This window comes from Nocardioides sp. zg-1230 (genome assembly GCF_013155335.1).
In the GTDB taxonomy this organism is placed as follows: domain Bacteria; phylum Actinomycetota; class Actinomycetes; order Propionibacteriales; family Nocardioidaceae; genus Nocardioides.
The window spans coordinates 113,323-170,993 of the sequence record NZ_JABJQZ010000008.1 but is presented as its reverse complement, the minus strand read 5'-3'; the positions used below and the strand labels follow the sequence as shown (position 1 = coordinate 170,993).

At 69.8% G+C, this 57,671-nt stretch carries 46 protein-coding genes, 2 tRNA genes and 1 pseudogene (2 of these 49 only partly in view); 30 read left to right on the top strand and 19 right to left on the bottom strand.

Annotated features, from left to right (window positions below):
* Positions 1 to 478: the final stretch of an amidase family protein gene (locus HOO61_RS20140; RefSeq protein ID WP_172259072.1), read on the top strand. It extends 935 nt beyond the left edge of the window; only the last 478 of its 1,413 coding nucleotides appear in the window; its start codon lies beyond the left edge, outside the window; its stop codon occupies positions 476 to 478.
* A 1-nt stretch (position 479) separates the two neighbouring features.
* On the opposite strand, the gene HOO61_RS20135 is transcribed toward HOO61_RS20140, so the two are convergent.
* The 3 genes from HOO61_RS20135 to HOO61_RS20125 are packed head-to-tail and all read right to left on the bottom strand — an operon-like array spanning position 480 to position 2,434.
* The gene (locus HOO61_RS20135) at positions 480 to 1,091 is read right to left on the bottom strand and encodes an energy-coupling factor transporter transmembrane protein EcfT (RefSeq protein ID WP_172259073.1); all 612 of its coding nucleotides are present in this window, start codon (positions 1,089 to 1,091) and stop codon (positions 480 to 482) included.
* Between the two features lie 7 nt (positions 1,092 to 1,098).
* The gene (locus tag HOO61_RS20130; protein WP_172259074.1) at positions 1,099 to 1,803 is read right to left on the bottom strand and encodes an energy-coupling factor ABC transporter ATP-binding protein; all 705 of its coding nucleotides are present in this window, start codon (positions 1,801 to 1,803) and stop codon (positions 1,099 to 1,101) included.
* A gap of 1 nt (position 1,804) precedes the next feature.
* Positions 1,805 to 2,434 carry a biotin transporter BioY gene (locus HOO61_RS20125; RefSeq protein WP_172259075.1) on the bottom strand — a complete coding sequence of 210 codons (630 nt, stop codon included), beginning with the start codon at positions 2,432 to 2,434 and terminating at the stop codon, positions 1,805 to 1,807.
* A gap of 137 nt (positions 2,435 to 2,571) precedes the next feature.
* On the opposite strand from HOO61_RS20125, the gene HOO61_RS20120 reads away from it, so the two are divergent.
* Positions 2,572 to 3,111, top strand: coding sequence for a TetR/AcrR family transcriptional regulator (locus tag HOO61_RS20120; protein WP_367650145.1), 540 nt, complete (start codon positions 2,572 to 2,574; stop codon positions 3,109 to 3,111).
* Positions 3,112 to 3,190: 79 nt separating this feature from the next.
* Here HOO61_RS20120 and HOO61_RS20115 read toward each other — a convergent pair whose 3' ends face one another.
* The gene (locus tag HOO61_RS20115) at positions 3,191 to 3,814 is read right to left on the bottom strand and encodes a pentapeptide repeat-containing protein (protein ID WP_367650146.1); all 624 of its coding nucleotides are present in this window, start codon (positions 3,812 to 3,814) and stop codon (positions 3,191 to 3,193) included.
* Positions 3,815 to 3,867: 53 nt separating this feature from the next.
* Here HOO61_RS20115 and HOO61_RS20110 point away from each other — a divergent pair, with 53 nt between their 5' ends.
* Both HOO61_RS20110 and HOO61_RS20105 read left to right on the top strand, forming a co-directional pair.
* Positions 3,868 to 4,509 carry a sulfotransferase family 2 domain-containing protein gene (locus HOO61_RS20110; protein ID WP_172259078.1) on the top strand — a complete coding sequence of 214 codons (642 nt, stop codon included), beginning with the start codon at positions 3,868 to 3,870 and terminating at the stop codon, positions 4,507 to 4,509.
* A gap of 8 nt (positions 4,510 to 4,517) precedes the next feature.
* Positions 4,518 to 4,943, top strand: coding sequence for a hypothetical protein (locus HOO61_RS20105; protein WP_172259079.1), 426 nt, complete (start codon positions 4,518 to 4,520; stop codon positions 4,941 to 4,943).
* Positions 4,944 to 4,952: 9 nt separating this feature from the next.
* On the opposite strand, the gene HOO61_RS20100 is transcribed toward HOO61_RS20105, so the two are convergent.
* Positions 4,953 to 5,810, bottom strand: a complete 858-nt coding sequence (locus tag HOO61_RS20100; protein WP_172259080.1) for a 3-methyladenine DNA glycosylase — start codon at positions 5,808 to 5,810, stop codon at positions 4,953 to 4,955.
* Between the two features lie 94 nt (positions 5,811 to 5,904).
* Between HOO61_RS20100 and HOO61_RS20095 the strand changes: the two genes are divergently transcribed.
* The 6 genes from HOO61_RS20095 (at position 5,905) to HOO61_RS20070 (ending at position 10,931) form a co-directional block, all read left to right on the top strand.
* The gene (locus HOO61_RS20095) at positions 5,905 to 7,266 is read left to right on the top strand and encodes a pyridoxal-dependent decarboxylase (RefSeq protein WP_172259081.1); all 1,362 of its coding nucleotides are present in this window, start codon (positions 5,905 to 5,907) and stop codon (positions 7,264 to 7,266) included.
* A 48-nt stretch (positions 7,267 to 7,314) separates the two neighbouring features.
* Complete coding sequence (locus tag HOO61_RS20090; protein ID WP_172259082.1) at positions 7,315 to 8,127, top strand: fumarylacetoacetate hydrolase family protein; 813 nt, start codon at positions 7,315 to 7,317, stop codon at positions 8,125 to 8,127.
* Positions 8,128 to 8,134: 7 nt separating this feature from the next.
* A complete protein-coding gene (gene gltX, locus HOO61_RS20085; protein WP_172259083.1) occupies positions 8,135 to 9,613 on the top strand; it encodes a glutamate--tRNA ligase in 1,479 nt (492 codons plus the stop codon).
* 4 nt (positions 9,614 to 9,617) lie between these two features.
* Complete coding sequence (locus HOO61_RS20080; protein WP_172259084.1) at positions 9,618 to 10,625, top strand: type II CAAX endopeptidase family protein; 1,008 nt, start codon at positions 9,618 to 9,620, stop codon at positions 10,623 to 10,625.
* Between the two features lie 71 nt (positions 10,626 to 10,696).
* Positions 10,697 to 10,768 (top strand) — tRNA-Gln (locus tag HOO61_RS20075).
* Positions 10,769 to 10,858: 90 nt separating this feature from the next.
* Positions 10,859 to 10,931 (top strand) — tRNA-Glu (locus HOO61_RS20070).
* A gap of 182 nt (positions 10,932 to 11,113) precedes the next feature.
* Here the strand turns inward: HOO61_RS20070 and HOO61_RS25070 are convergent.
* From HOO61_RS25070 to mobF, 3 genes and pseudogenes are all read right to left on the bottom strand, one after another.
* Positions 11,114 to 11,929 (bottom strand): annotated as a pseudogene (locus HOO61_RS25070) (tyrosine-type recombinase/integrase); the annotation flags it as partial.
* Between the two features lie 278 nt (positions 11,930 to 12,207).
* Positions 12,208 to 12,450, bottom strand: coding sequence for a helix-turn-helix domain-containing protein (locus tag HOO61_RS20060; RefSeq protein ID WP_172259085.1), 243 nt, complete (start codon positions 12,448 to 12,450; stop codon positions 12,208 to 12,210).
* 230 nt (positions 12,451 to 12,680) lie between these two features.
* The gene (gene mobF, locus HOO61_RS20055; protein WP_367650147.1) at positions 12,681 to 15,362 is read right to left on the bottom strand and encodes a MobF family relaxase; all 2,682 of its coding nucleotides are present in this window, start codon (positions 15,360 to 15,362) and stop codon (positions 12,681 to 12,683) included.
* Between the two features lie 420 nt (positions 15,363 to 15,782).
* Between mobF and HOO61_RS20050 the strand changes: the two genes are divergently transcribed.
* Positions 15,783 to 16,193: a PRC-barrel domain-containing protein gene (locus HOO61_RS20050; RefSeq protein ID WP_172259087.1), complete on the top strand. Its 411-nt coding sequence runs from the start codon at positions 15,783 to 15,785 to the stop codon at positions 16,191 to 16,193.
* Between the two features lie 121 nt (positions 16,194 to 16,314).
* Positions 16,315 to 18,000, top strand: a complete 1,686-nt coding sequence (locus HOO61_RS20045) for a hypothetical protein (protein ID WP_172259088.1) — start codon at positions 16,315 to 16,317, stop codon at positions 17,998 to 18,000.
* A gap of 67 nt (positions 18,001 to 18,067) precedes the next feature.
* Here the strand turns inward: HOO61_RS20045 and HOO61_RS20040 are convergent, their stop codons facing one another.
* Positions 18,068 to 18,538, bottom strand: a complete 471-nt coding sequence (locus tag HOO61_RS20040; protein ID WP_172259089.1) for a hypothetical protein — start codon at positions 18,536 to 18,538, stop codon at positions 18,068 to 18,070.
* 266 nt (positions 18,539 to 18,804) lie between these two features.
* Here HOO61_RS20040 and HOO61_RS20035 point away from each other — a divergent pair, with 266 nt between their 5' ends.
* From HOO61_RS20035 to HOO61_RS20015, 5 genes are all read left to right on the top strand, one after another.
* Positions 18,805 to 19,548: a permease gene (locus tag HOO61_RS20035; protein WP_172259090.1), complete on the top strand. Its 744-nt coding sequence runs from the start codon at positions 18,805 to 18,807 to the stop codon at positions 19,546 to 19,548.
* An 83-nt stretch (positions 19,549 to 19,631) separates the two neighbouring features.
* Positions 19,632 to 20,336, top strand: coding sequence for a response regulator (locus HOO61_RS20030; protein WP_367650148.1), 705 nt, complete (start codon positions 19,632 to 19,634; stop codon positions 20,334 to 20,336).
* Positions 20,337 to 20,444: 108 nt separating this feature from the next.
* Positions 20,445 to 21,770 (top strand): HAMP domain-containing sensor histidine kinase, encoded by a 1,326-nt coding sequence (locus HOO61_RS25065; protein WP_172259092.1) that lies wholly within the window; start codon positions 20,445 to 20,447, stop codon positions 21,768 to 21,770.
* Positions 21,764 to 22,315 (top strand): GerMN domain-containing protein, encoded by a 552-nt coding sequence (locus tag HOO61_RS20020; protein WP_172259093.1) that lies wholly within the window; start codon positions 21,764 to 21,766, stop codon positions 22,313 to 22,315. Before HOO61_RS25065 ends, HOO61_RS20020 begins: the two co-directional genes overlap by 7 nt.
* A gap of 311 nt (positions 22,316 to 22,626) precedes the next feature.
* Positions 22,627 to 23,121, top strand: a complete 495-nt coding sequence (locus tag HOO61_RS20015) for a hypothetical protein (RefSeq protein WP_172259094.1) — start codon at positions 22,627 to 22,629, stop codon at positions 23,119 to 23,121.
* Positions 23,122 to 23,144: 23 nt separating this feature from the next.
* Here the strand turns inward: HOO61_RS20015 and HOO61_RS20010 are convergent, their stop codons facing one another.
* From HOO61_RS20010 to HOO61_RS19975, 8 genes are all read right to left on the bottom strand, one after another.
* Positions 23,145 to 24,479 carry an NAD(P)/FAD-dependent oxidoreductase gene (locus tag HOO61_RS20010; protein ID WP_172259095.1) on the bottom strand — a complete coding sequence of 445 codons (1,335 nt, stop codon included), beginning with the start codon at positions 24,477 to 24,479 and terminating at the stop codon, positions 23,145 to 23,147.
* Positions 24,480 to 24,561: 82 nt separating this feature from the next.
* On the bottom strand, positions 24,562 to 26,640 hold the full coding sequence (locus tag HOO61_RS20005) for an ATP-binding protein (RefSeq protein WP_216658886.1): 2,079 nt from the start codon (positions 26,638 to 26,640) through the stop codon (positions 24,562 to 24,564).
* Positions 26,641 to 26,696: 56 nt separating this feature from the next.
* Positions 26,697 to 27,623: a kelch repeat-containing protein gene (locus tag HOO61_RS20000; protein WP_172259097.1), complete on the bottom strand. Its 927-nt coding sequence runs from the start codon at positions 27,621 to 27,623 to the stop codon at positions 26,697 to 26,699.
* Between the two features lie 62 nt (positions 27,624 to 27,685).
* The gene (locus HOO61_RS19995; RefSeq protein WP_367650204.1) at positions 27,686 to 28,729 is read right to left on the bottom strand and encodes an ABC transporter ATP-binding protein; all 1,044 of its coding nucleotides are present in this window, start codon (positions 28,727 to 28,729) and stop codon (positions 27,686 to 27,688) included.
* Positions 28,730 to 28,806: 77 nt separating this feature from the next.
* A complete protein-coding gene (locus tag HOO61_RS19990; RefSeq protein WP_253942387.1) occupies positions 28,807 to 29,898 on the bottom strand; it encodes an ABC transporter ATP-binding protein in 1,092 nt (363 codons plus the stop codon).
* A complete protein-coding gene (locus tag HOO61_RS19985) occupies positions 29,873 to 30,784 on the bottom strand; it encodes an ABC transporter permease (protein WP_172259099.1) in 912 nt (303 codons plus the stop codon). The genes HOO61_RS19990 and HOO61_RS19985 overlap by 26 nt, the downstream gene beginning before the upstream one ends.
* Positions 30,777 to 31,781, bottom strand: a complete 1,005-nt coding sequence (locus HOO61_RS19980) for an ABC transporter permease (RefSeq protein ID WP_172259100.1) — start codon at positions 31,779 to 31,781, stop codon at positions 30,777 to 30,779. Before HOO61_RS19980 ends, HOO61_RS19985 begins: the two co-directional genes overlap by 8 nt.
* A 108-nt stretch (positions 31,782 to 31,889) precedes the next feature.
* Positions 31,890 to 33,509, bottom strand: coding sequence for an ABC transporter substrate-binding protein (locus HOO61_RS19975; RefSeq protein ID WP_172259101.1), 1,620 nt, complete (start codon positions 33,507 to 33,509; stop codon positions 31,890 to 31,892).
* A 957-nt stretch (positions 33,510 to 34,466) separates the two neighbouring features.
* Here HOO61_RS19975 and HOO61_RS19970 point away from each other — a divergent pair.
* From HOO61_RS19970 to HOO61_RS19960, 3 genes are all read left to right on the top strand, one after another.
* A complete protein-coding gene (locus tag HOO61_RS19970) occupies positions 34,467 to 35,666 on the top strand; it encodes a family 16 glycosylhydrolase (RefSeq protein ID WP_172259102.1) in 1,200 nt (399 codons plus the stop codon).
* Between the two features lie 379 nt (positions 35,667 to 36,045).
* Entirely contained in the window at positions 36,046 to 37,254 is a 1,209-nt protein-coding gene (locus tag HOO61_RS19965) for a hypothetical protein (RefSeq protein WP_172259103.1), read from the top strand.
* Positions 37,255 to 37,722: 468 nt separating this feature from the next.
* Positions 37,723 to 38,802, top strand: a complete 1,080-nt coding sequence (locus HOO61_RS19960; RefSeq protein WP_172259104.1) for an ATP-binding protein — start codon at positions 37,723 to 37,725, stop codon at positions 38,800 to 38,802.
* A gap of 287 nt (positions 38,803 to 39,089) precedes the next feature.
* Here HOO61_RS19960 and HOO61_RS19955 read toward each other — a convergent pair whose 3' ends face one another.
* On the bottom strand, positions 39,090 to 39,299 hold the full coding sequence (locus tag HOO61_RS19955) for a hypothetical protein (protein WP_172259105.1): 210 nt from the start codon (positions 39,297 to 39,299) through the stop codon (positions 39,090 to 39,092).
* Positions 39,300 to 39,305: 6 nt separating this feature from the next.
* Entirely contained in the window at positions 39,306 to 39,749 is a 444-nt protein-coding gene (gene merB / locus HOO61_RS19950; protein ID WP_172259106.1) for an organomercurial lyase, read from the bottom strand.
* Positions 39,750 to 39,979: 230 nt separating this feature from the next.
* Here merB and HOO61_RS19945 point away from each other — a divergent pair, with 230 nt between their 5' ends.
* The 10 genes from HOO61_RS19945 to HOO61_RS19900 form a co-directional block, all read left to right on the top strand.
* The gene (locus HOO61_RS19945) at positions 39,980 to 40,282 is read left to right on the top strand and encodes a hypothetical protein (protein WP_172259107.1); all 303 of its coding nucleotides are present in this window, start codon (positions 39,980 to 39,982) and stop codon (positions 40,280 to 40,282) included.
* A gap of 418 nt (positions 40,283 to 40,700) precedes the next feature.
* Positions 40,701 to 42,122, top strand: a complete 1,422-nt coding sequence (xylB, locus tag HOO61_RS19940; protein WP_172259108.1) for a xylulokinase — start codon at positions 40,701 to 40,703, stop codon at positions 42,120 to 42,122.
* A gap of 104 nt (positions 42,123 to 42,226) precedes the next feature.
* Positions 42,227 to 43,495, top strand: coding sequence for an ROK family transcriptional regulator (locus HOO61_RS19935; protein ID WP_172259109.1), 1,269 nt, complete (start codon positions 42,227 to 42,229; stop codon positions 43,493 to 43,495).
* Positions 43,495 to 45,006 carry a sugar ABC transporter ATP-binding protein gene (locus HOO61_RS19930; protein WP_216658887.1) on the top strand — a complete coding sequence of 504 codons (1,512 nt, stop codon included), beginning with the start codon at positions 43,495 to 43,497 and terminating at the stop codon, positions 45,004 to 45,006. The genes HOO61_RS19935 and HOO61_RS19930 overlap by 1 nt, the downstream gene beginning before the upstream one ends.
* Positions 45,003 to 46,079, top strand: coding sequence for an ABC transporter permease (locus tag HOO61_RS19925; protein ID WP_172259110.1), 1,077 nt, complete (start codon positions 45,003 to 45,005; stop codon positions 46,077 to 46,079). The genes HOO61_RS19930 and HOO61_RS19925 overlap by 4 nt, the downstream gene beginning before the upstream one ends.
* Before the next feature lie 105 nt (positions 46,080 to 46,184).
* Positions 46,185 to 47,258 (top strand): substrate-binding domain-containing protein, encoded by a 1,074-nt coding sequence (locus tag HOO61_RS19920; RefSeq protein WP_172259111.1) that lies wholly within the window; start codon positions 46,185 to 46,187, stop codon positions 47,256 to 47,258.
* 171 nt (positions 47,259 to 47,429) lie between these two features.
* Positions 47,430 to 48,623, top strand: a complete 1,194-nt coding sequence (locus HOO61_RS19915; protein ID WP_216658888.1) for a Gfo/Idh/MocA family protein — start codon at positions 47,430 to 47,432, stop codon at positions 48,621 to 48,623.
* On the top strand, positions 48,620 to 49,780 hold the full coding sequence (gene xylA, locus HOO61_RS19910) for a xylose isomerase (RefSeq protein ID WP_172259112.1): 1,161 nt from the start codon (positions 48,620 to 48,622) through the stop codon (positions 49,778 to 49,780). The genes HOO61_RS19915 and xylA overlap by 4 nt, the downstream gene beginning before the upstream one ends.
* 163 nt (positions 49,781 to 49,943) lie before the next feature.
* The gene (locus HOO61_RS19905; protein ID WP_172259113.1) at positions 49,944 to 56,372 is read left to right on the top strand and encodes a ThuA domain-containing protein; all 6,429 of its coding nucleotides are present in this window, start codon (positions 49,944 to 49,946) and stop codon (positions 56,370 to 56,372) included.
* 298 nt (positions 56,373 to 56,670) lie between these two features.
* A protein-coding gene (locus HOO61_RS19900) for a sugar phosphate isomerase/epimerase (RefSeq protein WP_172259114.1) crosses the window boundary here: on the top strand, positions 56,671 to 57,671 show its 5' portion. It continues 7 nt past the right edge of the window; the window shows 1,001 of its 1,008 coding nt (coding positions 1–1,001); its start codon is at positions 56,671 to 56,673; the stop codon falls past the right edge of the window.

Sequence of the window (57,671 nt, the reverse complement as noted above, 5' to 3'; positions counted from 1 at the left end):
CGAGACCTGCTGGGCGGTGCTGACCGCCCTCTCGACCGCGCCGCCGGGCCGCGAGGACCTGCTCCGCCCGCTGACCCGCTGGCTGGGCGGTCTCGGCCACGCCGTCAGCGGCCCCGACTTCGGGCTCGCCATCGGCCGCCTGCGGCAGCACGCCGCGGCGGCGCTCGCCGCGCTGGCGTCGTACGACATCGTCCTCACGCCCACCCTCGCGAGCCCGCCGGTCGAGGTCGGGGCGCTGCGCGACGACACCGACCCGGCCCGCGACTTCGCGCTCCAGAAGGAGTTCACGCCGTGGACCAGCGCCTGGAACGTGACCGGCATGCCGGCCGTGTCGTTGCCGCTCCACTGGACCGACGACGGGCTGCCGGTCGGCGTGATGCTCGCCGCGCGACCGGCGGAGGAGGAGCTGCTGCTGTCCGTCTCGGCGCAGGTCGAGACCGCGGCCCCGTGGACCGCCAGGCGGCCGCCCGGTTGGTGACTCAGTCGTCCCCGATGCCGCGCGCGTGGAGCGCGTCGCCGGACTCGTGGGCCCGGGCGACGAGCCGGATCACGAAGGGGGAGAGGTACGCCCGCGGGTTGCGGTCGAGACCGCGCGCGCGGGCCGCGTCGCGGGTCTCGCGCGCGATGGCGATGGTGCCCGGCAGCGCCCCGATCGTCAGCGCGACCGTGAGGGCCACCCGGTCGGGGTCGACGCCGACGAACCGCAGCGGCCGCGCCCACCGGGCGAGGGCGTCGACCATCTCGTCGACCGACGTCGTCGCGGTCAGGGACAGGGCGGCCAGGCCCAGGCTGAGCAGGTCGAGGAAGGTCTCCACGGCCTTCGCCCCGCCGTACCACCACCACTGGAACGCGCTCGCCACGACGGCGATGAGCAGCACGCCGCGGGCCGCCCGCCAGACCGAGCGCAGCGGCACCCGGGCCAGCGCCGCGAGCAGCAGCGTCACCGCGAGGAACACGAAGGCGGCGCGCGCGTCGCGGACGACGACGATTGCCAGGCTGAGCGCGGCCAGGCCGAGCACCTTGGCACCCACCGGCAGCCGGTGGAGGAACGTGTCGCCGGGCTGGTGCAGCCCCGCCATCAGGTCGCTCATGCCGTGCTCATGCGGGGGTGTCCACGAGCTGCGTGTAGTAGGCGATCGACGCCTCCGGCGGCCCGTCGGCGACGACCCGCGCCGCGTCGACGACCACCACCCGGTCGCACCGGGCGGCCAGGTCGAGGTCGTGGGTCACGAGCACGAGCTGCTGGGTGAGCCCGAGCAGGGCCTCGGCGACGCGCAGGGTGTTGGCGCGGTCGAGCAGCGTGGTCGGTTCGTCCGCGACCACGACAGACGGCTCGAGGGCCAGCACGCCTGCGAGCGCGAGGAGCTGGCGCTGGCCCCCGGAGAGCGAGTGGACCGAGTCGTGGGCGTGGTCCTCCAGCCCGTTCGCCGCGAGCACGGCCAGGGCCCGCCGGCGACGTTCGTCGCGGTCCTTGACCGTGCGCCGCAGCGACAGCTCGATGTCCTCGACACAGGTCGGCATCACCAGCTGGGCGGCCGGGTCGGTGAAGCAGAACCCGACCATGCGGCGTACGGCGGCGCCTTCGCGCGCCACGTCGCGCCCGTCGACCGTCACGCGTCCGGCCGAGGCGCGGACGAGGCCGTTGACCAGCCGCGCCAGGGTCGACTTGCCGGACCCGTTGGCGCCGATGACGGCGACCCGGCGCTCCGTGAGGGTGAGCGTGGTGGGGGCGAGGATCTCGCGCTCGCCGCCACCGGGGAGGGGGACCCGGACGGCGGCCTCCGCGAGCTGGATCGACGTCAAGTCAGCTGCGTCGGTCGCGGTGCAGCAGCTGCGGGAAGGCGCGGTGCACCTCGGCAGCGATCATCGCCACCAGCGAGGTCTTCACCAGGTCGCCGAGCCAGAACGGCACGTCGTAGGTGGCGGCCTCGAGGAACGAGATGTCGAAGAAGCGCATCATGCCGAGGATGCCGAGCGGGTGGATGACCAGCACGCTGGCGGTGAGCGAGCAGAAGAAGACCACGATGGCCCGCGTGCGGCGCTCGCGGGCGACGTACGCGACCAGGAAGCCGCCGAGGGCCGCAGCGAACGGGAACGACAGCAGGTAGCCGCCGCTCGGGCCGGTGAAGACGCCGATGCCCGAGGAGTGCTCGGCGAAGACCGGCAGCCCGACCGCGCCCAGGGCGAGGTAGAGCGTCACGGCCGAGAAGCCACGGAGCGGGCCGAGGACGCAGCCGGCCAGCATCACGGTCAGGGTCTGGAGCGTGATCGGTACGCCGGCGCTGCCGACCGGGATGGCGCCGATGTAGGCGCTGGCGCTGATGAGGGCAGCGAAGGCGGCGACGAGCGCGAGGTCCCGGGTCGGTGACGAGGAGCCGGGGGAGTCGTGGCGGCCGGTCCCGGGGGTCGTGTCGGGCTGGGCGGTGGCGGTCATGGGTCGTTCCTCGCGGGTCGCACGGACGGGACCTGAACACTGTTCAGGGTGAACGGCGTTCAGGTTAGGCTGGGGACGAAGTCGTCGTCAACGTCGTCCGAGGACCGGGAGGGTGCGTGGCCCACAGGCGCAGTGACGTGCTCTCTCACGCCGTCGACCTGCTCGACACCCACGGGCTGGCCGCCCTCACCATGCGTCGCCTCGGGGCCGAGCTCGACGTCCAGCCGAGCGCGATCTACCACCACTTCCCGAGCAAGCAGGCACTCCTCGCGGCCGTGGCCGACGAGATCCTGGCGCGCGGTGCACGACCGCGTACGGCGACGGAGTGGTCCGACCGGTTGCGCGAGGCCTGCTCCGAGCTGCGGCACGCGATGCTCGCCTGCACCGATGGTGCCGACGTCGTCGCGACCGTGTGGGCCTTCGGCCTCGGTGCCGACGCGCCGGTGGCGGAGATGGAGAAGGTCCTCACCGAGGCCGACGTGCCCCCCGAGCTGGTCCCCGTCGCGTCGCGCACCCTCGTCCACTACGTCTTCGGCCACGCCTTCGAGGAGCAGACCGCCCGTCAGGCCGTGGGTCTCGGCGCCGTCGAGCGCTCGCTCGACTCGCTGCCCGACTTCGACCTCGGGCTCGACCTCGTCATCGACGGGCTGCGAGCCCGGCTGGACCCCGATATCTGAGGACGTGGTGGTCGGACCTCGGCCCCGAATCCGTTCACCACGTCCTCAGATATCCGGTCAAGGAGGGACTCCCCAGGGGTCAGGCCGAGGTGTCGACGTCCGCGCCCTGCAGCTCGGCGAGGAGCACGGCGCCGGCCAGGTCGAGCCGCGTCCGCCTGAGCTCTGCCGCCGCCAGGTCGACGCCGTCGAGGCTCGCACCGCGGAGGTCGGTGCGGTCGAGCTTGACCTGCCGCAGTACGGCCCGGTCCAGCCGGGCCCGGGCCAGCGAGGTCAGGGTGAGGTCCGACATCGACAGGTCGGCCTCGCGCAGGTCGACGCCGGTGAGGTCGAGGCGGGAGAGGTTGGCGCCGCGGATCGTCACCCCGAGCCACGACCCGCCGACGACGGTCAGCGGACGCAGGGTGCAGTCGGCGAAGGTCGAGCCGACCAGCTTGCAGCCGTCGAGCGTCGCGTCGAAGAACGACGTACGCCGGAAGTCGCAGCCCACGAAGGCGGTGGCGGTGTGGACCGAGGCGTTGAACCGGCCGCCGTGGAACGTGCACCGCTCGAAGGTGGCTCCGGACGACGTGGACTCGGAGAGGTCGACGTCGGTGAAGGTGCACTCGACGAAGCGCGCGGCACCGAGGTCGTCGCCGTACCAGTCCTCGCCGCGAAAGTGCTGGTCGCGGTGGGGCTGGGCGGTCGTCGTCCGGGGCTCGCTCACGGCGTTCACCGTAGCCATGGGTCGGGGAGGGCGGGACGGATAGGGTCGTCCCCGTGATCGCGTCCCACCAGCACCGCTTCATCTTCCTCAAGACCCGCAAGACGGCGGGCACGAGCGTGGAGATCGCGTTGTCCAAGGTGTGCGGGCCCGACGACATCATCACCGAGATCAGCCCCGAGGACGAGGAGCTCCGGCAGGCCGCCGGCGGGCGTCCGCCGCAGAACTTCCAGTCCCCGCCGCTCCCGCGCAAGGCCTACAACCACATGGGTGCCAAGGCCACCCGGGACCTCGTCGGCGCCGACGTCTTCGCCGACTACTTCACCTTCGCGATCGAGCGCAACCCGTGGGACGCGGTCGTCTCCCTCTACTTCTGGAAGTACAAGGACCGTCCCGAGCTGCCGGACTTCGAGGCCTACGTCCAGGAGATCTGGATCGAGCAGCTCGCCAACAACCGCCGCCTCTACCGCATCCGCGGCAAGATGGCGCTCGACCGGATGCTGCGCTACGAGAACCTCGACGCCGAGCTGCGCGAGGTCTGGCAGCACCTGGGTCTGCCCGGCGAGCCCGACCTGCCGCGCGCCAAGGGCAACGCCCGCCCCGCGGGCCACTACCGCGAGCTCTACACGCCCGCCTCGAAGCAGCGCGTCGCGACGGTGTTCGCCGACACCATCGATGCGTTCGGCTACGAGTTCTGAGCCCCGGCATGTCGACGACGTCGCCCCAGCCGCGATGGGCCACCAGGACCAACGCGGTCTTCGCCGGTCTCGCGGCCCTCTTCGTCGCTGCGTTCCCCGTCGCGCTCGAGATCGACGACCGGGTCGATCGCACCCGGCCGATGTTCGACGACCGGGCCCGGATGGAGTGGCTGCAGTACCAGAGCGTGCTGTCCACCGGTCAGGGTCGGGCCCTCGAGCTGGCTCCCGGCCAGTCGACCGAGGTGGCCGGCGAGCTCTTCGCCCCGTCATCCGGGGTCAGCGTCGTGGTCCGCGTCGAGGAACCGGACCGTCCCTGCGTCCGAGCGAGCAACGAGCACGGCGACGTCACGGAGTGGGCATGCGTCGACCCGGAGGACCCACCGGTGGACCCTGACCCCGAGGACGTCGACCTCGCCGTCGCCCAGGGCTCCTGACCCGCCCGGTCAGGCCGGCGCGACCGCCAGCAGCCGCTCGCACTCGGCGACGAGCCGCGCGCGCAGGGGAGCGCCCCGCTCGGCGAAACCCCGCTGCGCCTCGACGTACGCCGCCTTGCCCTCTGTCGTCTCGATCCGGACCGGGTCGAAGCCGAGGTCGGCGAGGTCGTACGGCGCCGCCCGCATGTCGAGCACCCGGATGTCGCGGGCCAGCTCGAAGCAGTCGGCGACCAGGTCGCTGGCGACCATCGGCGTGAGCCGGAAGGCGTGCTTGTAGAGGTCCATCCCGGCGTGCAGGCAGCCGGGCTGCTCGAAGGCGGGCCGGTCGTCACGCGCCGGCTGCAGCGTGTTGAGCGGACGGGCGGTGGGGGTGAAGAAGCGGAACGCGTCGAAGTGCGAGCAGGCGATCCGGTGCGACTCCACGACCGCGTCGGTGCCCTCGGGGCCGAGACGCAGCGGCCAGTCATGCCGGGTCCCGTGCTCCACCGACCGATGCACCATCGCCCACTCGTGCAGGCCGAAGCAGCCGAGCTGCGGCGCGCGTGCGGCCGTCGCGCTCAACAGCGTGTGCAGCTGGGTGAGCAGCGGGCGCTGCGAGACGACGTACGACGCCGCGACGGCGACCGGCTCGCCTCCGTACCCCTTCAGCCCGACATGCTCCTCGGCGCCCTCGAGCGCGATTCCGAAGCCGGGGTGCCAGCGGCCCAGCTGGGCGGGTCGCTGGGAGTAGTAGGTGAAGAGGAAGTCGTGGACCGGGTGCTTCACCTGGTCGGCGCGACGCGCGAGGTGCGGCTGGACGAAGTCGTCGATGCGGGCGGCGTGCGCCTCGGCGAGGGGACGCCACTCGGAGGTCGACAGCACGCGCACTGCGCCAAGGCTAGTGCGGGGGAGCGGTCCGGACCGCTTCCACGCGGCCCGACGGCACTCGACGCGCGGACGATGCCGGGTGGACACTGCCGAGATGGACCGCACCGCCGGCCTCGAGAGGGCGTACGCGCACGCGCTCGGGTGGCTCGACTCCCTCGCCGCCCGGCCGGTCCCGCCGGCCATGACCGTCGAGCAGGTGCGCGCCCGCCTCGACCGGCGCCTCCAGGACGGGCCGACCGACCCCGCCGCGGTCGTCGACGAGCTGGCCGAGGCGTGCGAGCCGGGACTGACGGCGATGCCGGGGGGACGGTTCTTCGGCTTCGTCATCGGCGGCACCCACCCGGCGGCCCTGGCGGTGGACTGGCTGGTCAGCGCGTGGGACCAGAACTCCGGCCTGCGGGTGCTGACGCCGGCGCACTCCGCGGTCGAGGACGTGGCGGAGGAGTGGGTGGTCGACCTGCTCGGCCTCCCGGCCGGCAGCGCCGTCGGCTTCGTCACCGGCGGCACCATGGCCAACTTCACCTGCCTCGCCGCCGGGCGCGACGAGGTGCTGCGACGGGCGGGCTGGGACGTCGCCGAGCGTGGCCTGGTGGGCTCGCCCGGAGTACGCGTCCTCGTCGGGGCCGAGCGCCACGACACCATCGACCTCAGCCTCCGCTACCTCGGGCTCGGGGCGCCCGAGCCCGTGGCGGTCGACGACCAGGGGCGCATCGAGGCCGCTGCGCTCGCGGCCGCCCTCGACGCCGGCGACGGACGTCCCACGATGGTCTGCCTGCAGGCCGGCAACGTGCACTCCGGCGCGTTCGACCCCTTCGACGCGGCGATCGCGGCCGCCCACGACGCGGGCGCGTGGGTGCACGTCGACGGAGCGTTCGGCCTGTTCGCGGGAGCGTCGCCGCGGCGCCGCCACCTCCTCGCGGGGGCCGACCGCGCCGACTCCTGGGCGACCGACGCCCACAAGACCCTCAACGTGCCCTACGACTGCGGGCTCGCGATCGTCCGCGACCGCGCGGCGCTGCGTGCCGCCATGGGCATGCACGGCGACTACCTCATCCACGACGCGGCCGGAGAGCCGTTCGACAAGGTGCCCGAGATCAGCCGACGCGGTCGCGCGTTCCCGGTCTGGGCGGTCCTGCGGTCGCTGGGCCGGGACGGTGTCGCCGAGCTCGTCGACGGCTTCTGCGACCACGCGGCCGCCTTCGCCGAGGGGATCGCGGCCATCGAGGGCGCGCAGGTGCTCAACGACGTGGAGTTCACCCAGGTGTGCGCCTCCTTCGGCGACGACGACCGCACCCGGGCCGTGGTCGACGCGATGCTCGCCGAGGGGACGGCCTGGACCACCGGCTCCCGGTGGCACGGACAGGCGGTGCTCCGGGTGAGCGTGAGCAACTGGTCCACGACCTTCGACGACGTGGCCGCCAGCCTGGCCGCACTGCACCGGGCGGCCGGCCACTAGCCGCTCCCGGCGTGTTCCCGGCTCCTGCCGGTTGGATAGCCTCGGCGCATGCGCATCTGTCGGTTCAGCACGGGCGAGGAGCCCCGCTTCGGCGTCGTCACCGGTGAGGTGGACGAGTTCGGCCAGCCCGCCGACGACTCGGTCGTCGTGGCCCTCGCCGGCGACCCGCTCTACGTCGGGATCAAGCTGCTCGAGGAGCAGCACCGGCTCAGCGACGTACGCCTCCTCGCGCCGATCATCCCGCGCAGCAAGGTGGTCGGCATCGGTCGCAACTACGCCGCGCACGCCGCCGAGATGGGCAGCGACCTGCCGTCGGAGCCGCTGATGTTCCTCAAGCCCAACACGGCCGTCGTCGGCCCGGGCGACCCGATCTTCTACCCGCCGCAGACCAGCAACCTCCACTACGAGGGCGAGCTGGCGGTGGTCATCGGGCGCATCTGCCGCGACGTACCGGCCGAGCAGGTGACCGACGTGATCTTCGGCTACACCATCGCCAACGACGTCACCGCGCGCGACCTGCAGCGCTCCGACGTGCAGTTCACCCGCGCGAAGGGGTTCGACTCGTTCTGCCCGATCGGGCCCTGGATCGAGACCGACCTCGACCCGCAGGCCTTCATCGACGGCCGCGAGGTGCAGACCTTCCTCAACGGCGACGTCGTGCAGGACGGCTCGACCGCCGACATGATCTTCGACGTGCCGACCCTCGTCGCCCACGTCTCGTCCGTGATGACGCTCCTGCCCGGCGACGTCATCCTGACCGGCACCCCCGAGGGTGTCGGGCCGATGGAGGTCGGCGACGAGGTCGAGATCTCGATCGCCGGCATCGGCGCCCTGACCAACCCCGTCGCCCAGAGGAATTGAGCACCCGATGACCACCCCCGACAGCCGGCCCGTCCGCGTCCGCATGGCCCCGTCCCCGACGGGCTCGCCGCACGTCGGCCTCGCCCGCACCGCCCTCTACAACTGGGCGTTCGCGCGCCACCACGGCGGCACATTCGTCTTCCGCATCGAGGACACCGACAAGGCGCGCAACACCGAGGAGTCCTACGACTCGCTCATCGACCTCATGCAGTGGCTCGGCCTCAGCTGGGACGAGGGCGTCGTGGTCGGCGGACCCTACGGCCCCTATCGGCAGTCCGAGCGCTCCGGCATCTACGCCGACGTGCTGGCCCGCCTGCGCGAGTCGTCGTACACCTATGACTGCTTCTGCACGAACGACGAGGTGGAGGCGCGCCGCAAGGCCAGCGGCTCGAAGGTGATGGGCTACGACGGCTTCTGCCGCGAGCTGTCCGAGGAGCAGCGGGCCGCCTTCGAGGCCGAGGGCCGCACCTCGGTCGTCCGGTTCCGGATGCCCGACGGCTCGATCACGTGGGACGACCTGGTCCGCGGCGACATCACCTTCGAGACCGAGCACGTCCCCGACTTCGCGCTGTGCCGCGCCAACGGCGACCCGCTCTACACGCTGACCGCGCCCGTCGACGACGCCACGATGGAGATCACCCACGTGCTGCGCGGTGAGGACCTGCTCTCCAGCACGCCGCGACAGGTCGCGCTGTTCGACGCCCTCAAGGAGCTCGGCGTCGCCCAGGAGACCCCCCGGTTCGGCCACCTGCCCTACGTCATGGGGGAGGGCAACAAGAAGCTCTCCAAGCGCGACCCGCAGGCCCACATGGCGCTCTACCGCGAGCAGGGCTTCCTGCCGGAGGGGCTGCTCAACTACCTCGCGCTCCTCGGCTGGTCGATCGCCGCCGACCGCGACGTGTTCAGCCTGGCCGAGATGGTCGAGGCGTTCGACATCAAGGACGTCAACCCCAACCCGGCGCGGTTCGACCTCAAGAAGGCCGAGGCGATCAACACCGCGCAGATGCGGTTGCTCACGATCGACGAGATCACCCACCGCGTGCTGCCCTTCCTCAAGGAGGCGGGCGTCGTCGGCGACCCCGTCCACGACGCCGACGCGCAGCTGCTCGAGCTGGCCATGCCGCTGGTCGCGGAGCGGATCAACAAGCTCACCGAGGCCGCACCGATGCTCGGCTTCCTGTTCGTCGACGAGGAGCACTTTGAGCGCGATCCCGACGACGTCGCCAAGGTGCTCGACGAGACCGGCCGCGGCGTCGTGCAGGCGTCGTACGACGCACTCGCGGGCCTGCACGAGTGGTCGACCGCCGCCATCGAGGAGGCGCTCCGCGTGGCGCTCATCGAGGGCATGGGGCTCAAGCCCCGGGTGGCCTTCGGTCCCGTCCGCGTCGCCGTGACCGGCCGGCGGGTCAGCCCGCCGCTGTTCGAGTCGATGGAGCTGCTCGGCCGCGAGCGGAGCCTCGCGCGGCTGCAGTCGGCCCTGGGCTGACGCCGTGCCCGCACCGCTGGCGCCCGACTTCCGGCCCCGCTACCACCAGCTCCACCGGGTCGGCCGTCCCGGCGTGTGGCGCTCGGTGGTGGGCGCCGTGCTGCTCATCGTCCTGGTGTTCGGCGTGGTGCCCCTGGTCGCCGGCGGCATCGCCTTCGTCACGCTGCTGGCCACGGGCAGCACCTCGCGGGAGGCGTCTGCAGTCCTCGATGTGACGGAGGAGGCGACACCGGCGGGGCTGGCCCTGCTCAACGTCATCATCGCCGCGGCCATCCCGCTGACGTTCCTGGTGACGTGGTGGCTGCACCGGCTCAAGCCGCGCTGGGTCTCCTCGGTGGCGCCCCGGTTGCGCTGGGGCTACCTCCTGGTGTGCCTCGGCCTCTCGGTGGTGGCGCTCGTCGCGTCGCTCGGTGTGGCCCTGCTGCTGCCCGTGCAGGCCGGTGACATGCCGGAGGGCACGGTCAATGACTTCACCACCCAGACGCGCGACTTCCTGCTGGTCATCCTGCTGCTGACACCGCTCCAGGCCGCCGGCGAGGAGTACCTGTTCCGCGGCTACCTGACGCAGGCGTTCGGCTCGCTGGTGTGGGCGCGCCGGGCCTCCGAGACGCTCGCGGTGCTGGGGCCGGCGCTGATCTTCGCTCTCTTCCACGGGCTGTCGCAGGACTGGCCGGTCTTCTTCGACCGCTTCGCCTTCGGCGTCGTCGCCGGCATCCTCGTCATCCGCACCGGAGGGCTCGAGGCGCCGATCGCGATGCACGTCCTCAACAACTTCCTGGCCTTCGGCCTCGCCCTCGCCTTCGGCGACCTGACCACCGCGCTCAACGCCGAGGGCGGCAGCAGCTGGTGGACGATCCTGTCCACGCTGACGCAGTCGCTGGTCTACCTCGGGCTGGCGACCTGGGTGGCGCGGGCGATGGGCCTGGTCGACGCCGGACCGCCGGTCGGAGGTGCGCCGCTGCCGCCCGCAGGCGGCGACCCCGAATTGGTCGGCCCGCCACCCCGCGTGTAACGTTCGGGGTCGGTTCGGCAGAGCTACACGGCCGGACCGCGTGGGTGGTCGGAGACGATCCGATACCCCCATGGGGTATGGTGTAATTGGCAACACGGCTGATTCTGGTTCAGTTGTTCTAGGTTCGAGTCCTAGTACCCCAGCAAGGTCTTCGCCCCCGGGCGAGGATTTGGAGTGACACTCCGGCCCCGGCTAGAGTTCAGCTCCGTTGCTCCTCGGAGCAGCACCTGCAAGCCCCCGTTGTGTAGCGGCCTAGCACGTCGCCCTCTCAAGGCGGTAGCGCCGGTTCGAATCCGGTCGGGGGTACAGCACAGAATTGCGGCCCTGACCAGCGGAAACGCTGGGAGGGGCCGCTTCTGCATTTGCCTCACATTCGGCCTCGGGCAACGCTGGGGCAACACGGGGCAACAGATCCCGACGGTGCCGCGCCGTCTCCCGGGCGCGATCCGTCGCTCGCCGACCTCGTTGAGCCGGTCCTCGAAGAGGTGGCCGTAGGTGTCGAGCGTCATCGTCGCGGAGCTGTGTCCGAGCATCTGCTGGACGACCTTGACGTCAGCGCCGCTCGCGATGGCCAGGCTGGCTGCGGTGTGCCGCAGCAGGTGGGGATACAGGTCGGGGACCCCGATCGAGCGGGCTGCCGCGCCGAACGAAGTCCGGAACGTGCTGACCCGCAGCGGCTGGCCGTTGCGGATGCCGGCGAACACCAGGTCGTCGGGCGCCTTGCCGGCGACGTGGACGGCCAGCTCGGTCGTGAGGAAGCGCGGGATGGGCACCTCGCGACGTTGGTGGGTCTTCGGCGTGCCCCACACGAGTCCCTGGCCCTGGACGGGGGTCACGGACTCGGCGATGACGGCACGGTTGCGGCGCAGGTCCAGCCGGGCGACGCGCAGCGTGGCCATCTCCCCGAAGCGGACCCCTGTGTAGGCCAGGAAGAGGACGACCAGGCGATAGGTCTCGTTGGCGCGGGTGTCGAGACTGCTGAACTTGCTCACGTCGCTCGGGTAGCCGGCTGCCGTGGCGAGGTCGTCGACCTGGTCGTGGGTGAGGTAGGGGTGCTCGTGCTTGGCAGTGCGGGGCAGGTTGACGCCCACGGCCACGTTGCGGGCCAGGCGGCCGTCCTTGACCGCGAGGTCGAGGACCAGGCTGAGCACGCGGTGGATCTTGTGGACGGTGGCGGGGGAGTGGGCCCTCGTCAGCTCGGTGACCCACGCCTGGACGTCGCCGTGCGACACGTTGGCGAGCTTCACCCGGTCCCACCTCGGCCCCACGTGCCGGCTCAGGATCCCGGCGTAGCGAGACCGCATGGTCGGCTTCAGGTGTGTCTGACCGTCCAGCCACCGCTGGGCCCAATGACCGACCGTGCCCTGCGCGAGTGCCGGGTCGACGTAGGTGCCGACGACCTTGGCGTTCTCCACCCCGGCCAGGAACCTCTGGGCGTCGACCTTGCGGGCGAACGTCTTGTTGCGCTGGGCGCCCGCCGGCGTGCGATAGTGCGCCCGCCATGATGTCTGGCCGTCACGGACCCGCTTCTCGATGCTGGCCATGGCTCATCGTGCCCACGTGGGCGGGCGACTGTCGACGCTCATCGCCCGTCCTGTGGACGGTTGGTCTGTTCGGTGAGCCAGAGGGTCAGGTCGGTGCGCCAGTAGCGGACGTGGCGGCCGACCTTGAAGCTCTTGGGTCCGCAGCCGAGGTGGCGCCAGTAGCGCATGGTTCCTTCGGGGACGCGCAGGAGGCTGCAGGCTTCCTGCAGGGTCAGCATCTCGTCACCGGGGTCACGGCGCGGTCTGGCGGTCTGGGTGGGCGGCTGGGGTTGGGCGGTCATGTGGTCCTCCTCGGTGATGGCGTTCGGCGTCCGGGAAAGGCGACGGGCGTTGGCGTCCCTCGGACATCTGCAGCCGCGCCGCGTCGCGTGTGAAACATGTCGACCAGCGTGGACGCCGAGGTTTACCGGATTCCGGTGCCACGGAGGGGAAGGCTGAGGGGGAAACCTGGAAACGCGCAGGTCAGCAGGTTTCCCCAACTTGTTTTGGGTGGCACTTGTCAGAGCCCGGTTCAAAGCCCGATTCCGGAGGGTCGGAAGGCTGGTCGGAGGTGGGTGTCGAGGGGGGAACGCTGGCGCGGTGGTCGCGGAGCGGTGGGTCCGTAGCGGTCGACGGCCTCGAGGGCTAGCCGTTGGAGGTGGGCGGGGCCGAGGCCTGCGCGGTCGCGGCTGAAGACCTGGCTCCACTGCTGTCGGGCTTCGTCGAGGCTCGCTGCCACGAGGTGTGCGACGTTGGAGTCCCGGCCCCGGGTCATGGCGACGTAGGCGGATGCGGCGCCGGTGGTCTCGCCGATGGCGACGTGGGCGTATTCGACGGTCTCACCCTGCGCGCCGTGGATGGTCGTGGCGTGCGCCAGCTCCACGTGCTCGTGCACGTACGCCGCCGGCAACCGGTGGTCGCGGCGGCGTTCGGGTGAGTGCACGATGAGGTCGCCGGCGGAGCTGATCGCGGTGACGGTCCAGGTCTGGCGGTTGGTGACCCCGAGGGCGGGATCGTTGCGGCGCGTGGCGACGCGGGCCCCGACTCCGATCTGCTCACCCCGGTGCGTCACCACGTGCGTGACCGCCCCAGTTGACCCGTGAACGGACTGGCGAGTCCGCTGGTTGCTGATGGCCGCGTTCAGCGTGGCGACCTGTTCGCGGGTGTCCGCGACCACGAGAGCGCCGGTGGCGCCGATGTCGGCGAGCGCGGCGGTGCGCTCGGCTTCGGAGGGGTGGATGATGATCTGGCCGCGTGCAAGAAGGTGGTTGAAGACGTCGTCGGGGGCGCGGCCGTCGCGCATGCGGAGGCTGAGGTGGGCGTAGTCGGGGTCGGTGAAGCGGTGGACGTGCTCCATGGTGAGCACGGCGCTGGGGTGGGCCCACGCGAGGGCGTGGTCGAGGACGCCGCCGCGGCCGACGGCGGGGAGCTGGTGCCGATCGCCGAGGAACGCGATCCGGGCGCCGGTTTCGTCGGCGAGGGTCAGCAGGGCCAGTGCGTCGTCCTGGGTGACCATGCCGGCCTCGTCGACCAGCAGCAGGTCTCCACGTCGCAGGCGCGCCTGCGGGCACGGCTCGCTGCGCTGCTGGCTGGGTTGCCGGGTTCGGTGGCCGTCGTCATCCCAGCGCCAGCCGTGCTGGTGGATCAGCCATGAGGCCGACTGCCCGGAGGCGCCCGTTTCGCGGGCGGCGACGTCGGCAGCCTTGCGGGTCGGGGTCACGACCTCCAGTCGGTGCCCACGCCGCGTCAGATGTGTTCGGACCGCGGCGAGGGTGGTGGTCTTCCCGGCACCTGCTGCGCCCTCGACGACGACCAGCGGACCCTCACAGGTCAGCGCAGCGACCACCCGGACCTGCTCCGGCGCCAGCCGCCCCAACCGCGCGAGCCGCGCCAACGTTGCGTGGCGAAACCGGGCGTCCTCGGCGGGCTCGGCAGGATGGGAGCGCCGCAGCAGCCGCTCGAGGATCTCGGTCTCAACGGCGAGCACCCGTGGTGAGGTCAACGCGCGCACGTGTTCTGGGACGTCAGGTCGCAGCAGCAAGGGCGTGCACCGTGCCGCCGCGCGGGCGGTGAGGTCCTCGGCCAGCTCACCACGAACGCCGGCTGCGGCGACCAGGCCTGCCTGCGCGATCAGCGTCTCGACCTGACCCCGGATGTCGGCGGTGTTCCACGCGGACCGCTTGGCGCCCAGACGCGAGAGCACGAGCTCGACTGCCCGGTTACGATCGAGGTCCGCGATCGACACCGTCCTGGACGACACAGCCGCCGGCGGGTCCATGTAGCCGAGGGCGCGCAGCTCTTCCTTCCACCGCTCGGTCACCTGGACGCCGTCGGTCGGGACGACCTTGTCGGGACGGGCCTCGGCCCACGCCCGCCGATCCCAGATCTCCCGCAGCGGCGCCGCCGGCTCCTCGCCAGGGTGCGCCGACCGCCAGTCGGCCTCGTACCGGTCGGTGTTCGCGCGGATCTGCGCGGTGCGGGCGCTGAACGCACCAGCGAACGGCCTCAGCTCGTCGATCTCCCCGGACGCGGGATCGAGAGTGAACCCGGCATCGGCGAGCGCGGCGCGGAACCCGGGATCGGTGGCAACGGCAGCGTGGCCGATCCCGTTGATCGCCTCGATCATGTCCCGGACCCCGACCGAGTGCAGCCCTCGCCACCTGCCGGCCGCGAAGACGCGGGCGTTGACCTGGAGGTGCAAATGCCGGTGCGGGTCGCCGGCCCGGGACGTGTAGTGCCTAATCACGGCTGCCTCGAGCCGCTCGACGGGCACCTGCACCTGCCGGCCCCGGGGCCCGACCCGGGTGGTGGCGTGATCGGCAAGGTAGGTGATGATCTGTTCGGCGGCACGCTCCTGCGCGGCATCGAGCGCAGCGGACACCTCCGCGTCAAGTGCGGCGGCGAGCGACCAGGTCTTGGGGCCGTTGACCGTGACCTCGACGAACCGCAGCCCGTTCGCGTCCTTACGAAGCCGGCCCTTCGGCTGACCGGACTCGACATCCAACCCCGCCACCCACGCCTCGTAGGCCACGCCGTCCAGATCCGGCCTTCTCGCGATAGTGGCCAAGCCGCCGGGCGGTCGGGTGGCGGCGAACCGCCTCGCGATGCCGTCGCCTTCGGCGAGGTAGTAGTCGTCGTAGCGGGCACAGTCCTGCTCGACGTACGCGCGCGCGGCCTTCGGCGCACCTCGATAGAACTTCACACCACCGTGCACGCCAACCACCTGCCTCAACGACGTCCGTCGACAACAAACGAAGCCCTCGAAATGCCGCGTGGGCCGCCCGACCACGGGCGACCCATCTACGAACCCTCGTAGCATGTGTGCCGCTTGATTGGTAAGGGGTGGAGAGCCGACGTTGGGCGGACGGATCGAGAAGACTCCGCGAGCCGACGATGTTCACTCATGATCAATCGTCTGGGACTGTGGGAGTGCTCCGGCGCTGGTCGAGGGAACTGTCGAGCACGCGCACACCCGTTGCCCTGACTTCCATCGAGTCATCGTGTCCGGCGCCCGTCGTGAGCCCGGGCTTTTCGGCTGAGGTCACAGAATCGCAATCCCCTGATCCGTCACTGGTCATCTGCGCGTGTCAGGGTCGAGGACGTGAGCTGTCGATCGCCTGCGAGGAGGGCTACGATGACCATGACCCGTGAGCTTGTACCTCTCAGCACGACTGAGCTGACCCTTGCCGAGGAGCAGGACGACGTCCGCGGCATGTCCGTAGTCGACGTGCGTGATCACCGGGTCGGTGAGGTCGAGGAGATCCTGGTGGATCCCGAGGAGAGGCGTGCGCGCCTCCTGGTGATTGCGTCGAGCAGCATCGTCGGTCCGAAGGAACACCACCGTCTGGTCCCGGTCGATGCGGTGTGCCGCGTGCGAGACGACGTTTGTCTCGAGCGCAGCGACCTGCATGTCGATTCCGGCTTCGACTACGACGCCTCCCCTCGCGGACCTGTCGACTACCGACCGGTCTACAGCTACTTCGGCTACGCCCCGTTCTGGGAGGACGGCTACCGGGCGCCGTACTTCCTCGCCCGCCGACCATGACGTGCTCGCCGCGCGTCGCGCGCGTCGAGCCGACAGGGGGATGAGGCGGCCCTCTGGGGCAGGGGCCCGGAGGGCCGCTGCCCTGGCGCGAGCCAGGGCCCGGATCGGTAGCGTGGCGGTCGTGCGGTCAGGTGTCTGGCGCGTGGTGCGGGTGTCGGCGGCGTTCGTCGTCTACGGAGCGCTGGCGGCGGCGGTCCTGGGGGCTCCGGTGGCGGCGGAGCGAGCGGTGGAGGCGGTCCGCATCGAGGACCGACTGGGGACGGTGCCGGTCGAGCTCTCGCTCACCCACCACGGTCGCTCGGTGCTCGACACCGGAGTGCTGGGCAGTCTCTACTGGGACCAGACCGGAGCGCTGGGATTCGGTGCCCGGGTGAGGGTGACGGACACGCCGCAGGCGGACGGAACGCTGGCGTCGTACGCCAGTCCCCGCTTCGTGCGTGCCAACGCCGTGTTCGTCAGCGCGCCAGAGCAGGTCGCGGGCGCGTACGGCGATGCGTTGCGCTCGCAGCTGCTCGGTCACCTGATGTGGCGCGAGCTCGCCGCCTTCATGGTGGGAGGACTCGTCATGACCGCCGTCTTCCGGGCGCGGTCGCCGATACCGGCCGCCTGGTCCCGCCGCCGATCGATCATTTCCGGCGCCGTGGCGCTTGTGACGCTCGGAGCGGTCTCATGGGGGACCGCGGCATGGTTGTTCGCGAGGTGGGAGGGCAACGCCGAGGTCCCCGACGCGTACGCGATGCCCGGAATCTCCGAGCTGTCCTTCAGCAGCCCGCAGTCGCTGGAGATCGCCCGGCAGGTCCGGCCCTTCCTCGAGAAGAACAACGAACGGATCCAGGAGCGCACGCGCACCTACCTCGACGAGGCCGAGGAGTCGTTGGCCGGCGAACTCACCGTCCGGGCCGGCGACCTCGCGCCGCGTGACGGTGAGTTGGTCGTGCTCGCCGAGGCCGATCCGCAGGGCAGTCACGTCGGCACCCGGGTGCGCACGCTCGTGTACGCGGCGCTGGTCGAGGCGATCGGGGTCGACGCCTTTGCCGTGCGGACGATCTCCGGGGGCATCACTTCCAACGGCACGATTGCCGAGGCCGGGTTCGTCGAGGTCGAGGTGGCTGCCAGCGGCGAGATCCCCACCGTGGTCGTGAAGGGCGACCACGACACCGGGACGACCCTCGAGCAGCTCTCCGCGACCAGTGCTACGAATCCGCATTTCGACCCCACCGAGGTGTCAGGCCTTCGCATCGTCGCCGGGAACGACCCCGCCTTCAAGACGCTCTTCGGCGGCACGGTCGTCAACGAGACCGGGGTATCGGAGACCGAGCTCGGCGAGCAGCTGCGCACGTACGTCGACGACGAGGATCCAGACGCAGTCGTCGTGCTCCTCCACCAGCCACGCTCGGCCGCCGGCTACCTCGGCCTTGGCTCTCTCGACGACCTCCCCAACGAGACCGACGACAGGCCCCTCGACCTCACCACGCCGGTCGACGACGGAATACCGGACGTGCCGCCCGGGATCGTCAACATCGGTCACTTGCACGACGCCGAGCTCCCACGGGTTGTCTGGAACACCGACGGCGACGAGACCACCTGGACCGTCGTCAACCAGCTCGGCACCTCCGGGGGAGTAGAGGAACGACCGACCTTCAACCGGTTCTCCACCCCCTATTCGGCACCGCTCAAGCGCGTGAGCATCCAGTTGCAGTACGTCGACCGCGAGACTGGCCTGCAGACCGGCTACGCCAGCATCGAGTTCGCCACTGACGGCGTCGCGACCGTCGCCGGCCGTACTGACCTCGGTCAGTCCGAGTAGCTCCGCAATCGTGCGCGCGGCCGGCGACGGCAGCAACGAAGATGGCGGCGGCCGCCTGCATCTGTCGTCACGTCTCCGACACTGCGACCGGGAACTCCTCGCCGGCTGCGGGCCGGCCAACGGGGAACACCGAGACCACGTGGGTTCCCACATCGCGCGGCATCGCGCGACCGTCGCCGAGCTCACCTGCTGGCGCATCTACCGCGAAGACCTGATTACCGGCAGGGTCGACCAGGCGCAGCTCATAGCCCTTGTCGCTCTCGTTCTCGAGCACCATCGCGACGACTTCTCCGGCTTCCGCCTCGAGGTCTGGTGAGGCGCCCACCTGTCCGTCGGTGGACACGTGGAACCGCAGTGTCGGAGCGTTCAGCGGGACATCGTTCTCCTCACGGTCGCTCATCGGCACCGCTTCGTTCCGGCCCTCCTGGCCGCAGGACGACAAGACCCCGGCCAGCACTACACACACCGCCATCATCACCACCGTGCGCGACGAACGTCGCGCTGCGGCTGCCTGGCCTCGTTCGGTGAACATCGTCATGGTTGATCTGACTCCTTCGATCGGCTTCCCCTTGGCCTAGGACTCCACCTTGCGAAATCTGGCGCGGAGAGACAACGGCGGTCACGCTGAGGCCGCGTCCGACCGTCACAGGGCCGTCACACGGCCGTCGCACGTCCCCTTCACCCCCGGCTCGCACCTCTCAGCCTCGACGGCAGGCCTGCGACACGGCGTGATCGTGACAGTCGTGTGACGACGCTCGACGAGGAGCATCACGTCCGTGACAGCGGGCACCGATGGTGCTCAGGGTGAAGTTCTCCCTCAAGGAAAGGAGTCGTCATGACGACACCGAACGAGAGGCCGGACCCCGTGACAACCGAACGGGCCCGCACCACACCGCCAACGCCGACGAGAATGGCGCCGACAAGCGCGGTGCCGACAGCGCTCGATCGACCGGCCGGACGCACGAGACACGTGCCGAGTACGTCCGTCGTCACGACGACCGGGACGTGATCGCGTCAAGGGACATGGTTCGCTGGGGACCGTTGTGGGCCGGCGTACTGGTTGTCCTTGCGACCTATCTCGTCGTGCAGCTCGCGGTGTTCGCGCTCAACCTGTATTCCGACGGTGGCGCGTGGTGGAGCTCCGTCTCCGCGTTGGTCGCGTTCTTCATCGGCGGGCTGGTCGTGGGTGCGACGGCGCTGTGGCACGGTGTAGGTCAGGGGGCTGTGAACGGCGCCGTGTTGTGGGCGTTCGCCACCGTCGGCCTGCTCCTGCTCGCGGTGCTCGGCGGCGGGACGCTCGCGGGTCCGGTCTCGACCGTGGCAGCCGACTTGGGTGCGATTCAGGACCTGAACCTGCAGAACCCGCCGACGGAGCAGGTGAACCAGGCGCTGCAGGGAGCTCGTGACGCCGCAGGCTGGGCCCTGCTCGGACTCGGGCTCGCCTTGGTTGCCGCTGTAGCCGGCGGCGTGGCGGGAGCGAGGATCTGGCCCCATCGCGACAGCGCCGGCACCGCCAGGCGGGAAGCGGCGCATGCCCTCACCCACTGAGTGGGGGCATCGGGGAGCCCGCAGCGCGCCAGCGGCAAGTGGGCTCCTCGTGCGTTTCTCGACGGGGGTGTGAGAATGGGTTGGTGTCACGTTCGGTGTTGTTCATCGAGGACGATCAGCGGATTCGACGTGCCGTGGCGATGGCACTCAGGGCCGACGGGTTCGACGTCGTGGAGGCCGACACCGGTGAGGACGGACTGTTCGCCCTGGCCGAACGCGAGGTCGGCGTCGTGCTTCTCGACCTGATGTTGCCTGATGTGGACGGTTTCGAGGTGTGCCGCCAGATCCGACGACGAAGCGATGTGCCGGTGATCATGGTGACGGCCAAGGCGGACAGCCATGACGTGGTCGCTGGCCTGGAAGCGGGCGCTGACGACTACGTCACTAAGCCCTTCGTGCCGAAGGAGTTGGCGGCGCGGATTCGTGCGCTGCTGCGACGCACGGCGACTTCCACGACTGCGCGCGCTCCGGTGATGGTCGGTGGTCTGGAGATCTCTCCGGAGCGGGGCGTGGCCATCCGGGAGGGTAAGGTGGTCAACTTGACGCGGACCGAGTTCGGTCTGTTGTGCGAGCTCGCTGTTGAGCCGGGCCGCGTGCACACGCGGGAAGAACTTCTTGAGCGGGTGTGGGGTTATGACTACTTCGGCGACGAGCGGCTCGTCGACGTCCACATCCGTCGGCTGCGGACGAAGATTGAACAGGATCCGGCCGTGCCCCAGGTCGTGACGACCGTGCGGGGCATCGGATATCGGCTGGCGGCCGATCCGGGCCCACCTGCTGGGGACTAGATGGCGGTGAACGCGTGGCGTTCGGCGTTCCGAGCCGGCCTTGCGCGACTGCAGGGGTGGCCTGGTGAGGCCGGGATACGCCTCCGCGCGACGTTGGCCTTCGGGCTCGTGGCTGGGGCCGTTGCGGTGCTGGGCGGGGTCGCCGTGTGGGCGAGCGTGGCGGGCTATCTCCTGAGTCAGCGCCACGAGGCAGCGACAGCGCAGGCCATGGCCAACGACGAGCAGGTGGCCCGAGGGCTGCAGTCATCTGGGCTGACCCCCCCACAGGCCCTCGCCCAGCTGCCGCACCAGCTCGCCTCGTCCTCGTTGCTGTACTACCAGGACGAGTGGTTCACCGATGACTTGACCGTCTCCCGCAGCACGATCCCCGCCGAACTGGCAGCGCTCGTCAGGGGAGGGCAACCCCACTCGCAGCGCGTCGCGGTCGGGGGAAGCCCGGCTCTGGTGGTGGGGCTACCGGTGGAGGGTGCCGGCGCGGCCTACTACGAGGTCTTCATGCTCACCGAGCTCGACGAGTCCCTCACGACACTGACACTGGTGCTGGTCGCCGGAGGTCTCCTGATCCCCGTCGCGACCATGACTCTGGGGTGGTGGGCCGTTCGACCGGCGCTGCGGCCCGTCGAACAGGTGGCCGGCGCGGTCGCTGCCGTGGCGAGCGGCGATCTCCGGGTCAGGATCGATCCGCGCGGGGATGCGTCCCTGCGTCTGATCGCCGAGTCGTTCAACTCCACTGTCGACGCCCTCGAGCGGCGCGTGAGGATGGACGCCAAGTTCGCCGCAGACGTGAGTCACGAGCTCCGGAGCCCCCTGACTACGATGGTCAACACGGTCCATCTGGTCGAGCGGTATCAGGACTCCATGGACTCCGACGGCCAAGAGGCGCTGGGGCTTCTCCGGGCGGAGGTCGACGGGTTCCAGCAGCTGGTCCAGGACCTGCTCGACATCTCGCGCTCGGACGCCGGAAGCGATCGGCTCGCCATGGTCGAGCTGCGACTCGCCGAGCTCGTCGAGCGTGCCCTCCCACCGGACCTGCTGTCGCGGGTGGAGGTGACGTCGGGCGGGGCGTCGGCGGTCGTGCGAGGCGACAAGCGGCGTCTGCGGCAGGCCCTGATGAACCTGGTCGCCAACGCCGAGCTCCACGGGGCAGGAGTGACGGCGGTGCGCGTCGATGCTACTGAGCAGCTGGCGTGCCTGACGGTGGAGGACGCCGGCCCGGGTCTGGACGTTGACGAGCTCGAGCGTATCTTCGACAGATTCTCCCGGGGCCGGGGTAGCGAGCGGGGCTCGACGACCGGTGCGGGCCTCGGGCTCGCCCTGGTGGCCCAGCACGTTCGGCTGATGGACGGCACCGTCAGCGCAGAGAACCGACCGACCGGTGGTGCCCGATTCGTCATCAGGCTGCCGCGATCCACGACGGAGGCGCCACCGTGCTGACCCAGCCCCGTACGCTGATGGCCGCCCTGGCGGCCGTGGTGCTCGCCGTGACCGGATGCGGGGTCCCGCTCCAGGACGACCCGGTCGCCCTTCAGGCGACCACCACACCCAGTCCGGTCAGTCCGAGCCCGGGCGGGAGCAGCGTCGTCCGGGTCTACCTGGTCAAGGACGCACGCCTCGTGGAAGAGGTGCGACGGGCCGACGACCCGTCGGAGCAATCGGCGTTGGACCTGCTGACGGACGGTCCCACCACTGCTGAGAAGGTGGTCGGGACGACGACTGCCCTGGCTCCGGGGGAGTACGCCGTCGAGGACTCCGGCCTCGCCACGGTCATCGACGTGCCGGTGCAGTTCACCCAGGTCGCGGGAGACCTGCAGCTCCTCGCTGCGGCCCAGCTGGTGTGGACGGTGACCGACCGACGACCCCGCTCCGCGGTGCAGGTCACCTTTCAAGGCGAGCCCATCGAGCTCCCGACGGACCAGGGCTTGACCAGCGACCTGGTGCGCCGCTCCGACTACCGGTCCGTAGCTCCGGAGGACGGTTAGGGCAACGCGGTTCTGCGAGACGCGCTTCGCCGCATCGCGGGCGGCTGGAACGTGGCTTGGGGCGGCATCTACCGTGGCCGATATGAGCACACGACGACTTCTCTACGTAGGCGCCGTCCTCTTCGTCGCGGCGGTCATCGGCCGGCTGGTCGCGGAGTCCTTCTAGTGCGCCAGACGAGATCCATGACGATTCCGTGAACGTTGGCCGAATCGGCGGCCGCTGACACATAGCGGTGGGCCGGAGCGGCAACCACGCGAGTATGACCGTTCCCCATCGCTCAACTCATTCCGCTTCTCGCCCTCTACGCGCTGTGGGTGGACCCTGGACTCGCGTTGTCGCGGGCCTGGCAGTCGGGCTCGCCTGTGCGACGTCCTGCGCCGAGCGACCGGTCGAGACCGAGGCCTCGATCGGTCAGGTCGAGCGCACGGAGTCGATGGACGCGCTCGGGATGGCACTGGTGACCAACGGCCAGGGTGCTGCCCGACTGGTGGGCACCTTGGTCAACCAAGCGGACGACCCGGACCGCCTGATCGGGGTTGACGTCGAGCCGACCGTCGGGTCCTTCGACGTCGTGATCGCGGACGGGCCGATCGTCCTTCCCCCAGAGGAGCCGGTCACCTTGGCCCGTGACGCGCAGATGACTGTGTTCACCGACCGGTTCGTGCCCGGTTTTCGCCCGGAGCTGCGGCTCGTCTTCCTGAATTCGGCGCCCATCGTCACCACCGTTCCGGTCGAGACGCAGACCGGCCCCTACGCGGAGGTGGAGGTGCTCCGAGCCCCGGACGGTGACATCTCGCCGGACTGACTGTCGTGATCGCTGGGCGAGAGTCAGGTTCGGAGGGAAGCTGAGACGGCACCCATCAGCGTCTTCGGTCGGAGCAGAGCCTGCGGCGGGTCGACCATGGACGTCACGCGAAGGAACGCCCGCCCGAGGGCCGGGTCGCTGGAGGCGCCGGCCTGGATCCGGGCGACGTACCGTCCGAGCAGGCCGGCCATCGCCGTCCGGCGTCCGCTGACCCCGGGGAAGGTGAGGTCGGCTCCTGATGACAAGGCCCACGCTGCGTTGACCACCTTCGCGACATCGCGTTGGAAGCGGTGCGGTCGCAGTGTTCCCTGGTCGAGGTGCCGCCCCAACGCTGCGGCTTCGAGGGCGGCGACGGTCATGCCCTGACCGTAGATCGGGTTCAGCGAGCACACGGCGTCTCCCAGCACCACGACTCCTTCTGGCATGGATGCGAGCTGGTCGTAGCGTGCTCGGACCGAGGTGGGATGCCTGTACGCCACGGGGTCGTCCAGAGGCTCCGCGTCGAGTATGGCCCGGTGTACGTCGGGAAGCGCAAGGTCTGCGGCGAACCGGATGAAATCCTCTGGGTCCGTGGGCGGGTGATTCCCCAGCACTCCCATCAGGGTCACCAGGCATTGGTCGCCTCCCAGCCGGGACAGGGCGCCACCTCGTGGCTGCTTGGGCGTGGGGCCCGAGAGGATGACCAGGTCGTTGTCGATCACGCCCGCTGGTAGCCGGTATCGGCGGCTGGCGTAGCCGACCCCGACGTGCAGCAGCTGGACGGTTGGCCGCTCGTGGCCAAAGGTCTCGAGCCAGACCGGCATTCGCGATCCCCGGCCGGTGGCGTCGACGACAAGGTCGGCAGCGTGGTCCCGACCCGCACCACCGTCCTGGCGGCCGACGACACGGACGCCGCGGACCCGACGGGCGCCTGCATCCGCGACCAGGCCGACCACGTCGTGAGCGCGCAGAAACCCGACATTCGCTAAGCCTTCGACCCTGCGACGAATGTCCTGCTCGAGTACCGGGCGGTCCGCACAGAGCATCGCCAGGCCGGAGTCTCCCTGCGCGAAGCGGTACCCTCCGAAGCTCAACCGGCTGTGCGCAAGCATGTCCCCGCACGGCACTCCGCTGGCGGTCAAATCGGACGCCAGACCGGGGAAGAGCGCTTCCAGCTGTTCGAGACCACGGGCGAGCAACCCGTGTAGGTGACGTGCCTGCGGCGTGCCACGACGTGGGTGATCGTCGTCGTCCTGGAGTCCATCGCGCTCGACGACGACGACCTCGTCGTATCGGTCGGACAGTACTCGTGCGGCGAGGAGTCCCGCGATGCTGCCACCGAGGACGATCGCACGGTCTCGAGTTGATGTCGTGGTCATGGCGTGCCTCCTCCTGGTGTCCTTTCCAGAAGGCTGCTCCTACGAGCATCTGGTCACCAGATCATTCGCTGCTCACCTCTGCTCACTTCTCACCTCTGAGCGCTCCGCGGTCGGTGTCGACCGATCCCAGCTCCGCGCTCCAGAGTCGCGACACCACCACGTCGATCCCGCGGCGCAGGTGACGGCGGTACGTGCTGAACGGCAGATCGAGAGCTGCTGCTGCTGCTGCCTCCTGGGTACGCGCGGACCGGACAAAGGTGCAGTCGAGCGCGCGGAAGAGCCTGTCTTCCCGCGGATCCGTGGCCAGCGATGCGACGGCCGCACGAAGGACCGAGGCGACGGCGTCGGCATCGGCGACCCGTGGGCCGGCGAGGAGCCGGGAACGCATCAGCGGGTTGCGGGCGAGCAGGTCTGGTCGGTGGAGGTCTCGCAGACCTTGGCGTACGGCGGCGTCGAAGTCGTCGTATGCGAGCACTAAGAGCTCGGACTGCGTGTCCACCGGAACGAGGAAGGCGTCGTCGGCCAGGGCGCGCTCGGTCCAGCGGCGGATCATCGCCTCGACCGGAGTCTGTCGGAAGTCGTGCCCGAAGAGTCCGAAGCGAACGCCATTGCAGTGGAAGTCGGCGCCGGTCGCGCGCCCCATGTCGGCCGCAGCGAAGAACTGGTCCCAGCGGTCGGGTTCGGACAATGTGACGAAGTCCCAGGCGAGGCCGGGGGTGGTCAGCTGCCGTTGCAGGGTCAGGATCGGTACGGCGTTGAGCGTGGGCGACGGGTCCTGGTAGGCCATTGCATCAACGATGAACCTGCACTGGGTCATCACCTCGCCCGGGCGGGGAGGTGCGGTGCGGTCGGCGTAGTTCCATGCCGCTGCCGCACCTGGGTCCCTTCGCCGGTCGGCCCCCGTCGCCGCTGTGAGATCGATGAGTGCGATGACGCCGCGCGCTCGGGAGTCATGGCCCCGGAGCACGTGGAACGCTTCGGGTTGTCGCTCCAGCCAGTGGCGCGCTGTTGCCGCCGATGTCTCACCTTCGGCCGAGCCAATCATGTCGATGATTGCTCGATGCTCCGTGGGTCGGGCGCCGTCGGGGTAGTGGTCGCCCAAGGAGGGCAGTGCGAGTGGTAGCAGGACGCTCCGCAGGTTGCGGAAGCAGAACTTCAGGTCCGCAATCGCTCGCTGCTGGGCCACGCCAGTGGTCGCGCGTATCTGGGACATGACCCAGGCTTGAACGTCCCGGAAGACTCTCCGGTAGCCTTCCGCGTCGCGCCAGCGCAGGTCCGCGTCGAGCAGGGCGCGGACAAGATCGTGCGGAACGAGTCCGTTGCCGCACCTGTCGATGACTGAGAGCTCACTGAGCCACGCGAAGACTTCGTGCGCAGCCGACGGGTCGGCCAGCACTTGGCGCAACAGTCCTTCGTCGGTCGAGCGGGCGATCGCCGTCACCTCGAGCCCGTGTCGGTGCGCGGACGTAGGAGCGTCGGCGACCACCCGGGCCAGTAGGGCGGGGACGACGTCGCCCGGTAGCTCCTCGAGGTCCAGGTCGGGTTCTCTCAGCAGTGCGTCAGTCAGGAGGGCAAGTGCAAGGGGGTGCCCGTAGGTGTGACGGAGCACCGTCGCGTGCCGGTTGGTGGGAACCTCGCGACGGCGCAGGTAGGCGCGTACGTCGTCTACCGCCAGGTTGCGCAGCGTGGTCACACGCAGCGCTTCGGACCAGACGGGGTCGGCGCGCCATTCGGCGCGGCACGGGTCGCGACTCGCCAACACGGTCACCGTCGAGCTGGGCAACCGACGCAGGAGAGAGTCACGGAACCATGCGTCCAACAGGCGTAGATGTTCGTAGCCGTCGACCAGCATCACTACTCGGGGGTGGCGGCGGGCATCGATCGGTTCGTCGTTCGAGTCAAGGCCCAGCTGCGCGCCCACGGCGTCGGCAACGGCAGCCGGGGTTGCTGGCAGCTCCCGACCGTCGATCTGCACCACCTCGCAACGGGCAGCGCGAGCCACCTCTGCATACGAGTCGAGCAACTCTGACTTACCGATGCCGCCGGGTCCGGAGATGTGGAGCACGTGGAAGAGGCCATCGGTGTCCTCCAGTGCGCTGAGGAAGAGCTCAAGCTCTGCTCGTCGCCCGACTAAGTAGCGACGGTGTCGCTTCTTGAGCACGTCGCCGATGCTGCCTCGTAGGGACTGGGACATGGACGCGTCGTTCGCAGATCGGTTCATGGCACCAGGACGTCGACGGTACGCACGTCCCGCAGGGGGGACTCCTGGCAACCGCCGATGGCGTAGAGGGCACCGTCCAGGGCGGCGAACCCGTGGCCGTGGCGCGAGAGCGGTGGATGGTTGGTCGGCGTCCACTCGCGGGTGCTCAGGTCGAAGGTGGCCGCGAAGTCGTGGAACGTCACCCACAGGCGTTCATCGAGCATGGCCGCTCCGCCTCGCGCCGTCGGCTCGGGCAGTGTCGGCCCATCGCTCCACGAGCCGGCCTCCGGGTCATAGAGCTGCACCAACCGCGACGGGGCGCCCCGCCACCAGCCGCCGAGGACGTAGAGGCCGGCGGTGGTGGAGACCGTGTCGTGGGAGCCGCGCGCGTGAGGCATCGGCGTACCCGGCGACCAGCTCATCGACGCGACGTCGAGGACGTCGACCGCCGGCACCGGTCCCTTCGCCGACCCACCGCCGATGACGTAGATGCGACCGTCGTGCAGGGTCACCGTGTGCGCGTAGCGCGCATGGGGGAGTCGGGGCAGTTCTTCCCACGTGCCCGTCGAGGTGTCGAGCACGGCGGCGAAGTCGGTTGGTCTGCTGGTTTCGTCGAGCCCGCCGACGACGAAGATCCTGTCGCCGATCGCCGCACCCTCGAACGAGGCGAGTCCCAGCGGCAGCTCGATGGAGGACGTGGTCCAGGTCCCGCTGTCCGGATCGAGCACCTCGATCGAGGTGAGGCGGTTGCCACGGTCTCCGGTCATGCCGCCCAGCACCCAAATCTCGTCACCCACGACCGCCGTGACGAAGTCGTCCCGGGGAGTCTGCAACCCATCGACCGGCTCCCACCCGGGCACGTGCTCGACCCAGGGGCGGACCGTCGGGGCGGTGGAGCGAGCACCGGACGTACAGCCGGTGAGCAGCGACAGCCCGACCAGCACTGCGAGGCAGGTCGCTAGTGCAGGGCGGCGCGCGGCCGTCTTCGCTCCCCGCCAACAGCCCGTCACGGCGTGGATGTCTCCTCGCCGTGCTCGGCGACGTTCGCACCCTCGTCGCGCCGGTCGTCGTCGCCTGAGGCGTGGATGACGTCGCGTTCGACGGCGAAGTGGCAGGCGGAGGGGTGCGCCGAGCCGTCTCGCGCAACCAGGAGTGGAACTTCTGTGGCGCACACATCCTCCGCCTTCCAGCACCGGGTCCGGAATCGGCAGCCGGAAGGCGGGTCAACCGGGCTGGGCACGTCGCCCTCGAGCACGATGTGGTCCCGGTGTCCGCGGAGCCGCGGGTCCGGGACCGACACCGCCGACAGCAACGCCTGGGTGTACGGGTGCGTCGGATGCTCGTAGATCTCGTCCTCGGTGCCGTACTCGACCCCCTTACCCAGGTACATGACCAGGACGCGGTCAGAGATGTGCCGTACGACGGACAGATCGTGCGCAATGAAGACGTAGGCCAGTCCGAACTCGTTCTGAAGCTGCTCGAACAGGTTGATGACCTGGGCCTGGACCGACACGTCGAGCGCCGAGACGGGCTCGTCGCAGACGATGATCTCCGGCTTCAGGGCCAGAGCGCGGGCGATGCCGATGCGCTGACGTTGCCCCCCCGAGAACTGGTGGGGATAGCGGTTGGCATGGCTCGGATCAAGGCCGACCACGTCGAGCAGCTCCTGGATGGTCCTACGACGATCTCGATTGCCCAATGCGTCGGGGTGGACGTCGTAGGGCTCTCCGACGATGTCCCCGACGGTCATCCTGGGGTCCAGGGACGAGTACGGGTCCTGCAGGACGATTTGGATGTTGCGCCTCATCGCGCGCAGCTCACGGCCCTTGAGCGTCGAGACTTCACGTCCCTTCAGCTTGATGGAACCCGACGTAGGACGTTCCAGCCCCATCAGCAGCCTCCCCAGGGTCGACTTGCCACAGCCCGACTCGCCCACGACGCCGAGCGTCTCACCTCGGCGAAGTTTCAACGACACGCCGTCGACCGCCTGCACCTGGCCGACCGTGCGCTGGAAGACGATTCCCTGCTTCACGGGGAAGTGCTTCTTCACCTCCGTGACCTCGAGGAGGAGATCGCTGTCCTCGTGTGCGGCGGTGGCTTCGTGCGAGCTCGTGCTTGTCTCGGCGCTCACGAGTCGAGCACCTCCTCCCAGTAGTGACAGGCGCTGGTGCGTCCGGCGGGAAGGTCGTAGAGCGGGGGTTCGTCATCGGTGCAACGCTGTCTCGCGAAGGCGCAGCGCGGGTGGAACGAGCATCCCGAGGGTCGAGCGATCAGGGACGGTGGTAGCCCCTCGATCACGGTCAGGTCCTGGCCCTTCTGGTCGACGCGGGGGATGGACTCCAACAGGGCCTTCGTGTAGGGGTGGGCCGGGCGTTCGTAGATCTCGTAGACGCTCGCCTGCTCGACCGCGCCACCGGCGTACATCACGCAGATCTTGTCCGCTACATCGGCGACCACGCCCATGTCGTGCGTGATCAGAATTAGTCCGAGATCGCGTTCGCGCTGCAGGTCGGCCAGCAGGTCCATCACTTGGGCCTGGACGGTCACGTCCAGGGCCGTGGTCGGCTCGTCGGCGATGATGACGTCCGGCTCCAGGGCGAGCGCCATCGCGATCATGACGCGCTGTCTCATGCCTCCGGAGAACTGGTGGGGATAGTCGTTGACCCGAGATCTCGCCGCCGGGATTCCGACCATGTCGAGCAGCTCGACGGCGCGTTCCCTTGCCTGCCCCCGTGAGGCGCCCGAGTGCTTGCGAGCGGGCTCGCCGAGCTGCCATCCGACGGTGAAGACCGGGTTGAGCGCGGACAGTGCGTCCTGGAAGATCATCGCGATGCGGTTGGCCCGGATAGGTCGCCGGGTTTTCTCGTCCAGTGACAAGAGATCGACCCCGCGATAGCGGATCTCGCCGCCGGCGATCTTCGCGGGAGGGCTCTCGAGGATTCCCATCACGGCCTGGGCGGTCACCGACTTCCCGCAGCCCGACTCGCCGAGAATTCCCAGCGTCTCGCCCGCCTCCAGGGAGAAGCTGACCCCGTTGACGGCGTGCGCGACCCCGTCGCGGGTGTGGAACTCGACATGCAGGTTCTTCACCTCGAGGAGAGGGGCGCCGTCATCGAACCCCAGGGAGTCGAGAGGCGACTGTTCTGCCTGGTGATCGCTGCTGCTCAGGATGTCCGTCATCAGGTCGGCCCTTTCATCGGTTTCGGGGGTCGAGCGCATCGCGGAGCACGTCGCCGAGCAGGATGAACGCCAGCACGGTGATGACGATGAACGCGCAGGGGTAGACGAGCAGGTGCCAAAAGCCGGCCAGGGCCAGCGTCTGGCCGTCGGCCACGAGCAGTCCCCAGGACGCGGTCGGACGTTGGTACCCAACACCCAGGAACGTCAGGGTCGCCTCGGCGCTGATGTAGGTGCCGAGCGCGATCGTCGCCAGCACGATCACGGGGGCGATGCTGTTCGCGATGACGTGCTTGCGGATGATGAACAGGTCGCTGGCTCCGAGGGCCCGGGCCGCGTCGATGAAATCCTTCTGCTTGGTGGCGAGGACGCTGCCCCGCATCACCCGGGTGAGGGACGTCCAACCGAACACCACGAAGACCAGCGTCAGGGTCCAGACGTTCCGCTCAGGGAAGAGCGCCAGGAACACGAGGGCGCCCAGGATGAAGGGCAGCCCGAAGAAGATGTCGGTGACCCGGCTGATGACGCTGTCGGTCTTGCCGCCGAAGTAGCCCGCCGCGGTGCCGAGCAGCACGCCGAGCACCGTGGTGCCGAGGGTCACCAGGATCGCCAGGATCACGGACTTGCCGGTGCCCCAGACGAGGGAGGCCCACATGTCGCAGCCGGCCCTGGTGTAGCCGAAGGGGCGGTCCCACGTCGGTTTGCCGCGGGCGTCGGTCAGGTCGCAGGCGCCGCGGGCGTTCGGCGACTCCGACGCCCAGAGCTGGGGGAAGAAGGCCATGCTGAGGATGACCAGCACGAGCACCAGCGACACCCAGAACATCGGCTTGTGGACCAGCTCGTAGCGCACGTCGCCCCACAGCGAGCGGTTGGCGCCGTGCTGGTTCCCACCAACGGTTCCGGCGCTCTGTCCGGCCGTCTCACTCATAGCGGATCCTGGGGTCGAGAGCGGCGTACAGGATGTCCACGAGCAGGTTCGAGATCAGGAACACGACCGTCAGGATGGTGACCACACCGATGATCACCGGCGCGTCGTTGGCCTGGATGGCGAGGAACACCAGTTGACCAACGCCAGGGATGTTGAAGATCCCCTCGGTGACAAGTGAGCCGCCGAGGAGGAACCCGATGTCGATGCCGATGTAGGTGATGACTGGGATCAGCGAGTTGCGCAGCGTGTGGATGCCGACGGTGCGCTTGGTCGTGAGTCCTTTCGCGCGGGCAGTGCGGACGAAGTCGGACCGCAGGTTCTCGATCAGGCTGGTGCGGGTGAGGCGGGCGATCGCCGCCAGCGAGAACGCACCGAGGACGATGCCGGGCAGCACGAGACTCAGCCAGGGGTAGTCGGGGTCGTACCCGACGTTGAGCATCTGCCCCAGCCAGTCGGGGGCCCAGTTGCTGTTGCGGAGCGGCAGCCCGACCTTTAAGCCTACGAACAGCAGGGTCAGCGACCCGAGGACGAAAACAGGGAAGGCGATCAGGAGCACCGTGGTGAAGCGCACGAGGTTGTCGATGAACTTGTCCTTGCGGAGACCGGCGAGGACTCCCGCGGTGATCCCGACGATGATCTCGAACAGCAGCGCGATGATGGTCAGCCTGGCTGTGACCGGAAACCTCTCGAGGAACATCTCGGCGACGGAGCGGCCGCGGAAGTTCACGCCGAAGTCCCCGGTTGCGTACTGCCCGAGCCGGTCCACGAACAGCCCGACGCACGGGTTGCCGGTCTGGTCCAAGCAGGAGTCGTCGAGGTTGTACCTGGCCTGGAGCTCCTCGATGACGGCCTGGGGCGGGGCGTTGGGGCCGAAGAGGGCACGGACCGGGTCCCCGACGATCTGGATGGTCAGCGTGCTGAGCACGTGGAGCAGGAAGAGGGTGCCGAGGATGACCGGGATGAACTGGATCAGGCGTCGGATGACGTAGCGGCCCATAGCAATCCTTCGTCCTGCTGCTGGTCCTGAGAGGGGATCGGGCACTGGCTGTGCCCGATCCCCTCCTTGGGAAGTGGTGTGAACGTTCAGCGGTTGCTTAGCGCGGCGTCACTGCTCGACCGTGATTTCTCCGAAGGCGATCTCGCCCTCGCCCACGTCGAAGCGGACATCACCGACCTGGTCGGAGTGCGCGATCGCGGTGCCGCCGCTCCACATCGGGATGATCGGCATGTCCTCGAGTGCGATGTCGCCGGCCTGCTGGTAGAGGTCGATAGCCTCGCCCAGCGAGTCCGCGGCATCGCCCTGGGTGACCAGCTCGTCCAGCTCGGGGTTGCTGTAGCCCGTGTAGTTCGAGTCACCGTCGGTGCCCACGATCGGCCGGATGTAGTTCTCCGGCGACGGGTAGTCCAGCGACCAGCCGAGTCGGAACGGACCCTCGAAGTCCCCGCTGTCGAGGAGCTCCAGGTACTGGGCCCACTCGGTGGAGTTCAGCTCGTAGTCGAAGCCGAGCGTCTCCTGCACCTGCCTGGCTGCGGCCTCGACCCACGCGTCGTGTCCCGCGTCGGCGTTGAAGTAGTACTGCAACGTCATGCCCTCGGGGTCCACACCGGACTCCTCCAGGAGGTCCTTCGCGCGCTCCGGGTCGTGCTCGCAGTACTCGCAGGCGTCGTCACGCGAGCCGGGAATCGGCGGCGTCACAATGTCGGTGGACGGGTACGCCAATCCGTTGAGCACCTGCTCGACGATCAGCTCCCGGTCGATCGCCAGCGAGATCGCCTGCCGCAGCTGCTTGTTGCCATAGGGCTCCTGGCCGATGGGGAAGCCCAGGTACGTGAGCGACGCAGTCGGCTCCTCGATGATCGCGTCACCGAGGGTGCCCTTCGCCTCCAAGTAGACCTCTGGGGCCAGGCTGAGGACGTCGAGGCCGCCGTTCTGGAAGTCACGGTAGGCCGCGACCGGCGTCGTGAACATCTTGAACTCGACGCTGTCGGCCATCGCGGGCTGCTCACCCTCGTAGTCCGCCCACTTCTCGACGGTGATCTGCTGGTCGTGCTGCCACGGCTGGTTCATCTGGTAGGGACCGGTGCCGATCGGCTGCTCGTTGCAGGCGTCGATGTCGTCGAAGCACGCCTGGGCGATCGGCGCGAAGGCGGGTGCATAGCTCAGCATCTGACCGAACTGCGAGAACGGGCTCTTCAGCGTCACCTCGAGCGTCTGCGCGTCCACGACCTCGATCCCCGACGCCTCCGGCCCCTCACCCGCACCCTCGATGCGGGACATGAAGCCAGCGGTGGACTGGGCGTTGTCGGGGTCCTGTGAGTAGTTCCAAGCTCGGGCAAACGACGTGGCGTCGACCGGCTCGCCGTTGTGGAAGCTGCGGTCCTCCTTGAGCGTGATGGTCCAGACGGTCTGGTCGTCGTTGGCGCTGATGTCTTCGGCCAGCCCGTCATAGACCAGCTCCCCGGATTCGAAGTCCGTGGAGACCAACGGGTCGTTGATGAGGTCGAGTACCGCGCTGCACTCGGACTCGTAGCAGTTGGAGGCGGGAGCGAGGAAGGTGGGTTCGGTGAGCTCCGCCGAGTAGGTGCCGCCTGCCTCGCCGGTCGGGCCGTCCGCCGGAGAGCCGGGGTCGTTGTCGTCCGATTCGTCTCCGCTGCCACAGGCGGCGAGACCGAGGACGAGTGCTGTGCACGCGGCTGTCGCGCGCCATGACCGTGTCACTCGCATGGGAACTCCTAAGCAATGTCGAGGATGCTCGTCCTCGCCATCGTTGGCAGCGGCGGAGCGCGGGGACAACGGGCCGACGCGGAACTTCACATGACCGCAATGAGCGCGCCGTGAGCTTTGCGGATCGGATGACGATTTCGCACCCTGCCCGGCCGCTGGCGAGGCGACCCGCGGGCCTCCTCGAGCTGGTAACCGCATTCGTCGTGTCGCTGTGTCTCGGACCTACTAACGCGGATGTGACGGCGGTGGGAGGCTGCCGAGCATTTGACCTACGCGACCCGGGTACGCCGCGTCGGTCCGCTGCGGCGTCGGGCCGGAGCACCCGTCGTGCTGGACGAGAGAAGGTGCCGCCGCGATTGAAGCGGCTCCGAGGTGGTCGGAGAAGGTGACTTACTTTGCCACGTGCTCGGCCACCGGAGGGGCGCAGACGGCACCCGCCGCCACCGTGCTCGGCGCGAAGGTGCGACCACTGTGCCGACGTGTGCCATCCGGCGGGTCACAGCTCGAGCGTAGGTCGGGCCTGCTCAGCGCAGGCCAGTGTCGGTCGGTGCCGGGCCGCCGCGTGCACCAGCGCCGGGTACACGGGCCGGGAACGAGGCACGTCGTGAGTCGACCGCTGCCCGGTGCGCCGGTGCCGCTCCGCGAAGTCCGCGATCTGGCCCGCCAAGGCCATGGGTGAAGGCTACGCACGTCGGCGGATACGGCCTGGAGGCGTTCGGGCACATCGTGGTGCTCGAAGGCGAATCGACGTGCGTGTGCGACTCACTCATGGCGTGCGACGTCAGCCTCCGGATCAGTTCCCGGGGTGGCGCCATCGATCAGGGCCGAGACAGAAGCTTCGGTCGACATCGTCGTCCGGCGCGCTCCGAGGATTTGGGTTGGGACGAGGTCCGAGACACCCTCGAGGGGATGGCACTCGAGACGAACACTTCGCGCCCACAACACAGAGCAACCCCCATGTCTGCACGCCGCGTGCTCGTCGGCGCCCTCGCTCTGCTGATGCCCGCGTCCCTGCTCCTCATCAGTGAGACCGGATCGGCAGCAGGTCCAGCGACAACTTCCCCCGCGTCGTCTTCTCTGCGTGAAGCCACGCGCTCGCGCGCGAGCCTGCAGGTCATGCCGCAGATCGTTCAGCACGGCCGGCGTACGGCGAGCCCTGACGCTGCCCGGGTGGCTATCACCGCCACGATCAAGCCGCGCCGTGCCCGACGCCCGGTCCAACTCCAGGTCAAGACCGGCTCGAGGTGGAAGAACGTCGGGCGAGCCCGGACCGACGGTCGCGGCCGCGCGGAGTTCTCCGCGCGTGCCATGCGTCGCGGGAAGGCGATCACCTATCGGGTGAGATCCGGCAGCTACAAGGGTCATCGTCGCGTCGTGAGCCGGCCGAGGAGCACCAATCGCTGGCAGACGCCGCTCTTCACCGAGACGTTCTCCGGCCGCTCGCTCGCTCCCCAGTGGAGCCACCGCGGACAGTCCTACGAGAAGGAGAGCCTGCGCAGGTGCTCCAAGGGCAGCCCGAAGGCGGTCAAGGTCTCCGGCGGCAAGGTCCGCTTGAGCGTCATCGAGGACAGGAGCCGTCCGGGCAAGTGCAAGGCGATCAAGCGGGGCAAGGTCTCAGGTCGCTACGCCTACCGCCTCAACGGTCACATCTCGACGCAGAACCGGGTGTCGTTCAAGTACGGCTTCGCGGCCGCCCGCGTGAAGATGCACAAGCGCCGCGGTCAGCACAGCAGCTTCTGGCTCCAGCCGCAGACCTCCCGCGCGGGCACGCCGCGCACCGCAGGCGCCGAGATCGACGTCATCGAGTACTTCGGTGACAAGCACCCGCGAGGTGGCCTGACGAGCTTCATCCACTGGAAGAAGAACAACGAGCTCATCAAGACCGGTTCGTGGATCAAGCAGCCGAGGAGCTTCCTCAAGAACAAGCGTGACGGGTGGTCGAGGAACTATCACGTGTTCTCGGTCGAGTGGACGCCGAGGATGTACATCTTCCGTATCGATGGTCGGGAGACCTGGCGCACCCGCAAGGGCGTGTCCGGCCAACCCCAGTACCCCATCCTGAGCCTGCTCGCCTCGGACTACGAGCTGTCGCACATGAAGGACAAGCAGCTGCCGCAGCACATGAAGGTTGATTGGTTGCGGATCTGGCAGGCCTGAGGGGCAGCCATGGTGCCCTGATGGGCAACATGTAGCTCGACCCCGCGCACTCCAGAACGCAGAATCTGTGTTCCGCAGGACAGAGCCGTCGACCATTCCAGCCGGACAGATCGCGGATATTTGGCAGGCGATCGACGAGTTCGTCCCGCGGACGCGGCTATGAGCTAGGTGGGATTGACACCGAAGCGTGCAGCAGGCCCCGCTGCGCTACGTGGCGGGTTACGCCGCCGCCTGCTGGTCAATAGTCGACGCATCGGTCGCAACGGCCCCAGCGCATCCCTGGGCTGGGTCCGGTCGACTCATTGGGGACATGTCGCAACATTCTGGGCCGCGGTCGAGTCACACGGGTTTGGCATCATCCGCAACCGCAAGGGGAATCATGCGACTCACACTCACCGCCGCCGCGCTCATGGGCGTGGCCCTGCTCGTGCCAATGGGCACGGCCAGCGCAACGGCCGAGACGTGTCAGGGACAGCCGGCGACCATCGTCGGGACGCCTGGGGGCCAGGTCACCGGCACCGAGGGCGCGGACGTCATCGTCACGAACGGCGCGACGCGGGTCGACGCGCTCGGCGGCGATGACCGTGTGTGCGCCACGGGCGGGGGCGGCGTCGTCGTCGCCGTCCTTGGGGCGGGGGCCGACATGTTCACTGACGAGAACGGCGGATCGCATCAGGTCGTCGCCGGGACGTTGGACGGCACCGACATCGAGGCCGACGTCATTGGCCTGAGCAAGTTCGGCCGGGTCACGTCCGGCATGGCAGGCCAGCCGAACGCCGACATCATCGACCTCGCCCTCACCGGCTACGTCCACTGGAACGGCGTCCAGACCGCCCCGGGTGGGGTCACCGTGGGCAAGGGCGGCGGCCTGTTCCTTCGGTCCGCCTACAACATGCGTGTGGAGGCCAGCGGGTCCGTCACCGGGGCCGACACCTCGCTGACGTGGACCGGTCACTTCGACGAGTTCTCGTTCGCCACCGAGGCCGCGCGCGGGCTCCTCGAGTTCCGCGGCACCGACGCGGTTGAGCACCTCACGGTCGACGCCCCGGCGACGTTCAACCGCAACGTGCAGCTCGGCGGAGGGAACGACATCTACCGGACCAACGGCCTCGGCGCGAGGTTCTCGATGGTGAAGGGCAACAAGGGCGAGGACCGCCTGATGCTCGACGTTCCGACCCTGCGGCTCAAGGCTGACCTGGACCGCCGGGTGGATGACAAGAACAGCGGGGCCGCGACCCGCATCCGCAATTTCGAGGACTACGTGGTGTCCGCCAAGACGGCGAGGATCCGCGGGACCAACCGCGGCGAGCGGATCACGGTCGTGACGTGCAAGGCGTGGGTGAACGCTGGACCCGGCAAGGACCTCGTCATCGCTAACGTCGAGTATGGCGACGGCGACGAGTTGGGCACCCCGGAGTGCGGGAAGTACCGCGCGGTCGTGAACGGCGGCCGGGGCCACGACACGATCAAGGGCAGCCCTGGGAATGACCGTCTGCTTGGCAACCGTGGCCGCGACGCCACCGACGGCCGTGCCGGGCGCGACACCTGCGTCGCCGAGCGCCGCGTGCGGTGCGAGCGCCGCCTCTGAGCTAGCCCATCGACGCCAGGGAGGCCCCCGACCGGCAGCGGTCGGGGCCCTCGCAGCGTCCCCAGCCTGACTAGGAGTTACGGAGGAACAGTTTGGAGCACCGGTCCCGACCTTCTGCCAGCGACTACGAATCGGGCCTGATCGCGGCGACTACACGTACTGCAACCGCGTCCTGCCCAGCAGCATGCTCCTGGGCGGTCTGAGCTGTCGATCTCCTGAGTGCGCTAGTTTTCTCGGCTCCCCGAAGACTCAGGCGGCCGCCGGCGTCGCGCGCTTGCTCGAGGCCCCGGATCTCACCGGTGCTCGCGGACGCCGCGCGCGTGAGCTTGAGCGGAGCGTCGACCACTGCCGGTGACCCCAACACCCGGGGGCTGTAGGCGGAGGACTTCCAGGCAGCCTTGATGGCTGACCTCGTGCATGGGGTGAAGTCCGAAGCCAAGTGACGTCGGTGAACGGACGCTGATCGGCATGTTCGGATGTTCGAACTGCGCCGGCAGGCGGCGAAGCGACGCTTGTTCGGAGCAAGTTTGCGACGGTGGGCGCCGCACTCTGGTCATCGTGAATCTGCAAGATCGCGGCGGGGTACAGGTCGGGCACAATGCCAGCGTGACGCCCACGCCCCGAGGGGCCCATCCGGAGTTGCGAGTCCAACTCGCCGCTGACACTTCCAGCGTCCCCGGAGCACGCAGGTTCGTCATCGACGGGCTGCTGCAGTGGGGCCGCGAACATCTCGTTGACGACGCCGCCCTGTGCGTCACCGAGATGGCGGCGAACTCCGCCCTGCACAGCGGCAGCTCTTACCTGCATGTCCGGCTGCGTGACCTCGAGCCATCCGTGCGGGTCAGTGTCGAGGACGCCGGCGGGGTGGTACCGCTCGCGGCGGTGGCCCCGCCTCCCGTCGCGAGCCAGGGCACCACCGGGCGCGGACTGGTGATCGTGTCGGTGCTGGCGGAGTCCTGGGGGATCGAGGAGCGCGGCGATGGGCGACGCGTGTGGGCCGACCTTGCCGGTGACGGCGTCGAGCACGACGTACGGCCGCCGGTGGTGGAGTACGGCGACCGGTCGGCACCGGAGCAGGTCGTCCTGCCCGCCGATTGGGCGAGGGTGCGGCTACTTCGGTGTCCGGTGCAGCTCGGGCTCCAGATCGACCAGCGTCTCGACGACCTGGTGCGAGAGCTCCAGCTCATCGACCCCGAGGAGAGTCCGACTCCGCCGCGGGAGCTGGGCCAGCTAATCGAGCGACTGGTGACCCGCCCTGCTTTTGCGCGCCACTTGGGTCGTCGTACCGCCTTGGACGCCGCCGCGGCGGGGCTGGAGTACGTCGACATCAAGATGACCCTTCCCCGTGAGATGGCAGCAACCCTCCGCGAGCTGCTGGCCGCCGACAACCTGGCCGATGAGATCAGCGAGACCCACCAGCTGCTGACCCTGCGGTCAACCCCGGAGATGGTGTCGCTGCGCACCTGGTTCACTCAGTCCATCGTCGACCAGGCGGAGGAAGATGCCGATCCCGTGCCGTACGACGAGTGGCTGCACGAGCGAGGCTGATGGCACGCCGCCATCGGTTACACCCCACTAACTCGGGCTTCTCCCGAAGGACCGACATCGGAGACCCCGTAGGTGTAGGAAGTCGGCGGTGAGGGCCGGAGGGACCAGCACGGAAACCACAGACGGAACGTCCGGCTTGTCGCGACCGTAGGACACTGCCGCTGTAGCGTCGGATTGACGCAAGCGCGCTGAACTCTGCGATGACTCTGCGATGTCACTCCGCCGAACGGGCGCTGGGCACTCGGTCGTTGTGCGTCGCTTCTCCACGTCCTTCCAAGGGGGCGTGCTCAGGCAAGCTGCCAGAAATCATCGACCAAGCCGAGTCGCTGGAGGATCGCCTCGTTCTCCTCCTTGGCGTGGGGATGCCACTGCGGGGACAGCCGGTCGCCCCACCAGGCGTGGGCCAAGGCGCTGAGCACCGTGACTGGGATAGTGGTGCCTGCCGGGCGACCGTCGAGCCATCGGCGGACGTGCTCTCCCGACCGGAAGAGATTCATGGTGCTTCAAGTGAAGACGATGTCGTCCCACCACTGTCGGGCAGGGACGTAGCAATGGAAGACCAGCGACGACTTCTGGGGCTGTTGGTCGATGACGTCCACCGTCAGCGGTTCGCGGCAGTCCGGACACGACGTCTCGATCCGTCCGTCGCTGTGCAGTGCCGCGCACACACCGAACGCATCCCACGCGCAGTTGGCGTACCACCACCGGTGGCCAGCACGGACGCGGTACGGAGTCGGCACAGCGGAGAAGGGATTCGCCATCAGGATCTCGGAGCCCTCACTGTTCAGGACGAGGGCGTGCGCGTCGTGGAGCCTCGTCCATGCCTGACGGACCTCGCGCGCGGGGGCACCCATGGTCGCGGCCACGTCGTCCGCGGACGGCGCGTGACCGCGCTCGGCGAAGAGCCGGTAGGTCTCGTTGCGGACGCCGATGTCCTCCGGGGTCATGCCGATCAGTATGGCTACGTGGACGGTGCTCACGCACCAGCTGAGCGACGCCTGAACGCGGCGGTTGGACGCACTCGTCGCGGTGGATACGACGTGTTCACGTCGATCTCGTAGAGGCAGGCCGGTGAGAGGGCCGATCCGCCAGGCACGGAAGGTCGACGGGTGCACGACATCGACCTCTCGCCCCGGAGGGGGTGCATGCTCCACTGTGTCCTAGCCACAATGACGCCATGCCTGACGCCGCGATCGAGTGTGGTGATGCGAAAGTGGCGAGGCTGCTTGCTTTCGTCGCTGCCCGCGTCGAGGAAGATCGGTTGGGCGCCCACATGACAGCTCCGGTCGACGAGGCAGCACTCGAGAGGTGCGACATCGTGCAGCAGGTCCTTCTCGACATGGCTCGCGACACGTGCAGCCCGATCGAGCCCTGCCCGCTCCCGCAGCGGTGCCTTCGCGCGCTGGACGAGTACGCGTTTATGCACAAGACACACCGGCACTTCGACCCAGAGTGGATGGCATGGCGTCTTCTGCCGTAGTTCAGCAGATCCGTCGGCTCCTCAGGACGGAGCGCTAATCGCGGCGCAAGGCAGCGGGTCCCCACCTAGGATCGACGTCGAGACCGCCCGTGGCGTGCGCTCCTCGAGCGCCCCTCCCGCCCAGTACAGAGTCGGGTCGTCGCGCCTCGCGCTACGTGCCCCGAGGACAGTTCCGATGCGTTCGCGGGCAACGCTGGGGCAACACGAGCATCAGAAACAGCCCGAATCAGCCAACGTCAGCCGATCGTTCAATGTGCCTCTGACCTGCGGTTCCGTCGATTTCCAAGGTTGCCCGCCGACCACTCGATCCCTCTCTCAAGGCGGTAGCGCCGGTTCGAATCCGGTCGGGGGTGCAGCACCCGAAGGGCCCGGTCAGCAGACCGGGCCCTTCGTCGCCGGTGGGCTAGCATCCGCGCCCATGACTGACGGACCCCGGCTGGTCGCCGGCATCGACTCCTCCACCCAGTCCTGCAAGGTCGTCGTCCGCGACGCCGCCACGGGCGTGCTCGTGCGGCAGGGGAGGGCCGCTCACCCGGACGGCACCGAGGTCCACCCCGACCACTGGTGGGAGGCCCTGCAGGCGGCAGTCGCCGAGGCTGGGGGACTGGCCGACGTGGCCGCTGTCAGCGTCGGCGGCCAGCAGCACGGGATGGTCTGCCTCGACGAGGACGGTGCTGTCGTACGCCCCGCGCTGCTGTGGAACGACACCCGTTCGGCCGGTGCCGCGCGCGACCTCGTCGACGAGCTGGGCGGCCCGGAGGAGGGCGGTCGCGCCTGGGCCGAGGCGGTCGGCGTCGTCCCGGTCGCGTCGTTCACCGTGACCAAGCTGCGCTGGCTCGCCGAGCACGAGCCGGAGCACGCCCGTCGTACGGCCGCGGTGTGCCTGCCGCACGACTGGCTCACCTGGAAGCTGTCCGGGAGCACCGACCTGGCCGACCTCACGACCGACCGGAGCGACGCGAGCGGCACGGGCTACTGGTCGGCCGCGACCGGGGACTACCGCACCGACCTCCTCGAGCGCGCGTTCGGCTCCGTGCCCCACCTGCCGCGCGTGGTCGCACCCGGCGCGGTCGCCGGCACCGCGGGCGGGGCGGTCCTCGGCGCCGGTGCCGGCGACAACGCCGCCGCCGCGCTGGGCCTGGGCGCGGGGGAGGGCGACGTCGTCGTCTCGATCGGCACCTCCGGGGTCGTCACCGCCGTCACGAGCACCCCGGCCGTCGACCCCACCGGCTCGGTGGCGGGCTTCGCCGACGCCACCGGTCTCTACCTCCCGCTGGTCGCCACCCTCAACGGCGCGCGGGTGCTCGACGCTGCCGCCCGCCTCCTCGACGTCGACCACGACACCCTCTCGCGCCTCGCGCTCGAGGCGCCCTCGGGTGCCGGCGGCCTGGTGCTGGTGCCCTACCTCGAGGGCGAGCGCACCCCCAACCTGCCGGACGCGACGGGGTCGCTGCACGGGCTCACCCTGGCGACGGCCACCCGGCCGGCACTCGCCCGGGCGAGCGTCGAGGGCCTGGTGTGCAGCCTCGCCGACGGCCTCGACGCGGTGGTGTCGACCGGGGTCACGCCGACCCGCGTCCTGCTCGTCGGCGGGGCCGCCGCGTCGGAGGCCGTGCGCACGGTGGCAGCCGAGGTGCTCGGGGTCCCCGTGGACGTCCCGCCGCCGGGGGAGTACGTCGCCGACGGCGCCGCGCGTCAGGCGGCGTGGGCCGTGTCGGGGGCGGAAGCACCGCCGGAGTGGGTGCGCGAGGGGACCCGGCGCTACGCCGCCGACCCCGTGCCGGCCGTCCGCGCCAGGTACGCCGAGGGCCGCTCACGACACCTGGACCGGACCACCTGACATTTCTGCGTCCCGGTCCTTGACGTGATGCCTGTCACCGACTTAGTTTGGCGGTCCGTCAAACTAACTGGTGACCGAGGTCACACGCAGGATCGAGGACGCAGATGTCGCAGGTGCGGGACGGCTGGTCGACGACCAGCACCGGCGGTGCCGACCAGGGCACCGTCCGTCGCGCGAACCTGTCGCTGGTCCTCCGCAGCCTCCGCGAGGGCGGACCCCGTTCCCGGGCCCGGCTCGCCGCCGACCTCGGCCTCAACAAGGCGACCGTCTCCAGCCTCGTCACCGAGCTGCGCGAGCGCGGCCTGGTCCGCGAGGGCAGCGCCGAGCGCGGCGCCGTCGGGCGCCCCGGCACGACGGTGGAGATCGACGGCGCCGGCGCCTACGGCCTGGGTGCGGAGATCAACGTCCACCACGTCTCGACCCGCGCGGTCGACCTTGCCGGCACCGTCGTCAGCGAGCGGCGTACGTCGGTGGACACCCGCGGCCTCGAGCCCGACGAGGTGGTCGACCGGCTGGTCGAGCTGCTGCACGGCACCCTCGCCGACCTGGCCGCCCTCGACGCGGCGCCGGTGGCCGCGGTCGTCGGGGTCGCCGGACTCGTCGACCGCGACCGGGGCCACGTGTCCGTCGCCGCCAACCTCGGGTGGCAGGGGGTCGGCCTGGCCGGGCTGCTGCGCGCCAGGCTCGGCGACCCCGACTACCTGCTCGAGGTGGACAACGAGGCCAACCTGGCCGCCGTCGCCGAGGCCACCCCCGGCGACCCCGAGCGCCGCGACATCCTCGTCATCCACGGCGAGGTCGGCATCGGCGGCGGCATCGTCGCCGACGGCCGGCCGTTCTCCGGGCGCCGCGGCTACGCCGGCGAGTTCGGCCACATGGTCGTCGACCGCGACGGCAGCGTGTGCGGGTGCGGGCGCACCGGGTGCTGGGAGACGGTCATCGGCCTCAGCCACCTCATCGACCTCGCCGCTGCCTCCGACGACGACCTGCTGCGCTCGCCCACCCTCGACCTCGAGGGCAAGGTCGAGGAGATCAGCCGCCGCGCTGCCGCCGGCGACGAGCGCACGCTCGCCGCGCTCGGCGAGGTCGGCCGCTGGGTCGGCATCGGCGCCGCCGTCCTCACCAACGTGCTCAACCCCGGCATGATCGTGCTGTCGGGCTACCTCGGCGAGATCGGCGAGTGGATCCGTGACGTGGTCGAGGCCGAGCTCGCCTCCGGTGTCCTGGCCCCCGACGCGGGTGGCACGCGCATCGCGCTCTCGACCCTCGGCTTCTCGGCAGCGGTGCACGGCGCCGCCGCCGTCGCCATCGACCACGTCTACGACGACCCGACCCTCGTGCCGCGGGTGGTCCCCACCCTGGAGGTGATGTGATGAACGACGCCCCGCTGCTCACGATGCGCGGCATCGTCAAGCGGTTCCCCGGCGTGCTCGCGCTCGGAGGAGTCGAGCTCGAGGTGCGCGCGGGGGAGGTGCACTGCCTGCTGGGCCAGAACGGCGCCGGCAAGTCGACGCTGATCAAGGTCCTCTCCGCGAGCTACCAGCCCGACGAGGGCGAGATCCTCTGGGAGGGCGAGCCGGTCACGCTGTCGACGCCCCAGGCCTCGATGGCCCTCGGGATCTCTACCATCTACCAGGAGCTCGACCTCGTCCCCGACCTCAGCGTCGCCGAGAACATCTTCCTCGGCCACGAGCTGAGCACCGCCGGCTTCAGCCAGCGCGCGGAGACGATCCGTCGTACGCGCGACCTGCTGGCCCGGCTGGGTCACTCCGAGATCTCGCCCACGCGCTCCGTCGGCCGGCTCTCGCCCGCCGCACAGCAGATCGTCAGCATGGCGCGCGCCCTGTCCCAGGACACTCGGCTGCTCATCCTCGACGAGCCGTCCGCGGTGCTCGACCAGGGAGAGGTCGACAACCTCTTCCGCGTCATCCGCGACCTCACGGCCGAGGGCGTCGCCGTCGTCTACATCTCCCACCGGCTGGAGGAGATCCGCCAGATCGGCGACCGCATCACGGTCCTCAAGGACGGCAGCACGGTCGCCACCGGCCTCGCCGTCGACCAGACGCCCACCAGCGAGCTGATCAAGCTGATGACCGGGCGCTCGATCGAGTACGTCTTCCCGCCCCGTGGCGACGCACCGCCGCCGACCGGTGACCCGATCCTCGAGGTGATCGGCCTCGACCTGCCGGGCGTCTTCTCCGGAGTCGACCTGAGCGTGCGGGCGGGGGAGATCGTCGGTCTCGCCGGCCTCGTCGGCGCGGGACGCTCGGAGATCCTCGAGACCCTCTACGGCGCGCGCCGCCCGTCCGCGGGCACCGTGCGCGTCGCCGGTCGCGAGCTGCGGCGCGGCTCCGTGCCCGCGGCGGTCAAGGCCGGCGTCGGTCTCGCCCCGGAGGAGCGCAAGAGCCAGGGGCTCCTGCTCGACCAGGCGATCTTCGCCAACATCACCGTGTCCACGCTGGGACGCTTCAGCCGGTTCGGGCTGCTCGACAGCCGCGCCGAGCGCAAGCGCTCCACCGAGGTCGCGGAGTCCCTCGACGTCCGCCCGGCAGGGGTCGATCGCCTCGTGCGCCTCCTGTCGGGCGGCAACCAGCAGAAGGTCGTCCTGGCCCGGTGGCTGCTCCGCGAGTGCCGTGTGCTGCTCCTGGACGAGCCGACCCGAGGGGTCGATGTCGGCGCGCGCGCCGAGATCTACGCCCTCGTGCGCTCGCTGGCCGACTCCGGCGTCGCCGTCGTGGTCGTGTCGAGCGAGGTGGAGGAGGTGCTCGGGCTCGCGGACCGGGTCCTCGTGGTCCGTGAGGGCCGTGTCGTGCACGAAGGTCCCGCGGGCGAGATCGACGAGTCCCGCGTCCTGGACCTGGTCATGGAAGGAAAGGTCGCATGAGCGAGCAGAGCACGAGTCGGGACACGGGCGCGGTGGAGAACACCGTCCCAGCCTCCACGGAGTCGGTCAGGGTGGAGCGCGCCGCCGCGGAGTCGGGAGGTAACGGCGGAGGCGGCCTGATGAGCGGCCCGTTCGGCCGCAACCTCGGCCTCGTCGTGGCGCTCCTGCTGATCTGCGCGGCGGGCATCATCACCGCAGGCGACCGGTTCGCCAGCATCGACAACACCCTCACGATCCTGCGCTTCGCCTCGACCATCGGCGTGGTCAGCATCGGGATGACCTTCGTCATCACCGGCGGCGGCATCGACCTGTCGGTCGGCGCGATCCTGGCGCTCTGCTCGGTCTGGGCGACGACGTTCGCCACCCAGACGATGGCGGAGGACACGCACTGGATCATCATGGTGTTCGCCGCCCTGGCCGTCGGCTCCGCCTGCGGCCTCGTCAACGGACTCGTGATCGCGTACGGCAAGGTGGTGCCGTTCATCACGACACTGGCGATGCTCGCCGCCGCGCGCGGTCTCGCCGAGATCATCTCCGAGCGTCGTACGCAGATCGTGACCGTCGACGGCTTCAAGGAGTTCTTCTCCGCCGACGTGCTCGGCGTGCCGTTCCTGGTGATCATCTTCGCGATCGTCGCGGTGGCCGGCTGGGTCCTGTTCAACCGTACGACGTTCGGCCGGCGCACCCTCGCCGTCGGCGGCAATCCCGAGGCCGCGCGACTCGCGGGCATCAACGTCAACCGGCACACCGTGATGCTCTACGTGCTCGTCGGCTTCTGCTGCGGGCTCGCGGCGCTGATGCTGGTCAGCCGCACCACGACCGGCAGCTCGACCCACGGCACGCTCCTCGAGCTCGACGTCATCGCGGCCGTCGTCATCGGCGGCACCCTGCTCACCGGCGGGCGCGGCACGATCGTCGGCACCGTCCTGGGCGTGCTCATCTTCGCCACCCTCGGCAACGTGTTCACCCTCAACAACCAGGACACCTCGACCCAGGCGGTCGCCAAGGGCCTGATCATCGTCGTCGCCGTCCTGCTCCAGCAGCGCCTGGCGCGCAACGCGACGTCCACCTAGCCGCAGCACCCCGCACTCGGAACCACCGCACCACCACGCCGGCACGTCTCGGAGCGCCGGCCGCAGCACCGCACCCATCGAGAACACACACAAGGAGCACGACCCATGCGACTGCGCACTCCCTTCCGACGGCACCAGAGCCGCCGCTACTCCGGCCTCGTGGTCGGCGCGGTCGCCGTCCTGTCCCTCGCCGCGTGCACCGGCAGCGCCCAGGACGCTGCCGAGGACGACGACAGCGGCGACTCCGCACCGGCCGCCGCCGCCGGCAGCAACGACGAGGAGGGCGACCAGGTCACGATCGGCTTCTCGGCGCCCGCCGCGGACCACGGCTGGATGGCCGCCATCACCAACAACGTCCGCGACCTCGCGGAGCAGTACCCCGACGTCGACCTCCAGATCGCGGAGGGCACCAACGACGTCAACCTCCAGATCAGCCAGGTCGAGACCTTCATCAACGACGGCGTCGACGCCATCGTCCTGCTGCCCTTCGACGGTGCCGCGATGACGCCGGTGGCGCTCAAGGCGATGGAGGCCGGCATCCCGGTCATCAACGTCGACCGCGAGTTCGACGACCCCAACGCGGCCCGCGTCACGGTGCTCGGCGACAACTACGGCATGGGCGTCTCGGCCGGCCAGTACGTCTGCGAGCAGGCCGGTGACAACAAGGACGCGATCGTCGCCGAGATCGCCGGCATCGACTCGCTGCCGCTCACCCAGGACCGCAGCCAGGGCTTCGAGGACGCGCTGTCCGAGTGCGGCCTCGACGTCGACGCCCGCCAGGCCGCCGAGTTCACCGTCGAGAGCGGCGAGGAGGTCGCGGCGAACCTGCTCCAGGCCGAGCCGAAGATCGACTTCCTCTGGAACCACGACGACGACCAGGGCGTCGGCGTGCTCGCGGCCATCGAGAACGCCGGCCGCGACGAGTTCACGATGATCGGCGGCGCCGGCTCGGCCAACGCCATGCGCGCGATCCAGGAGGACAGCGGTGTCCTCAAGGCCACCGTCATCTACCCGTCGACCCAGGGCGCGGACGGCGTCAAGCTCGCCCGCCTGCTGGTCCAGGACAAGGCGATGAGCGACCTCGTCGAGGTCGAGGTGCCCCGCACGGTGCAGCTCTTCGCCCCGGTCGTCACCTCGGACAACGTCGACCAGTACATCGACACGGCCTTCGAGTCCTGAGGCGTCCCGCGGCGGCTCCCTCGTCGGGAGCCGCCGCGGCACCCCGCACCACCCCGTTGCACCCGCACCACCACTGCTGAACACCGTCACGCCCCGGGCGCGCCACCGCGCGGCACCCGGGCCGTACGAGCCGCGCCCCGACACCCACCAGCTCGCACACGAGGAGGTCCGATGACCACCACTCCCGACACCCACGCCAGCACGCGCGACCTGTCGGTCGGCATGGTGGGCTACGCCTTCATGGGCGCAGCGCACTCGCACGCCTGGCGCACCGCCCCGCGGTTCTTCGACCTCCCGCTCCGTCCGCGCATGAGGGCCGTCGCCGGGCGCGACCCGGAGGGCGTCCGTGCCGCCGCCGAGCGCCTCGGGTGGGAGTCCACCGAGACTTCCTGGCAGGCCCTCGTCGAGCGCGACGACATCGACCTCGTCGACGTCTGCACCCCCGGCCACACCCACGCCGAGATCGTCATCGCCGCCCTCGAGGCCGGCAAGCACGTCCTGTGCGAGAAGCCGCTGGCCAACAGCGTCGAGGAGGCCGAGGCGATGACCCGCGCCGCCGAGGCGGCCGCCGCGTCCGGCGTCCGGGCGATGGTCGGCTTCACCTACCGCCGGGTGCCCGCGATCGCCCTGGCGCGCCAGCTCGTCGCCGAGGGCCGCCTCGGCACGCTGCACCACGTGCGCGCCCAGTACCTCCAGGACTGGATCGTCGACCCGCAGGCACCCCTCTCGTGGCGCCTGGAGAAGGACAAGGCCGGCTCGGGCTCCCTCGGCGACATCGGCGCCCACATCATCGACATCACGCAGTTCATCACCGGCGACACCATCAGCCGGGTCACCGGCCGCCTGCACACCTTCGTCGACGAGCGGCCGCTGCCCAGCGAGCACTCGGGCCTGTCCGGCACGGCCGGCACCGGCACCGGGAAGGTGACCGTCGACGACGCCGCCACCTTCCTGGCCGACTTCCGCGGGGGTGCGATGGGCGTCTTCGAGGCGACCCGCTTCGCGTCGGGCCGCAAGAATGCGATCCGCATCGAGGTCAACGGCTCGCAGGGCAGCATCGCCTTCGACTTCGAGGACATGAACGTCCTCCACTTCTTCGACGGCACCGAGGACGCCCGCACCGCGGGCTTCCGCCGCATCCTCGTCACCGAGCCGCAGCACCCCTACGTCGGCGCGTGGTGGCCGCCGGGCCACGTCATCGGCTACGAGCACGGCTTCATCCACCAGGCGGTCGACCTGGTCCGCGACATCGCGGCCGGCGACGCCCCTTCCCCATCCTTTGCCGACGGACTCCAGGTGCAGCGCGTCCTGGCCGCGGTCGAGACCAGCTCTGACAACGATTCGTGGCAGGAGATCCCCGCATGACCGACTACACCCCGACCCCCGACGACAAGTTCTCGTTCGGCCTCTGGACGGTGGGCTGGCAGGGCACCGACGTGTTCGGACCCGCCTCCCGCGCGCTGCTCGACCCCGTCGAGGCCACCTACAAGCTCGCCGAGCTCGGCGCGGCGGCCGTCACCTTCCACGACGACGACCTCGTCCCCGACGACGACAAGCGCGACGCCGTGCTCGAGCAGTTCGAGAAGGCGCTGGCCGACACCGGGCTCGCCGTCGAGATGGTGACCACCAACCTGTTCGGCCACCCGGTCTTCAAGGAGGGCGCCCTCACCGCCAACAACCGCGAGGTGCGGCGCTACGCGCTCACCAAGGCGCTGCGCAACATCGACCTCGCGGCATCGCTGGGTGCGAAGACGTTCGTCCTGTGGGGCGGCCGCGAGGGCGCCGAGCACGGCGCCGCGAAGGACGTCCAGGCCGCCCTCGACCGCTACAGCGAGTCGCTCAACCTGCTCTGCGCCTACGTCAAGGAGCAGGGCTACGACATGCGGTTCGCCCTCGAGCCCAAGCCCAACGAGCCGCGCGGCGACATCCTGCTGCCGACCATCGGCCACGCCCTCGCGCTCATCGCCGAGCTCGACGACCCCGACATGGTCGGCCTCAACCCCGAGGTGGGCCACGAGGAGATGGCAGGGCTCAACTTCGCCCACGGCATCAGCCAGGCGCTGTGGCACGACAAGCTCTTCCACGTCGACCTCAACGGCCAGCACGGCCCCCGCTTCGACCAGGACCTGCGCTTCGGCGCGGGCAACGTGCGCGGCGCCTTCTGGACCGTCGACGCCCTGCTCGGCGCCGGGACCGGCAAGGCCTACGACGGCTACGTGCACTTCGACTTCAAGCCCCCCCGCGCCGAGGCCGAGGACGGTGTCTGGGAGTCGGCTCGCGGCTGCATGCGCAACTACCTGATCCTGCGCGACAAGGTCCGCGCCTTCCGCGCCGACCCCGACGTGGTCGCGGCCCTCGCCGCCGCCGAGGTCGACACGCTGCGCACCCCGACCCTCGCCGAGGGTGAGTCGCTCGCCGACCTCCGCGCGGCGTCGTACGACGTCGAGGGGCTCGGCGCACGCAGCGTCGGCCTGGAGGCGCTCGACCAGCTCGCCATGGAGCACCTGCTGGGAGTCCGCTGACACGACACCTGGCCCGGCGGGCGCCGAACCCGCCGGGCCCACCCGATCCACCCGCACGACAGCACGACAGCACGACAGCACGACCGCATGACAAGGGCCGAACGCCCGGGGACCCGCCCCGGAACCGATGGAGCGCACATCCGTCACCACAGAAGGGATCGTGATGAACAGACTCATCACGCGACTGCAGAGGCGCTCCCGCGTCGCAGTCGGCTCCAGCATGGCCCTGCTCGTCTCGCTGCCGCTGGGCGCGGGCGTCGGGCTGGCCTCCTCGGCCTCCGCGGCACCGAGCACCGAGCGTGCCGCCGCCACCGCGCCTGACGACCGGGCCACGGCCTCCGACAGGACCGAGAAGAAGCAGAAGAAGACCGAGACCGAGAGCGTCCTGGGCGACGCGGTCCCGTGGACCGCCGATCCGGCCGCCTCCGCGGCGGCGGCAGCAGAGGAGTCGTTCGACGCACTCCTCTTCTCCAAGACCGCGGCGTTCCGCCACTCGAACATCGACGAGGCCACGACTGCCATCCAGGCCCTCGCGGCGGACAACAACTTCACGGTGACCGCGACGGAGGACAGCACCGCGTTCACCGACGCCAACCTCGAGCAGTACGAGGTCGTCATCTTCCTCTCGACGACCGGTGACGTGCTGAACGACGCCCAGCAGGGTGCCTTCGAGCGCTACATCCAGGCAGGCGGCGGCTACGCGGGCATCCACGCCGCCTCCGACACCGAGTACAGCTGGCCGTGGTACGGCGAGCTGGTCGGCTCCTACTTCAACAACCACCCGCCGGGCACCCCGACCGCGACCGTCAAGGTCGAGGACCACGCGCACCCCTCCACCGCCGGCATCGAGCCGCTGTGGGAGCGCACCGACGAGTGGTACAACTTCCGCACCAACCCCCGCGGCAAGGTGCACGTGCTCGCCTCGCTCGACGAGTCGACGTACACCCCGGGCAGCGGGGCGATGGGCAACGAGCACCCGATCGCGTGGTGCCAGGACTACGACGGCGGCCGCAGCTGGTACACCGGCATGGGGCACACCGAGGCCTCGTTCGTCGAGCCGACGTTCCTCCAGCACGTCCTCGGAGGCATCCAGACCGCGGCCGGCGTGGTCGACTCCGACTGCACTGCCACCCTCGAGCCCAGCTTCGAGAAGGTCGCGCTCGACGAGAACACCTCCAACCCGATGGAGCTCGCCATCGCCGACGACGGTCGCGTGTTCTACGTCGACCGCAACGGTGACGTGCGCATCATCCTGACCAACGGCAACGTGGTGACCGCGGGCAGCATCCCGGTCTACACCGGCCAGGAGTTCGGCATGCTCGGGATCGCGCTCGACCCCGACTTCGCCACCAACAACTGGGTCTACCTCCACTACTCGCCGGCGGGCTCGACGGCCATCGACCGCATCTCCCGCTACACGATGGACGGGAACACGCTCCAGCTCGGCACCGCCACGACGATCCTCGACGTCCCGACGCAGCGCGACCAGTGCTGCCACGCGGGCGGCGCTATGGAGTTCGACAACGACGGCAACCTCTACCTCGCCACCGGTGACAACACCAACCCGTTCGACTCGAGCGGCTACACGCCGATCGACGAGCGACCCGGCCGCAGCGCGTGGGACGCCCAGCGCACCTCGGCGAACTCCAACTCGCTGATGGGCAAGGTGCTGCGCATCAAGCCCCTGGCGGCCGGCGGCTACAGCATCCCGGAGGGCAACCTCTTCGACGAGGCCGACGACACCGATGACAAGACCCGTCCCGAGATCTATGCGATGGGCTTCCGCAACCCGTTCCGCATCGGCCTCGACGAGCAGCACAACAACCTGCTCGTGGCTGACTACGGCCCGGACGCCGGCTCCGTCAGCGCCACACGTGGGCCCAACGGCCGCGTCGAGTGGAACATCCTCGACGAGCCCGGCAACTACGGCTGGCCCTATTGCGTGGGTGACAACACCCCCTACAACGACTACAACTTCGCCAGCAGCACGGCCGGTGCGGCCTTCGACTGCGCCAACCCGGTGAACGACTCGCCCAACAACACGGGCCTGACCGACCTGCCGCCGGCTAAGGCAGCGGTCATGTGGCAGAGCAACAACGCCTCGATCACCGGCACCCCGGAGATCGGGGCCAGTGGCGCACCGATGACGTCGGGCACCTACTCCTACGACCCCGACCTCGCCTCCGACCGCAAGTGGCCCGCCTACTTCGACAGCAAGGCGATCTGGGCCGACTGGAACAACAACCGGTTGTTCAGCGTGCAGCTCAACGAGGCCGGCACCGACTACACCGACCTCAACCGCTTCCTGCCCAACCTGCCCATGCGACGACCCCACGCCCTCCAGTTCGGGCCGGACGGTGCGCTCTACATGATCGAGTGGGGCAGCGGCTTCAACGGCAACAACACCGACTCGGGCATCTACCGGATCGACTACGTCGAGGGCAACCGCGCGCCGGTGGCCAGGGCGACGGCCGACAAGACGTCGGGTCCGGCGCCGCTGACCGTCCAGTTCGACGGCAGCGCCTCCTTCGACGCCGACACCGGCGACGCCACGGGCCTGACCTACGCCTGGGACTTCGACGGCGACGGCACCACCGATGCCACGACCCCGACCGGCAGCTTCACCTACACCGACCCGGGTGACTACACCGCACGGCTCACCGTGACCGACGAGGGCGGCCGGACCGGCACGACCAACATCGACATCACGTCGGGCAACACCGCGCCGACCGTCGAGCTGGTCCTGCCCCCGGACGGCGGCTTCTTCGAGTTCGGTGACTACCTCGCGTACGAGGTCGAGGTGAGCGACCCCGAGGACGGCACGATCGACTGCGACCGCGTCGTCGTCCAGCCCGGGCTCGGCCACGACCAGCACTCGCACGACTACGAGCAGTACCGGGGCTGCAGCGGCGTCCTCGCGCTGCCCGGCGACACCGGCCACGTGGGCGCCAACATATTCGGCACCATCAAGGCCACCTACACCGACAGCGGCTCCGGCGAGGCCGGGGAGCTGACGAGCGTGGACGGCATCGTCCTGCACACCAAGAAGAAGGAGGCCGAGTACTTCGACGAGACCGGTCGCACCGGGTCCAACACCTCGGGCACCCCGGGCGTCACGACCCAGACGACCACCGACACCGACGGCGGCCAGAACGTCAACGGCGTCGAGACCGGCGACTGGTTCGGCTGGGACGTGATGAACCTGACCGGCATCACCGGCGTCACGATGCGCGCGGCCTCCACCACGGCGGGTGCGGCGTTCGAGGTCCGGCAGGGATCGCCCACCGGCCCCGCTATCGCCACGATCGCCGTGCCCAGCACGGGCGGCGCCCAGACCTACCAGGACGTGACCGCCGCGTTCACCGGCGCGTCCACCGACAGCGAGCCCCTCTACGTGGTCGCGACCACCGGAGGCGCCAACGTCAACTGGCTGCGGTTCAACGGCCGGGGCGTGACCGACAACCAGCCCCCGGCCGTCTCGATCGAGGCCAGCTCGACCAACGGTGAGGCACCTCTCCCGGTGGACTTCACGAGCACGGTCGAGGACGCGGACGGTGACACCCCTGTCACCTACGCGTGGAAGTTCGGCGACGGCGCCAGCTCCACCGACGCCGACCCGAGCCACACCTACGCCACGCCGGGCACGTACGTCGTCGAGCTGGTGGTGACCGACTCGCGCGGGGCGAAGACCACCCGCACGCTGGAGGTCAGGGTCAGGGCGGCGCAGGACATCTGCTTCAGCGGTCGTTCCGACGACTTCGTGGGAGATGCCCTCGACACCGAGCGCTGGAACCGCAGCGTGCGCGTCGACCAGTCGCTCACGGTGGCGGACGGGTCGCTCAACATCCCGCTCACCAACGCCGACATCTACCAGGGCACGAACACGGCGCCCAACATCGTCCTGCAGGACCTGCCCGCCGGGCGGTTCGAGGTCACGACGAAGCTCACGCTGCCCGCCGTGCGCGGCTACCAGCAGGGTGGACTGATCGTCTACGGCGACGACAACAACTACCTCAAGCTCGTCTACTCCGGTCGCTCCACGGCCGCGGCGGGCAGCAAGGCAGCCAACGTCATCCAGTTCGCCAAGGAGGTCAACGGCACGGCGTCGGAGTCGAACTCCACCGCCCTCGGCGCGACCTTCCCCGACACCGTGTGGCTGCGGATGACGAGCACCGACGGCAACGTCGTCACTCCGACCTACAGCACCGACGGAGCCACTTGGCTCCCGATCACGACGTCGAACGGCACGGCCGCCCCGCGCGACCTGACCGGCATCACCGCACCGAAGGTCGGCCTGCTCGCCCTGGGCAGCACGGCTGCAGGAGCGGCTGACAACATCACCGCCGAGTTCGACTACTTCACGATCACCCCGGACGACACCGCTGTCGAGTGCAGCCCGCCGTGCGTCGTCGAGGAGTTCAACGGCCAGTCCCTGGCGTCCCCGCCGTGGACGGTCGTGCGACCGAGCGGGAACCTCACGGTCTCCGGCGGTTCGCTGAAGATCCCGATGGAGGCGACCGACCTCTACCAGACGACGAACACCGCCCGCGACCTGGTCCTCCGGGACCTGCCCGAGGGTCCGTTCGTCGCCACCACCAAGGTCACCGCACCGATCAACAGGTCCTACCAGTCGGCAGGCCTGCTGATCTATGGCGACGACGACAACTACCTCAAGCACGTCTTCCAGGGACGCAGCACCGATCCCAACGCCGCGTCCAACATCATCCAGACGGCGCGGGAGACCGCCGGCAGTGCGGTCGAGACCAACACCCCGGGCCTCGGGGCCGAGTTCCCGACCACCGTGTGGCTGCGACTGACCAGCGAGGACGGCGACGAGGTCCTCGGCAGCTACAGCACCGACGGCGTGAGCTGGACCGACATGTCCGGTGGCTACAGCATCGCCGACATCGCCGAGCCGAGGATCGGCCTCCTCTCCGCCGCCAACCAGACGGCCGGAGCAGGGATCACGCCGAGCTTCGACTTCTTCACCCTCGGTGAGGACGAGACCTGCGAGCCGGGCGGGGAGGAGCCGGGCGACACCACCGACCCGGAGGTCAGCGCCGCCGTCACGGGGGAGACGACCAAGACGGTCACCATCACCGCCACCGACGACTCGGGTGCGGCGACCATCGAGTACCAGATCGGCGACGCCACGACGTGGACGACCTACACCACGCCGTTGACGTTCGACGAGCCCGGCACCTACGTCGTGCGCTACCGCGCCACCGACGCAGCGGGCAACAGGGCGACCGGACAGGTCGAGGTCGTGGTGCCGGAGGTGCAGCCTGAGGACACCACAGCACCGACGACAGAGCTGGTCATCGCCGACGCGGGTGAGACCGGCTGGTACACCTCGCGCCCGTCATTCACACTGACGGCCACCGACGAAGCGGGCGGGTCGGGCGTCGCCTCGATCGAGTACCGCATCGACGGTGGGGACTGGGAGGAGTACGACATCGCCGTCCCGGTGCCCGGCGAGGGTGAGGTCGTGGTCGAGTACCGCTCGACCGACGAGGCGGGCAACGTCTCGGAGGTAGGTTCGGAGACGCTCAAGGTCGACACCGCGCCTCCGGTCGTCACCACGGCCGAGACCGGCAGCACCACCAGGACGGTCACCCTGACCGCGACCGACGCCACCTCGGGTGTGGCGCGGATCGAGTACCAGATCGGCGACGCCACCACGTGGAGCACGTACGACGCTCCTCTGGCGTTCGACGAGCCGGGGACCTATCCGGTGCGCTACCGCGCGACCGACAACGCGGGCAACACCGAGGGCGGACAGCTCGAGGTCGTCGTCAGCGAGGCGGGCGGGCCGGTCGAGCCGGCGAAGCCGTCGGTCACGATGACCACGGCGCCCGTCGCGGCCAACGGTCGCGCGAACTGGTTCACGGCGCCCGTCACGGTCGCCCTTGCGGGTGCCGGCGGCGAGGGCCGGATCTCGATGGAGTACCGCATCGACAACGGCCCGTGGACGGCGTACACCACGCCCTTCACGGTCAGCGCCGACGGCGTCACCCGGGTCCAGGCCCGGGCGACCGACGCTGCTGGGACCACCTCGGCGGTGGAGACGATCACCATCAAGATGGACGCCACGGCGCCCACGGTGACCGTCTCGGGCATCGCCGACGGGGCCAAGCTGGACGTCGCAGCGGCGCGCACGGCTCGGGTCGGCGTCACCGACGCCACGTCGGGCGCCGCCGAGCAGGTGGTCCGGCTCGACGGCACGGTGGTGAGGGCGCCGGTGCGCCTCGACGCGATGTCGCTGGCACCAGGTCGGCACACGCTCGAGGTCACCGTCCTCGACGAGGCGGGCAACCAGGCGTCGCAGACGGTCACCTTCCGGGTGGTCGTGTCCTCCGGCAAGGTCAGGAAGCTCGTCAACCGCCTCGACGACCAGGGCCTGGTCAGCCCGAAGGTGGCCAAGCAGCTCAAGAAGCAGCTCCAGGCCGCCAAGCGGGCCGACCGTCGAAAGGACGCGGGAGCGGCCATCCGGTCGCTCAAGCGGTTCGAGCGGCTCGCCTCCCGAGTGAAGGACAAGGAGGTGAGGCTCGCACTCAAGCGCCTGTCGCGCACGCTGAAGTCGCAGCTGTAGGCGCCGGTGGCGAGCACGAGACGTCCGTAGCCGGGCGGCTCGGCCACCACGTCACCCTCGGGTGAGGTGAACCGGCGCGTACGCAGGATCGGCCCTGCGTGCGAGCCGGAGGCCGGGCCCCCGGTTGGGCGGGGGGTGGCGCCGTGAGGCGTCGCCCCCGAGCGGCCGGTGCCGGGACACGGCGCTCCGTCCCGGCACCGGTCCGCACCGGACGGCCGGCACCACGACCAGACAGCACCACCGCAGCACCACCAGCACCACCAGCCGAACGCACCACCACCACACCTGAGGAGCACACATGCCACGCCCCGTCACCCTGTTCACCGGCCAGTGGGCCGACCTGCCGTTCGAGGAGATGTGCAAGCTCGCCTCCGGCTGGGGCTACGACGGCCTCGAGCTCGCCTGCTGGGGCGACCACTTCGACCCGTGGGCAGCGGTCGAGGACGAGTCCTACGTCCCGGCCAAGCTGGAGATGCTCAAGAAGTACGACCTGCAGGTCTTCGCGATCAGCAACCACCTCAAGGGCCAGGCGGTCTGCGACGACCCGATCGACGCCCGCCACCGCGACATCCTCCCCGACCGCATCTGGGGCGACGGCGACGCCGAGGGCGTGCGCCAGCGCGCCGCGGAGGAGATGAAGATGACCGCGCGCGCCGCGCGCAAGCTCGGGGTCGACGTCGTCGTCGGCTTCACCGGGTCCTCGATCTGGAAGTACGTCGCGATGTTCCCGCCGGCGTCCCAGGCCCTCGTCGACGCCGGCTACCAGGACTTCGCCGACCGCTGGAACCCGATCCTCGACGTCTTCGACAGCGAGGGCGTCCGCTTCGCCCACGAGGTGCACCCCTCCGAGATCGCCTACGACTACTGGACCACCGTGGCCGCGCTCGACGCGATCGACCACCGCGAGGCGTTCGGCCTCAACTGGGACCCCTCGCACTTCGTCTGGCAGGACCTCGACCCGGTCGGGTTCCTCTGGGACTTCAAGGACCGGATCTACCACGTCGACTGCAAGGACGCGAAGAAGCAGGTCGGCAACGGCCGCAACGGACGCATGGGTTCGCACCTGGCCTGGGCCGACCCGCGCCGCGGGTGGGACTTCGTCTCCACTGGCCACGGTGACGTGCCCTGGGAGGCGTCGTTCCGGATGCTCAACACGATCGGCTACGACGGCCCGATCTCCGTGGAGTGGGAGGACGCCGGCATGGACCGCCTCGTCGGCGCGCCCGAGGCGCTGGAGTTCGTGCGCCGACTGGCCTTCGACGCCCCGACGGCCGCGTTCGACGCCGCCTTCTCGACCTC

Excerpts from the sequence above, each read along its gene's own strand:
- HOO61_RS20135 (WP_172259073.1), bottom strand. The coding sequence starts at position 1,091 with ATGAGCGACCTGATGGCGGGGCTGCACCAGCCCGGCGACACGTTCCTC.
- HOO61_RS20125 (WP_172259075.1), bottom strand. The coding sequence starts at position 2,434 with ATGACCGCCACCGCCCAGCCCGACACGACCCCCGGGACCGGCCGCCAC.
- HOO61_RS20105 (WP_172259079.1), top strand. The coding sequence starts at position 4,518 with ATGTCGACGACGTCGCCCCAGCCGCGATGGGCCACCAGGACCAACGCG.
- HOO61_RS20095 (WP_172259081.1), top strand. The coding sequence starts at position 5,905 with ATGGACCGCACCGCCGGCCTCGAGAGGGCGTACGCGCACGCGCTCGGG.
- HOO61_RS20090 (WP_172259082.1), top strand. The coding sequence starts at position 7,315 with ATGCGCATCTGTCGGTTCAGCACGGGCGAGGAGCCCCGCTTCGGCGTC.
- gltX (WP_172259083.1), top strand. The coding sequence starts at position 8,135 with ATGACCACCCCCGACAGCCGGCCCGTCCGCGTCCGCATGGCCCCGTCC.
- HOO61_RS20060 (WP_172259085.1), bottom strand. The coding sequence starts at position 12,450 with ATGACCGCCCAACCCCAGCCGCCCACCCAGACCGCCAGACCGCGCCGT.
- HOO61_RS20050 (WP_172259087.1), top strand. The coding sequence starts at position 15,783 with ATGACCATGACCCGTGAGCTTGTACCTCTCAGCACGACTGAGCTGACC.
- HOO61_RS20040 (WP_172259089.1), bottom strand. The coding sequence starts at position 18,538 with ATGACGATGTTCACCGAACGAGGCCAGGCAGCCGCAGCGCGACGTTCG.
- HOO61_RS20010 (WP_172259095.1), bottom strand. The coding sequence starts at position 24,479 with ATGACCACGACATCAACTCGAGACCGTGCGATCGTCCTCGGTGGCAGC.
- HOO61_RS19990 (WP_253942387.1), bottom strand. The coding sequence starts at position 29,898 with ATGCGCTCGACCCCCGAAACCGATGAAAGGGCCGACCTGATGACGGAC.
- HOO61_RS19985 (WP_172259099.1), bottom strand. The coding sequence starts at position 30,784 with ATGAGTGAGACGGCCGGACAGAGCGCCGGAACCGTTGGTGGGAACCAG.
- HOO61_RS19980 (WP_172259100.1), bottom strand. The coding sequence starts at position 31,781 with ATGGGCCGCTACGTCATCCGACGCCTGATCCAGTTCATCCCGGTCATC.
- HOO61_RS19975 (WP_172259101.1), bottom strand. The coding sequence starts at position 33,509 with ATGCGAGTGACACGGTCATGGCGCGCGACAGCCGCGTGCACAGCACTC.
- HOO61_RS19970 (WP_172259102.1), top strand. The coding sequence starts at position 34,467 with ATGTCTGCACGCCGCGTGCTCGTCGGCGCCCTCGCTCTGCTGATGCCC.
- HOO61_RS19965 (WP_172259103.1), top strand. The coding sequence starts at position 36,046 with ATGCGACTCACACTCACCGCCGCCGCGCTCATGGGCGTGGCCCTGCTC.
- HOO61_RS19960 (WP_172259104.1), top strand. The coding sequence starts at position 37,723 with ATGTTCGGATGTTCGAACTGCGCCGGCAGGCGGCGAAGCGACGCTTGT.
- HOO61_RS19955 (WP_172259105.1), bottom strand. The coding sequence starts at position 39,299 with ATGAATCTCTTCCGGTCGGGAGAGCACGTCCGCCGATGGCTCGACGGT.
- merB (WP_172259106.1), bottom strand. The coding sequence starts at position 39,749 with ATGACCCCGGAGGACATCGGCGTCCGCAACGAGACCTACCGGCTCTTC.
- HOO61_RS19945 (WP_172259107.1), top strand. The coding sequence starts at position 39,980 with ATGCCTGACGCCGCGATCGAGTGTGGTGATGCGAAAGTGGCGAGGCTG.
- xylB (WP_172259108.1), top strand. The coding sequence starts at position 40,701 with ATGACTGACGGACCCCGGCTGGTCGCCGGCATCGACTCCTCCACCCAG.
- HOO61_RS19935 (WP_172259109.1), top strand. The coding sequence starts at position 42,227 with ATGTCGCAGGTGCGGGACGGCTGGTCGACGACCAGCACCGGCGGTGCC.
- HOO61_RS19930 (WP_216658887.1), top strand. The coding sequence starts at position 43,495 with ATGAACGACGCCCCGCTGCTCACGATGCGCGGCATCGTCAAGCGGTTC.
- HOO61_RS19925 (WP_172259110.1), top strand. The coding sequence starts at position 45,003 with ATGAGCGAGCAGAGCACGAGTCGGGACACGGGCGCGGTGGAGAACACC.
- HOO61_RS19920 (WP_172259111.1), top strand. The coding sequence starts at position 46,185 with ATGCGACTGCGCACTCCCTTCCGACGGCACCAGAGCCGCCGCTACTCC.
- HOO61_RS19915 (WP_216658888.1), top strand. The coding sequence starts at position 47,430 with ATGACCACCACTCCCGACACCCACGCCAGCACGCGCGACCTGTCGGTC.
- xylA (WP_172259112.1), top strand. The coding sequence starts at position 48,620 with ATGACCGACTACACCCCGACCCCCGACGACAAGTTCTCGTTCGGCCTC.
- HOO61_RS19905 (WP_172259113.1), top strand. The coding sequence starts at position 49,944 with ATGAACAGACTCATCACGCGACTGCAGAGGCGCTCCCGCGTCGCAGTC.